The sequence below is a fragment of the Sphingobium sp. V4 genome (assembly GCF_029590555.1).
In the GTDB taxonomy this organism is placed as follows: Bacteria; Pseudomonadota; Alphaproteobacteria; order Sphingomonadales; family Sphingomonadaceae; genus Sphingobium.
Genome location: NZ_CP081001.1, coordinates 1912766 through 1967423 on the forward strand (window position 1 = coordinate 1912766; position 54658 = coordinate 1967423).

Consider the following 54658-nt stretch of genomic DNA (forward strand, 5'->3'; position numbering starts at 1 on the left):
ATCGCCAAAGAATCGCTTGCCGAAACCGACCGTCCGGGACTGCAACCGCTGCGTCAGTGGATGCGAACTCTGGTCGACTATGTCCGCTCCGGCAAGCCTGACCTCACCAACCGTCAGATGGCCCTCATGATGACGGTCTATATCGGCAACGGACCGCATACGGTGCGTGGCCTGGCGGAGGCGTTGCACGTCTCCAAGCCGGTCATCACCCGCGCGCTGAACAAGCTTTCGGCGCTCGGTTATCTGCGCCGCGAACGCGATGTGGCCGATCGTCGCAATATTTTCATCACCCGGACCCCAAAAGGGGCGGAATTTCTTGACGCCTTTCACCATTTCATCGCAGGAACCGCGCGCGATGAACGGCTCCAACACCCCTCAGCGGAACGCACCGCCTGAAAGAACCCGGTTCAAGCTCGACGGCCGCTCCGTCGCGCTCGACCGTCGTGTCCACGCGGCGCGCGGCGACCTCGCCGACCTGGCGCTCGCCGGTACGCTCTTTTCCGCCCATTATGCCCGCGCCGTCCCGTTGACATGCGTCGCGCCGGGGACGCCGATCCTGTCCGCCGCCTCGCCCACGTCCGAAGCGGTAAGCGAGTTGCTGCGCGGCGAGGTCTTCCACGCGCTCGACGTGATGACCGACTGGGCCTGGGGCTTTTGCGGTCATGACGGCTATGTCGGCTATGTCCGCCGCGACGCGCTGGATGTCGAGGAAAAGCCGACCCATCGCATCATCGCGGGCGCGGCGCCGCTGTTCGCCGCCGCCGACATCAAGTCGCCCATCGCCGACTACTGGCCGCGCGGAAGCCGCTTCTCGGGCGAGGCGCAGGGCGACTTCATCGCCTGCGCCGAAGGCTTCATCCATGCGCGCCACGCGGTCGCCATCGACGAACGTCCACAGGACTGGGTGGCCGTAGCCGAGGCCTATCTGGGCCAGCCCTATGTGTGGGGCGGGCGCGGCCATCGCGGCATCGACTGTTCGGGGCTGGTGCAGGTGGCGCTCGGCGCGGCAGGCATGGCCGTCCCGCGCGACACCGACCTGCAATGCGAAGGCATCGGCGCGCCGATCGGCAGTGATGCCGCCCTCCAGCGCGGCGACATCATCTTCTTCCCCGGCCATGTCGGCATCATGACGGACGGCAGGACGCTGCTCCACGCCAATGCCCACTGGATGGCAGTGGTGCGCGAGCCGCTGGCGGACGTGGTGGCGCGCCTTGTCGACACGCATGTCCAACCCATCATCGCGCGGCGGAGGATCGGCGCATGACCACCAGCATTTTCATCGACGGCGGGCATGGCACCACCGGCATCGAGATTGGCGACCGGCTGGCCGGCCGTCCCGAACTCTCGCTCATCACCGTTCCGGAAGAAAAGCGCAGGGATGCCGGCGCGCGCCGCGACGCGCTGAACGCCGCCGACATCGTCATCCTCTGCCTGCCCGACGACGCCGCGCGCGAAGCCGTGTCGTTGATCGACAATGGCCGCACCCGCGTCATCGATGCATCGACCGCGCACCGCGTCGCGGACGGGTGGACCTACGGCTTCCCCGAGCTGGAACCGGGCCACCGCGGTCGGCTGGCGGACAGCCGCTTCGTCGCCAATCCGGGCTGCTGGCCGACCGGCTTCCTGGCGCTGGTCCGTCCGCTCGTGCTGGCCGGGCTGCTGCCGGCCGACTGGCCGGTGACGGTGTCTGGCGCGTCCGGCTATTCGGGCGGCGGCAAGTCGATGATCGCCGAATATGAAGGCGACGCCGGCGCGCCGACCGCCTTCCGCCCCTATGGGCTCAACCTGGCGCACAAGCATGTGCCGGAAATGACCCGCTATTCGGGCCTCGCCCATCCGCCGTTGTTCGCACCGGCGGTGGCGGACGCCTATCGCGGCATGATCGTCGAAGTGCCGCTGCAACTGCGGGCGATGCCAGGCGCGCCTTCGGTCGTCGCCATCCACGACGCGCTGGCCGCCGCCTATGCGGAATCGCCGATCGTCAGCGTCGCCACGCTGGAAGACAGCGCCGCCATGGGACAGGTGCATCTGGAGCATGTCGGCGCGACCGACCGGCTCGCCCTGTTCGTGTTCGGCAATGAAGAGCGCGGCCAGGCCCGACTGGTCGCCGCGCTCGACAATCTGGGCAAGGGCGCGGCGGGCGCCGCCGTCCAGAATCTCAACATCCTGGCCGGCCTGCCGGAAATAGCGGGCCTGCGCCTCTGAATCTCAGGGTCGATCGACCCTAGTGGATAGTACCCAGCGGCTGGTCATGGGCGAGCACCACGATCAGCCGCTCGATCTGTCGCCAGTGGCAGAAGTGGACATGATTGCCCTGGTCCAGGCTGTGGTCCGCCCGCGCCGCGGCTTCGTAGCCGGCATGGTCGCCGAACCGGCTGATCAGCTCGGCAGCATCCTCATAGCTCTTGCGGTTCGCAAGATATGGCATCTGCATGATAACCCCCGACTTGTGCGCCCCTGATTGGAACCACGGTTCAATCACCATGCCAGTTGCCGCCTTTGGCCGTCCGCGCCGGACACGAGGGTGAATGGCCGGTTAGGCAAGTCCCACAGTCGGACATATGTCCCATAGCAGGACAGGCTGTCCCGAAACGGACCGGCATCCAATGACGCTGGCTTTACCGTCCGTGCCATGGCAAGGACGGCCCATGAGCAAGGGCAGGCATCATCCCACCGGCGCGGGCGCGATCATCGCGCTGCTGATCCTGGGCGGCGCGATCGGCGGCGGCATGTTGGGGCAGCCGAGCATCGGCCTGCTGGCGGGCGCGGCTGCGGGCGTGCTGATCGCGCTCCTCCTCTACCTGCGCGAACGCGGCAAATAAGCGCGAAGCGAGGCGCCATCCGCCTTGCCCGTCGAACGGCGCCCGCATAGATATGGGCGCATGAACAAGCACATCATCGTCCTGCCGCTCATTGCCCTGGCCCTGGCCGGAGGCGCCTTCCTCTACCTTGCGCAGGGCGACACCGCGCGCCTGCCCGCTGGCGCCGATACCGGCCGGGAACCGGCATTCACCAGCCCGCGCAGCGAGATGCTGCCCACGATCAACATCGCCGAGGTGAAGCCGTGGCAGGGCGAGGCCAGGCCGGTGGCGGCCAAGGGGCTGGCCGTTGCGCGCTTCGCCGATGGCCTTGCGCATCCGCGCTCGCTGCTGCGGCTGCCCAATGGCGACATTCTGGTCGCCGAAACCAACAGTCCGCCCCGCCCCAAGGACGGCATCGTCCAGCGGGTGATGAACTACCTCATGAACAAGGCGGGCGCGGGCGTGCCCTCGGCCAATCGCATCACCCTGCTGCGCGACGTCGATGGCGATGGCCATGCGGAAACCAGGACGGCCTTCCTTACCGGCCTCCATTCGCCCTATGGCATGGCGCTGCTGGGCGACACCCTCTACGTCGCCAACACCGATGCGGTGATGGCTTTCCCCTACAAGGAAGGCGACACGAAGATCACGGCCAAGGGCCGCAAGATCATCGACCTGCCCGCGCAGGCGCCCAACCAGCACTGGACAAAGAGCCTGGTGGCCGGTCGCAACGGCCTGCTCTATGTCGGCATCGGCTCCAACAGCAATATCGGCGAGAATGGCCTGGAAACGGAGCGGAACCGCGCCCTGGTGATGGAGGTCAATCCCAGGACCGGGTACAAGCGCACCTTCGCTTCGGGCCTGCGCAATCCGGTCGGCCTGGCGTTCGAGCCCAAGAGCGGCGCGCTGTGGGGCGTGGTCAATGAACGTGACATGCTGGGTAGCGATCTGGTCCCCGATTATCTCACCCGCATCGAATTCGGCGCCTTCTATGGCTGGCCCTGGAATTACTGGGGCGGCTATGAGGATCGCCGCGTCCAGCCGCAGCGCCCGGAAATCCGCGAATATACCAAGCGTCCCGATTATGCGCTGGGCAACCATGTCGCGCCGCTGGGCCTGACCTTCGCCGACAAGGTGCAACTGGGCGCGCCCTATACCGATGGCGCCTTCGTCGGCCTGCACGGCAGCTGGAACCGCAAGCCCGCCGCCGGTTACAAGGTCGTGTTCGTTGGCTTTGCCGATGGCGAGGCAGGCAAGGCCAAGCCGGTGGACGTGCTGACCGGCTTCCTCGACAAGGATGGCGCGGCCCAGGGACGCCCGGTCGACGTCACCGCCGACGCGAAGGGCGCGCTGCTGGTCAGCGACGACGTCGGCGGCGTGATCTGGCGCGTGACGAAGGCGAAGTAAGGTCGATCGCATCCGTTCGTTCGAGCGCGTCGGGCCGCATTTCCCGGCTTCGCTCGACACGAACGGAAATGTCAGATCGTCACCCCATTCCGTCCGGCCAGCTCGACCACATATTGCCAGGCGACACGGCCCGACCGGCTGCCGCGCTGGGTCGCCCACTGGATCGCCTCCAGCCGGTCGAAATCGAGGCCCAGCCTGCCCGCATAGCCGCTGACGATCGCAACATAGGCATCCTGGTCGATCGCATGGAAGCCGAGGCTGAGGCCGAACCGGTCCGACAGCGCCATCTTGTCATCCACCACGTCGCGCGGATTGACCGGGTCGTCCTGCTCCGACAGGTGGCGCGGTACGATATGGCGCCGGTTCGAGGTCACATAGAGCCGCACATTGGCCGGCCGCGCCGCCGTCCCGCCCTGCAACAGCGATCGCAATGCCCGCGCATCGCCCACCCCCTGCTCGTCAAAGCCCAGATCGTCGAGGAACAGAATGAACGGCCGCGTCGTGCCGCGCAGCAGCGAGAAAAGCCGCGGCAGGCTGGCCAGCTCGTCGATCGCGCATTGCAGCAGCGCGACATCCTGCCCATCCGCCTGCAACCGGCCGACAACCGCCGCCACCACCGCCGACTTGCCGGTCCCCCGCGCGCCCCACAGCAGCACATCATGCGCGGCATGGCCGGCGGCGTGGCGGCGGGTATTTTCCAGCAGCGACCCCTTCTGCGCATCGATCCCGCTCAGCAGGTCGAATTCCACCGGCGCGAACGCTTCCACCGCATGGATCGCATGGCCGTCCCAGACATAGGCGGGCGCTGTCGCGAGATCGGCGGAAAGAGGCGGCGGCGGCGCGAGCCGTTCCAGCGCCTCGGCAATGCGGGTCAGAAGTGCGTCGGTCATGACGCGGGCTTAATCGGCGATCCCCGCAGCGGCAAGCGGCGGCTATGTCATTCTCCTGTCGCAATGGCCTTTTACTCGCCTGAATCGGGGACTATATCGCGGGGACCGTGACCATCGCCAATCCAGCCTATTCCACCCGATCCTGCCGCTATGGCGCAGAATCGCTGCGCGAAGCGGCGCTGCTCATCCGCGCCGGCGAGCCTGTCGCCGTGCCAACCGAAACCGTCTATGGCCTCGCCGCCGATGCGACCGACAGCCATGCGGTCGCCGCGATCTACAGCGCCAAGGGGCGGCCCAGCTTCAATCCGCTGATCGTTCATGTCGCCGATATCGCCATGGCACGCGCGCTGGCGGACTTCTCCCCCGTGGCGGAGCGGCTGGCCGAGCGTTTCTGGCCCGGCCCGCTCACCCTGGTGCTGCCCGTCCGCGCCGACACCGGCCTGTCGCCGCTCGTCACCGCCGGCCTGCCCACGGTCGCGCTGCGCCTGCCCGCCCATCCGGCGATGCGCGCGCTGATCCGCGAGAGCGGCCGCCCGCTGGCAGCGCCTTCGGCCAACCGCAGCGGGTCGATCAGTCCGACGCGCGCCGAGCATGTGCTCGCCAGCCTCAACGGCAAGGTGCGGATGATCCTGGATGAGGGGCCGACGAGCGAGGGACTGGAATCGACCATCGCCGCGCCGGAAACCGAGCGTGTCCGGCTGCTGCGCCCCGGCCCTATCACCGCCGCCATGCTGGAGGAGGCGACCGGCCTGCCCGTAACGAGCGCCAAGGGCGACGCCAAGATCGAGGCACCCGGCCAGCTCGAAAGCCATTATGCGCCATCCAAGCCGGTACGGCTGGACGCGCTGCGGGCCGAGGCCGACGAATATCTGATCGGTTTCGGCCTGATGCCCTGCAACATCAACCTCAGCCCCGAAGCGGACCTGCGCGAAGCGGGCGCGGCCCTGTTCGCCGCCCTCCACATCGCCGACGCCAGCGCGGCGGCCCGCATCGCCGTCGCGCCTATCCCGAGCGAGGGCATCGGGGCGGCCATCAACGACCGATTGAAGCGCGCAGCGGCCTGAACGCCCGCGACCGTTTCTCCTACCCGCGCGGGACGGACGGCGTTGGCCATCCGTTCGTTTCGCGCGGGGGGAAGGCGGTCAGAACAACTGGTCAGTCACAATTGTCATACCCCGCCTCGCGGCACTGCCTGCGCCGCTCCTTGTCGGCCTTTTTGCGCTCGCGGCCCTCGCGCGCTTCCTGCTCGCGCATCTTGCGACCATAATTGCGGTCCGCTTCGTCCTGGCTGGTGGTGGTCCAGTCGACCACCTGCGCACCCGCGCGCACCGGCGCGGTCACGACGCTCGCCACCGTCCGCACGCAGCCAGGTAACGCCAGCAGGATCAGCGGCGTGGCCAGCAATAACGACTTCCTCATTTTCGTCCCCGACTAGTTGTTCCGGGCGTCCCTAACATGGTTCGGATGAACCGCCGACTAAGAACGCCGCAAAACTCGACTGCCCGTCCACATCGGACAGGAAGCCGACAACGCCCGTCAGTCTGGCGCGTCGTTGCCGGTGACGCCAGCCTCCACCGGCATGACGGAACATGGTCGTCAACGGAGCGTCGTCGCGGCGCCCTACCCCTCGATCCGTTGCGCGAAACCCTTGCGCAGCTTGGCCAGCTTGGGCGGGATCACGGCCATGCAGTAGGGGTTCTGGTCCCCGACCCGGTCCCAATATTTCTGGTGATAATCCTCGGCCGGATACCAGGGCGCGTCCGGCTCGATCGCGGTGACTATCGGGTCGGACTGATCCGCCTGCGCCCGCTCGATTCCCGCACGGGCCTCGGCCTCCTGCGTGGCCGAATGGGGGAAGATGGCCGACCGATACTGGGTGCCGATGTCGTTGCCCTGCCGGTTCAGCGTCGTCGGATTATGCGTCGCGAAGAAGATGTCGAGCAGGTCGGCATAACTGATAACCGAAGGATCATAGGTGATGCGGATCGCCTCTGCATGGCCGGTCGCGCCCGAACAGACCTGTTCATAGGTGGGGTCGGGCAATGTGCCACCGATATATCCGCTCTCCACCGCCTTCACGCCCCTGAGATTCTGATACACCGCTTCGGTGCACCAGAAGCATCCCCCGGCAAGTGTCGCGATTTCTTCGGCCATTGGTCCATTCCTTGTCTGCGTGAGGCGCCCAGATAGGAAGGATCAGGCCGCGGTTCCAGCCTCCTTCGCAGCCGCGTCCGCCTTGGCGCGCTCCTCTGCCACCAGTTCCTTGCGCGAAAGCTTGCCGACCAGCGTCTTGGGCAGGTTCAGCCGCACCTCCACCTCGCACACACGCTCATGCTTGCCGAGTTGGGGATTGAGCCATTCCTTGAGGCCCGGCCCGTCGATTTCCGCCGCCTCGTTCAGCGTTACGAAGGCCTTGGGCTGCTCGCCGCGATAGCGATCGGGCACGCCGATCACCAGCGCCTCCTTGACCGCCGGATGATGGTAGAGAACCTGCTCCACCTGGCTGGGGAAGACCTTGAAGCCACCGACCGCGATCATGTCCTTCAATCGGTCGACGATCTTCACATAGCCGTCCTCGTCGATGATGCCGACGTCGCCGGTGCGGATATAGTCGCCGATGAACACTTCGGCGTCGGCGTCGGGCCGGTTCCAATAGCCTTTCATGATCTGCGGCCCGGCGAAGAGCAGTTCGCCCGGCTCGCCTTCCGGCGGCGGCCTGGTCGGATCCTCGCGGTCGACCAGCTTGACCCGCGTGCCCGGCACCGGCTGGCCCACCGTGCCGCTCTTGTTCAGCCCCTCATAGGGATTGGTGCAGACGATCGGACTGGTTTCGGTGAGGCCATAGCCTTCGATCAGCCGCGCACCGGTCGCCGTCTCGAACTTCTGCTTCAATTCCAGCGGCAGGGGGGCGCCGCCCGAAATACAGGCCCGCAGTGACGAAAAATCGATGTTGCGGATCGCGGGATGGTCCAGCAGCGCCTGGAACATGGTCGGCACGCCGGGCAGCGAGGTCGCCTTGACCCGCTGCACCGCCGCCAGCACCTGCGCCGCGTCAAAGCGCGGCAGCATCACCATCTCGCCACCATTCACCACCGTGCGGTTGAGGGTGCAGGTATTGGCGAAGACATGGAAGAAGGGCAGCACCGCGATGATCCGGTCAGCCTCATGCTGGTGCGGGTCGATCGCCTGCGCCTGGCGGGCGTTGGCGGTCAGGTTCTGGTGGGTCAGCATCGCGCCCTTGGGCGTCCCGGTGGTGCCGCCAGTATATTGCAGCAGCGCGACGTCGTTCACCGGGTCGATCTCCGCCACGGCGCAGTCGCCCTTGTTGCCCATGAACCGGTCGTAGCGGATCACCCGCGGATCATCCGGCAGGGGCGTGCATTCGCTCGCCTTGAACCAGCGGAACAGCAGCGACTTGACGGGGGAGAGCATCTCCGCGACCGTCCCGACGATCAGCGTTTCGAGCGTGCTGTGTTCCAGCACCTGCAGCGCGGTCGGCAGCAGCGCCGTGGCCGACAGGGTGAAGAGGATCCTGGTGCCGCTATCCTCGACCTGATGCTCCAGTTCGGCGGCGGTGTAGAGGGGCGAGAAATTGACGACGATCGCGCCGGCCATCAGCGCGCCATAATAAGCCGCGACATAATGGGGGGTGTTGGGCAGGTAGAGACCGACCCGATCGCCCTTCTTCACGCCCATCGCCTGCAATCCGCAGGCCACGCGCCTGATCTGGTCGAACATCTCGCCATAGCTGAACTTGCGGCCCATGAAATCGATCATATGGGCCTGCGGATGCGCCATGGCGCTGTCCGTCACCATCTGCCCCATCGACAGCGGGGGGAAGGTCTGGTCCCAGCGGGTGGGATGACGATATCGGTCCTTCAGGATCTGTTCTAGGCTCTCCATGGCCCGAAGTGTATGGCGATCATTTACTTTACGCAAGCGTCAACCAAACGAAAAAGGGCCGCACCGAAAGCCGGCGCAGCCCCTGGAATTTCGCGTGTCGCCGGCGGCTGCGATGCCGCCGCCGGTGACGCTACGGCTTCACGCCGCGCCCTTGCTGCCGCTGAACGGATCGAGGATCGCGGCCGCGCCGGAAATCAGCTCGGACTCGCTCCTGAGCGCTTCCTCGGCGCGGCGGGCGGCGTCCTGGCGTTCGCGGCGCAGTTCCTCGATCAGCGCCTCGCGGTCGCCGTCCAGGCGCGAATCGGTGGGGGCCTCGATGCCCGCCTTCTTCGCGGCCTTGGTCACGAGCGAGTCCAGTTCGCGCTGCGAACACAGGCCCAGCGTCACCGGATCCTTGGGCACGATGTTGCTGATGTTCCAGTGGGTCCGGTCGCGGATCGCCGCGATGGTCGTGCGGGTGGTGCCGATCAGCTTGCCGATCGCGCCGTCCGAAATCTCCGGATGGTTGCGCAGGATCCAGGCGATGCCGTCCGGCTTGTCCTGGCGCTTGCTGACCGGGGTGTAGCGCGGCCCCTTGGTGCGGCGGACCGGCTCCGGCCCCTTCAGCATCTTGAGCTTGTAGTCGGGGTTGCTTTCGCCCTTGTGGATCTCCTCCATGGTGATCTCATGGGCGCGCACCGGATCACGGCCGGTATATTTGATGCTGGCGGTATCGTCGGCGATCGCTTGCACTTCGAGGATATGAAGCCCGCAGAATTCGGCGATCTGGTCGAAGCTCAGAGCGCTGTTGTCGACCAGCCAGCTGGCGGTCGCATGGGGCATGAGAGGCTGGGACACGGGGTCATCTCCGGCACGTAAAAACGATAAGGGCCGCCCAATCAGGGCGGCCGCGACGGGTCAGAGATAGTCCATCCCGGCCCCTGCGGCAAGGAAATCCGGCAGGGAAAAGCGTCAGGCGGCGCTTTCTATGGCCTCCGGGTCGATTTCATGCAGGCCGGACAGGAATTCCCGCGCGCTGCGCTCCCAGCTGAAGCTGCGGCCATAGGCGGCGCATGTCCGCCGGTCGCGCGTCAGCGCCCCGGCGATGGCCTGCCCCAGATTCTCCGACAGCGACCCGGTTTCCGGCGTGACGATGTCTATCGGCCCGGTCACCGGATAGGCCGCGACCGGCGTGCCGCAGGCCAGCGCCTCAATCATCACCAGCCCGAACGTATCGGTGCGGCTGGGAAAGACGAAGACGTCCGCTCCGGCATAGGCGCCCGCCAGATCCCGGCCGAACATCGCCCCCAGGAAGCGCGCCTGCAGCCAGGCCCGCTCCAGCGCCACGCGCGCCGGACCGTCGCCCACCACCACCTTGGTGCCCTCATGGTCGGTCGCCAGGAAGGCCTCCAGATTCTTCTCCACCGCGACGCGCCCGACATAGAGCATGATCGGGCGCGGCAGGCCGGCGAACAGGTCCGGCGGGGGCGCATCGGGGGTGAAGGCGGCCAGGTCCACGCCCCGGCCCCAAGGGCGCACATTGGCGACGCCATGAGCGCGAAGCTGCTCGCGCACCGATCGGGTCGATACCAGCACCGCCTGCGCCGGCCCGTGGAACCAGCGGATATAGCGCCAGAACCAGGCGGCGGGCAGGCCGGTGCGCTGCGCCACATAATCGGGGAAATGGGTGTGATAGGCAGTGGTGAACGGCAATCCGCCGCGCAGGCACCAGCGTCGTGCCGCCAGGCACAGCGGCCCTTCCGTCGCCAGATGCACCGCGTCCGGCCGGAAGGCGGCGATCGCCTGCCCCACCACGCCGGAGCGGACCAGAGCCAGCCTGATCTCGGGATAGGTCGGGCAGGGAATGGAGCCATAGAGATCGGGCGAGATCACCTTGACCACATGGCCCATCCGCTCCAACTCGGCCTGGATCGTCTGCAAGGTCCGCACCACGCCGTTGACCTGCGGGCTCCAGGCATCTGTGACGATCGCTATACGCATGGGAATTGCCCTTCACTCATGGCTTGGTGCCGCTGCGTCAAGCCGCCATACGCGCCTGCGCGCTGCGCTCGGCCCGTTCGCGCGCGGCGATCTCGTCGGCCCAGTGCAGCACTTCCATCCGCCCGTCGCCATGTTCGACCAGCGCGGTGCAGCCCTCCACCCAGTCGCCGTCATTATAATAGTCGATGCCCGCAATCTCGCGCATCTCGGCATTGTGGATATGGCCGCACACCACGCCGTCGACGCCGCGCGCGCCGGCTTCATGGGCCACCACTTCCTCGAAGCGGGAGATGAAGGATACGGCGTTCTTGACCTTGTGCTTGGCCATCTTGGAAAGCGACCAATAGGGCAGCCCCATGCGCTGCCGCACCGCATTCACCACGACATTCAGCCGCATCAACGTGGTGTAGGCGGCGTCGCCGACGAAGGCGAGCCAGCGATGCGCCAGCATGATCGTGTCGAACTCGTCGCCATGCAGCACCAGCAGTTTGCGGCCATCGGCGGTCTGGTGGATAGCCTTGCGCCGGATTTCGACCCCGCCGAAGCTCATGCCGGTGAACTGCCGGAACATCTCGTCATGATTGCCGGGGATATAGACGACCCGCGTACCGCGCTTGGCCCGCTTCATCAGCCGCCACACCACGTCATTATGGCTGGCCGGCCAGTAAAAGCGCTTCTTGAGCCGCCAGCCGTCGATGATGTCCCCGACCAGATAGATGGTGTCGCTGTCCACATTATCCAGAAAGTCGATCAGCATCGCCGCATTGCAGCCACGCGTGCCGAGGTGGATGTCCGAAATCCAGATGGTGCGATAACGGCGCCGCTGCCCTTCCCGCTCGGGGATATGAAAGCGGTCGTCGGCGCCCTCCTCTATGTCCCCCAGGAAGGGCAAGCGCGTAATGGCGTTCATGATGCGGTCCCCAAGACATGTGTCCTCGGGAGTGAATCCTTAAGCCCGCAATGTTACAAATTCGCAGGGATTATGACGGAAATGCTACGGTTTTCGGGGGTTTCGAGACCTTAGACGCCGTGGAGTGATCGCCGCCAATTCAGTTCACTTCGTCGTTCCCGCGAAGCCGGGACCCCATCTCCACCCCTCACCTTGGCGACATGGCCGGAGATGCATCCCCGCCTTCGCGGGGATGACGATGAAAGATCAACGGTCAACATTTTCCGCAATGCCCAGCAGCGCCGAGATCACTGCGACTACCAGCAACTCTATCGGCGTCGCGATCAGGCGTCCACAACCGCCATCCGTCAAACGACCAGCACGATCTTCCCGAAATGCTCGCCCGCGTCCATGCGGGCGTGGGCCTTGGCCGCGTCGGCCAGCGCGAAGCGCTGGTCCATCGCCGGGCGCAGCTTCCCCTGCCCCACGAAGGACCATACCGTCCGCATCAGCTCGTCCGCGACCAGGCTCTTGAACCCCACCGATCGCGCGCGCAGCGTCGATCCTGTGATCGTCAGCCGCTTCGTCATGACCGCCGGGATGAAGATGCTGGCCTTCGCGCCGCCCAGCACCGCGATCGATACATGCCGTCCGTCGTCGGCCAGACAGTCCAGGTTGCGCGGCACATAGTCGCCGCCGACCATGTCCAGCACAGCCTGGCACCCCTGCCCCTCGGTGATCCGCTTCACTTCTTCGACAAAATCCTGCGTGCGATAGTTGATCGCATGGCTCGCGCCCCATTCCAGCGCCTGCGCGCATTTCTCGTCGCTGCCGCAGGTCACGACGATACGGATGTCGAACAGCCGGCACAGGGTGATCGCCATCGTCCCGATGCCGCTGGTGCCGCCATGGACCAGCACCGTGTCGCCTTCCACAACATAGGCGCGCTCGAACAAATTGGTCCACACGGTGAAGAGCGTTTCGGGCAAAGCCGCCGCTTCGACCAGGTCATACTCGTCGGGCACCGGCAGGCACTGGCCCGCGGGCGCCACCGCATATTCGGCATAGCCGCCCCCGGCCAGCAGCGCGCAGACCTTCTGCCCGACCAGCATGTCCGCGCCGCTTCCGGCCGCGACGATCGTACCGGCCACTTCCAGCCCGGGAATGTCGGAAGCCCCCGGCGGCGGCGGATATTTGCCCTGCCGTTGCAGAACGTCGGGCCGGTTCACGCCCGCTGCCGCGACCTGGATCAGCACCTCGCCGTCGCGCGGAACAGGCACCGGCCGCCGTTCCGGCACCAGTGCCTCCGGTCCGCCGGGCCGGGCGATGCCGATCGCCGTCATCTCGCCTGGCACCGCAAATTCCATCGCCATGATCGCCGCCCCCGAAGCCGCACTTATGCTGCGCCGCACCAAAAACATACCGCGATGCGCGCGCCCTTATTGACAGAGTGGCCCGCAGGGTCAACATTGGCCTTCATGGACTTGGATGACAATCTGCCACGCAAGGGAGATGATCCGCTGGCCCGCCTGCTGACACAGGATCTGGGGCCGCTGTCCGTTGCCGAACTACACGCCCGGATCGCCACGCTGGAAGCGGAAATCGCGCGATCCAGGGCAAGGATTGAAAGCGCCGTTAACCACAAGGCAACCGCCGAGGCGCTATTCAAGCGATGAACCGGCGACCGGCCCCCAGCGCCCTCCAGGGCTTCTTCGGGCTTGGGCAGTCTGGCAATTCCGCTGATCGGGCGGCACGCCTTGATCATGCGTCGAGCAATGCCGACATGAGGTTCAAGGTCGCTCCCTGTCGGGAGCTTGGAGTAAGATAATATGCCTTCATTCGCACCCGCCCTTGAAACCACCCTGCACAACGCGCTGACCCATGCGTCGGAGCGCAAGCATGAATATGCGACGCTGGAGCATTTGCTGCTCGCGCTGATCGACGATGAACATGCGTCGAAGGTGATGCAGGCGTGCGGCGTGGAACTGGGCGAACTGGGCGACGCCGTCACCCATTATCTCGACACCGAACTGGACAGTTTGAAGGTCGAGGGGTCGAGCGACCCGTCCCCCACCAGCGGTTTCCAGCGCGTGGTCCAGCGCGCCATCCTGCACGTCCAGTCGTCCGGCAAAGACGAGGTGACGGGTGCCAACGTCCTGGTCGCGCTCTTTTCCGAACGCGAATCCTATGCCGTCTACTTCCTGCAACAGCAGGACATGAGCCGTCTCGATGCCGTCAGCTATATCAGCCACGGCGTCGGCAAGGGCACGCCCACGCCCGAGCGTCAGGAAACCAAGGGCGCTGCCGAGGAGGAAAAGAAGGTGCAGGACGGGAAGGCCAAGAAGGACAGCGCCCTCGAACAGTTCACCGTCAACCTCAATGAAAAGGCGGATCGCGGCAAGGTCGACCCGCTGATCGGCCGCACGGCCGAGGTGGAGCGGACGATTCAGATCCTGTGCCGCCGCTCCAAGAACAACCCGCTCTATGTCGGCGACCCCGGCGTCGGCAAGACCGCGATCGCGGAAGGGCTGGCGCGCAAGATCGTCGAAGGCGACGTGCCCGACGTGCTCAGGGAAGCGGTCATCTACTCGCTCGACATGGGCGCGCTGCTCGCCGGCACCCGCTACCGCGGCGACTTCGAGGAGCGGCTGAAGGCGGTCGTCACCGAACTGGAAAAAATGCCGCACGCGGTTCTCTTCATCGACGAGATCCATACGGTGATCGGCGCGGGCGCGACCAGCGGCGGCGCGATGGATGCGTCGAACCTGCTGAAGCCCGCTCTGTCGGGCGGCACGATCCGTTGCATCGGATCGACCACTTACAAGGAATTCCGCAACCATTTCGAAAAGGACCGCGCCCTGCTGCGACGGTTCCAGAAGATCGACGTCAACGAACCGACGATCGACGATACGATCAAGATCCTGACCGGACTCCGCACCGCGTTCGAGGAGCATCACCATGTCAAATATACGCCGGACGCGATCAAGGCGGCGGTGGAGCTTTCGGCGCGCTACATCAACGACCGCAAGCTGCCCGACAAGGCGATCGACGTGATTGACGAGGTCGGCGCGATGCAGATGCTGGTCGTGCCGTCCAAGCGCAAGAAGACGATCACGCCCAAGGAGATCGAGCAGGTCATCGCGACCATGGCCCGCATTCCCCCCAAGACGGTGTCGTCCGACGACAAGAGCGTGCTGGAAAGCCTGACCACGGACCTGAAGCGCGTCGTCTTCGGCCAGGACAAGGCGATCGAGGTGCTGTCGTCCGCGATCAAGCTGTCGCGCGCGGGCCTGCGCGATCCCGACAAGCCGATCGGCAACTATCTCTTCTCCGGCCCCACCGGCGTCGGCAAGACGGAGGTCGCGCGCCAGCTCGCGACCCTGCTCGGCATCCCGCTCCAGCGGTTCGACATGTCGGAATATATGGAACGCCATTCGGTCAGCCGCCTGATCGGCGCGCCTCCGGGCTATGTCGGCTATGACCAGGGCGGCCTGCTGACCGACGCCGTCGACCAGCAGCCGCACAGCGTCCTGCTGCTCGACGAGATCGAGAAGGCGCACCCGGACCTGTTCAATATCCTGCTCCAGGTGATGGACAATGGCCGCCTGACCGATCATCACGGCAAGACCGTCGATTTCCGCAACACCATCCTCATCATGACCACCAATGCCGGTGCGTCGGACATGGCGAAGGAATCGATCGGCTTTGGCGAACTGACGCGTGAGGATGTGCAGGAGGATGCGGTGAAGAAGCTCTTCACCCCGGAATTCCGCAACCGCCTCGATGCGATCGTGCCCTTCGGCTATCTGCCACCGGAAATCGTCGCCCGCGTCATCGACAAGTTCGTGCTGCAACTCGAACTGCAACTGGCCGATCGCGATGTCCACATCACCCTGGACGAGGACGCCAAGGCGTGGCTCACCAAGAAGGGCTATGACAAGCTCTATGGCGCGCGCCCGATGGGCCGCCTGATGCAGGAGAAGATCAAGCAGCCGCTGGCCGAGGAACTGCTGTTCGGCAAGCTGGTCCATGGCGGCGAGGTCCATGTCCGCATGAAGGACGAGGCCCTGGCCTTCGAAATCACCCCGGCAGCCCCGAAAAAGGGCAAGAAGGGCGGCAAGGCCAAGGCGTCGGAAGGCACGAAGTAAGCGCGATTACAGTCGCAAACGAAAAGGGCGGCCCGCTTGTGGCCGCCTTTTTTTTGCCCGGCCTCAGCGTCTTGGCCAGATCGTCAAATACCGTTCTGGCTCGCAATATCTCGGGGCAACATCGGGCCGGTCCTCCAGACATCGTAGCGCGAAACATATATGGTCCTGAGGCAACAAAGGGCGAAGGAAGGTGGAACGATTGCCCTATTGCGCGCCTCCGATGCGAGGCCGCCTTCGCTGGCAGCACGCAAATATTTCGGCGGCTTCATCATGTCATTTCGTCATCGGCGGACGATCCGCATGCTTCCCCATCGCCCTTGCCCGAGAGCGCGGATCGCGAAGAGACAGCCAGCTCATCTGTCTCTCCCGCACTTGCCACATGGCTCCGCAGCTGCGAAGCAATAGCATGGAATGCGGAAGTCCGCGCTACTCGGCACAGGAATATCCATGCGGCGGCATCTTTACCTCATCGCCGGCTCTATCTCGATCAGTCTTGGCCTGATCGGCATATTCCTGCCGCTTCTCCCTACCGTGCCCTTCATGATCCTCGCCGCTTTCTGCTTCGCACGCTCCAGCCCACGCCTTGAAGCAAAGCTGCTCGATCACCCGCATTTCGGCCCGCATATCCGGAGCTGGCGCGAACGCGGCGCAATCAGCCGCCGGGGCAAGAAAGCCGCGCTCGCTGCTTTCGCCTTCAGCGCGCTGCTGGCATTGCTCCTGTCCCCCTGGCCCTGGTATCTGCTGCCCATCGCTGCCGCTCTGGTAGGCGGCGGCTGGATCTGGACACGGCCGGAAGCCTGAAACATCCTGCACAAGGCGGAAGCGGTTTTCCGCGAGAATGATGCGACAAGAAGCCGATAGCGCGCGGTCCCGCGTCGGATGTGGCGCAGCGCGCGCCCGGCGATCATCATGCCGGCACGACGCGGTAAAATTCCAGCCCTGGCGAAAATCTCGGCTATCGCCTCATGATCGACGGAGATGGCCGAATTCCGGCTCCACAGCGATGGCGGACATGCGGCGGCCACCATCCGCTGCTTCCCCTGCGCCAATCCGGCGTCGGCTGAAACCTATCGCCCGCCGTCTCCCCTCGCGCGAGCGTCAAGAACATCCCCCCGCCCCGTCGCCCGCAGGGTACAAGACTCCGCACCGATCTGCGGGATGACGCAGCACGGCACGGCACGGCACGGCACGTGCACCAGCCTGTCCAAATCGCGCGCACAACGAAAAAGGGGCCAGTCTTGCGACCGGCCCCTCGTCCTTCATCCATCCCCGAAAGGATAGGTGATCTGATTACTGACCCGAACCCGGACCGTAGCTGATTTCCACGCGACGGTTCTGGACTTCGCGGACGCCGTCGGCAGTTTCGACGCGCGGCTGCGATTCACCGAAGGCCTGGGTGGTCATGACACCATCCGGGATACCCTTCGAGGCCAGATAGGCCTTGGTGGCGTCAGCGCGGCGCTGCGACAGGCCGACGTTGTACGAAGCCGAACCCGACTTGTCCGCGTGGCCGGCCAGCATGACCTGGGCGCTGCCGCAGCTGCTGTAGGCCGAAACCGCATTGTCCAGAATGGTGGCGGCGTCAGGCGTGATGTCCGACTTGTCCCATTCGAAGAAGACAATGTACGGCCCAGGCGCACACTCGGCTGCCGGCGGAGGCGGCGGAGGCGGCGGGGGCGGCGGGGGCGGCGGCGGCGGAGGCGGAGGCGGCGGAGCCGCTTCAGCCGGAGCGCCGAAGTTGTAGGTCAGGCCGAGCAGCAGGCTGTGCGTGCGCAGCTTGGTGTCTGCGGTCGAACCGGCGGGGCCACCAATGGTGGTGTAAGCCGGGATCAGCTTGATGTCGTCCTGGTTGAAGAAGCGATACTTCAGCGAGACATCGACATTGTTGGTGACCGGGTAGCGAACGCCCGCGATCGCCTGCCAGGCGAAGCCGGTGTCGCTGTCATTCACCAGGTCGTTGGCCAGCTTGCCGCGCGACACGCCGACACCGCCGCCGACGAAGCCCTGCAGGCCGTCATCGGGACCGAAGTCGAGCAAACCGTTCAGCATGAACGACAGGGCAGAGGCCGCGCCGCCGAAGCCGCTCTTGTCGAGGTCGACCTTCGCGCGCTTGTAGGCAGCTTCGGCTTCCAGACGGAAACCGCCGAAGTCGTAGCCGATGTTGGCGTCGAAATCATAACCCTTATGGTAGTCCACGCCCGAAATGGTATTGCTGGCGGCACCAGCGTTACCGGGGGTGAAAGTGATGTCCTGGTCTTCGACCAGCAGCACGCCGGCGTCTACGCCAACATACCAGCTGTCATCACGCGCCAAGGCCGGGGTGGCCAGGGCTGTGGTCGCAAGCGCAGCCGCGAGGGCAAGCTTCCGCATTTGAATTCCCCTTTCAAAAGTGTCACGAAGGACTGCTGAAACCCTGTATCGGCAAGAAGGTTTCATGGCAAGTCCACAATTAGTGAAACCGTTGCAAAAATAACGCAGTAGAGCCTTGTTTCGGGGTCCGGCAGGCTATTTCGAGGATCGTTAAGACTATAATAGCCATGATCCCCAAACAAATCGAGATTATGACAAAATTACGTATATATGAGCCCATGTGCTCGCAGCGTCGCTAGTATCGCCTGAATGGTATTTCTGGCCTCGACGTCAATCAAGCTCCCTCCCGACGGGTCCGGGATGACGGGCTGGCGCACCCCTATCACCTTCTCGCCCTCCAGATAAAGCCCGTCGCTCCTCAGCGGAGCGTCACTCCATTCGGCGCCATCATGGCACAGTTCATGCCCCCGGTCCGCAATCGCCATCCGCGCGCCCGCCTGCGGCGCCACGAAGCGCCATCCGCCCTCGGTCCAGCAGGCGATATTTTCCTCCTGCCCGATCCACGCGCCGCTCGCCCCGGCAGCCACGATCCAGCATTGCCCGATCGCCGGACCGGCGGGCGGAACCGCCAGGTCGGCGCTCTCCGCCCGCCCGTGCAACAGCGCGTCGATCCGCACCAGCGCCTCGTTGTGGAACATCTCCTTCTGGGCCTGCCCGGCCAACAGCAGCGGCAGCGCCCAGCGCGGTGTCGTCTCCATGCCCATTTCCCGTTCCTCCGATCCTCACACCGAAATCATGATGCGCCCGGCCCGCCCGGTCGCGAAGGTGCCGACCTGGCGGACCTCCACCGCCACCGTCCGCCCCGCCATGTCGTCGTCGGCGATCATCGTGCCGGCATAGGTCCAGCCGGGCGCGTCCGTCTCGGCGCGCCGCACGATCGCCGCACCGTCCATCACCGCGACCGCATAAAGCTCGCGCTCCTCGCCCAGCGGCGTGTCGCTCCCGCTCAGCCAGCGCCAGCCGTTGCGGCTGCGGCGGGTCCAGCCGATCGTCCACCCGCCCGCACCGTCCGCCTGCGCATGAAGATGGACCGGCGATGGCGGCATCAGCGCCTCTCCAGTCACCGCCATCACCGCCTGCGGCGGCTCGACATCGCCGATGCCGATAGCCGACAGGCGCAGCAGGCTGCCCGGTTCGGCCTGCGTACCCGCCAGCGCCAGCGGCTCGACCAGCCGCTCCTCCTCGATCAGCAGGAAATCCTCGCCCGCCTCATGCGTCGCCATCGCCCATTCGGTCCCGCGCAGCCCGCGCCGCAGTCCGCTCAGCCGATAGCGCCCCGCCCCGATCCGTTCCGCCCTTGCGAACTGGATCAGTTCCCGGCCGGCCAGGCACAGATTCCGCCCCTGCGCCAGCCCGGGCTCGTCGCCCGACAGCAGCGCCATATCCCCGGCCAGCAGCGTCACGGCCAACCTATGCCGCTCGTCGATCAGCGTCGCGCTGCCCGGCGGCAAGGCGTCCTGCGCCGTCCCCATCACGGCGCGCGGCGCGCTCCGCCCGATCGGCGTCGCCTCCCCGCTCTCCCCGATGACGAACAGCGCCGCGCTGCGCCAGCCCGCCCCGCCGCTCGCGGCCGCCACGACCAGCGGTGCGCTCGCCAGCCCCTCCTTCAGCATCGGTATGTCCACCAGCCGCAGGACGGTCGGCCCATGCGGCGCGTCGACCGGCCGCACGATCGCTCCCGAAGAGGCGCCGGCCGGCACGCTGCCGCCTGCGCCAGGGACCCGGCGCAGCGACAGCCGCACCGCCATCGCCTCCCATTCGCGTTCCTCGATCCGCCACAGCCCCGGCACGTCCTCGACCGACACCACCAAGCCGGGCATCAGCGCCAGCGCGCGCCAGTCGCAGCGCAGCGCCATCGTCGCCCGTCCCGTCCAGGCCGCGCCCAGCCGCGCCGCCGCCACCCCCCGCGCCGCATCCGCGCTCATCACCACCGGCAGCTCGACGCCCTGCTCCTGCCGCCCCGGTCCCGGCCGCACCACCCGCTGCACCCCCGCCTGATAGTCGCGCGCCGCGTCATAATGGCGCAGGCTCAGCGCCACCGGCACGCTATCGGCCGCCCCGCCCGATCGTTCGACCGGGTCGACCGCCTGCCCGTTCACCCGCCGCGCCAGCCCCGCCGCGCCGATCTCGCCTTCGGCCGCCATGGCCGTCCCGGTCAGGCGCAGCCCCGCCGCGTCCGACCGCAGCGCCAGCCCATGCGCCTCGACCAGCGGCGCCATCGCCTCGCGCACATCCGCCCCGCTCGCGGCAAAGCCGTCCAGCGCGGCCAGCCCCTCGCCCGCCAGCCGCCCTCCGCTCAGTTCGGCGGCGACCGTGCCGATCTCCACCGCCGTTGCGTCCGCCTCCACCTCGAATGTCAGGGACGGAATGCGGTTGCCATAGTCGGCCAGCGCCAGATCCTCGAACAGCACATAGGCGACGCCGCGATGCGCCGGCGTCAGGGCGATCCCTTCGGCCGACGCGATCAGCGGATCGACCGCCTGGTCTTCCTCGCCCGCATGGACGCGAAACCCCGACAGCTCGGTCTTGAAGTCCCCCGCCGCCCCGCGCAGCAGGTTGCCGTCCGCCCAGATGCGCCTGACGGACCGGATCGGCCGCGCCGACAGCGCCACCGCGAAACTCGCCGAATAGCTGTAGCTGGTGACGCTCGGCCGCCCCTTGCCGCCGCCGCTCTTCGATTTCGTCTCCTTCAGCTCCGTCGCCCAGATCACCGTTCCGGCGACCCGCATCGTCCCGAACAGCCTCGGCACCTGCGTGCCATAGCTCGACGTCTGCAATTGCAGGTCGGCCAGCCGCGCGCCCTCGCGCCCCTTGGGCTTGAACAGGATCTGATTGTCGATGACATTGCCGATCACCGCGCCGATCGCGCCGCCGACCGGCCCGCCGATCGCCGTCCCCACCGCCGTCAGCACCACCGTCGCCATAGCCTTCTCCCCAGCTTCGTCATTGCGGAAATTTCCGGTGGACAAGACGCCCTATTCGAGGCTCCACCACCCGATGACCGGCCATGGCGAAGCTCCCGGCGTCTCGACCACCCGTCCCAGCCCGGCATGGGCGTGGACGAAGCCCTCGCCCGTCCCGATCATCAGATGCAACTGCAACGGCCCCGGCCGCACCAGCGCCAGGTCGCCTGCCCCGCCGCGATCGACCGGCCGCAACCCCGCCGCCCTCAGCCAGGCTTCCGCCCGCCCGACACCCCCGCTGCGCAACCCATAGCCGCAGGGCACGTCCGCCCTGCCGAGCGCCAGCGCCGCCAGCCCCACGCAATCCAGCCCCGCGTCACTCCGCCCGTGCAGCCGGAACGGCACGCCCAGCAAGGCGCGCGCCCGCGCCACCACCGCGCTCATGCGCCGGGATAACGGGTCAGCAGGTCCATTCCCGGCAGATAAGGCTCGCCCCGGAAATTCACCGCATTGCCAAAGCGCCCGGCGCAGGTCGCCAGTTGCCGATCGCACCCTTCGGTCAGCAGCGCCAGCGTCCCCGCCGTCACCGCAAAGGCCGGCGGATCGGCCAAAGTCACCCCGTCCGCGCCATTATCCACCACCGCCTGCACCAGCCCGGCATTGGGTCCGCTGAGCCAGCGCAGCGTGCCGAAGGCATAGACCCCCGCCGCCAGCCCGCTCACCGCCACCTCAGCCGCCTCCACGCCCGCGACCGACACGATCCGCCGCCGCGCCGCCAGATCGACCCGGCACGCCCGATCACCCAGCCGCGCCCGGCAATCGGGCGAGGTGGAGGGCGCGACCGGCGCGCCCAGCACCGCCGCCGCGCCGATCAACTCGGCGGAGAAGCTGCTTCCCTTGCGCGACACCGCGCCGATCTCGCCCGCCGCCAGCAGCAGCCACAGCGCACCCGGTTCCTCCCACTGCGTCAGCCGCAACTCCAGCGCCGCCCCGTCCCATCGCCCCGCCATCAGGTCGCTCTCGCTGATCGCATCACTGCTCAGCGCGCCCGCGACATCGCTATCGTCCCCGTCCAGCCCGATGCCCGATCGCACCGCGGAAGGCGTCATCCCCGGCGCGGCGCGATAGGTCAGGCCGCCCATCTCCAGGTCGCGATCATGGCTGGTCAGGCCGATCGTCACCCCGTCGCGCCGCTCGATCCGCCAGCAAAAGGCCAGCGTGCAGAGCGGCTCGTCCAGCCCCGCGCTCATTCGCGTATCTCCACCAGCGGCACCGACACCGCCTCGCCCGCGGCAAAGGTCGCCCGGTTGATCTCCAGCCGGTCCTCGGCAAAGCGCACCGGCACGTCGAACCGGAAACCGGCGGTCAGCACCACCCCCGCCGCCGGCGCCACGTCGAACGCGATCACCCCCAGCCCCGCATGGCTCCATCCCTCGGTCAGTTCCACACCATCGGCCGCGACCCTGATGCTCCCCGCCACCGGCCGGGTGATGATCCGCGCCTGCGCCTCATCGCCCACGCCATAATGGCGCGTCAGCCGGAATTCGGCGCGCACCCCGTCGCCCACGCCCAGTCGCTGGTCGATCGGCCCCGGCGCCACGCCCGGCGCGCCGCTGCGATCATCATAGGGGTCGGTGAAGCGAAACCCGCGCGCCGCCCCGCGCCGCGCCCGGAAAAATTCGATCAGCGCCGCGATGTCCGCCTCGGATCGCACGCCCGGCCCGGCATCAAAGGACAGCCGCGCATCCGCCCAGTCGCTCGACCGCCTCTCATGGCCGCCCACGCTCTCGACGATCTGCGTCGAAAAGGCTGGCGCCAGGCTCGCCTCGCGCCCGATCGCGATCGGAAACAGCACATCGTCAAAGGCTTGCACATCATCCTCCCCATCCATGCTGAAACAGGTAAAGCCGTCGCGGCACACCTGCGGCAGCGCCCAGACAAAGGTCGCCGCCGTCCCCCGCGCCACCGACGCCTGCGCCGCCGCCGCGATCGAGCGCCATTGCGCGGCCTGTTCCGGCAGCAGCACGAAGCCCGCCAGATAATGCTGCTCCGCAACCGGATAGCCCAGCCGGCCGGTCGCCAGCGCCACGCCCCGCGCGGTCAGGTTCGGCCGCCCCTCCGTCACCCAGTCATAATCTTCCAGCTGCAGCACGTCGAAGGCGGGTGAAGCCCATCCCAGCGGCATGTTCGCCCGCTTGGCCTCGGGCGCGCGCGGATCGAGGATCGTCGGCAGATAAGCCAGCAGATGCGTCACCGCGTCGGGCGCCACCGCCCTGACCGCTGCGCACAAGGCCGTTGTCGAAGCCGCCAGCACGGCCCCCGCCGCATCCAGCAGATCCCGCTGATCGCCATCCAACGCGCCCCACACGCTCGCGATCGAAACCGGCGCCCCGCCAAGCGCCGCCCGCGCCGCATCATCATAGATGCATATCCGCCCATCCCCCGGCATCACCCACCACCAGGGTTCGCCGACCTGGAACAGGATCGGCAGGCCCGCCTCCAAGGCGATGAAAATAAACGCTCCCGCCACCGCCTGCAAATAGCCCATCGCCCCGCCATGCGCCGGCGACAACAGGGTCGAGGGCGGCGACCATCCGGTCAGCGCCGGATCGCCATTTTCCGCCCTTTGCTTCCAGTCGTTCCAGCAATGGGCGTCGAACAATTCATAGGATAGCGACCAGATGACGCCGAACCCCAGCGCCTTCGCCCGCCCTGCAAAATCCCGGTGCCACGCCGCGCAGGGCGCGTTCAGCACCCCGCCCGCCAGACTGACGTACAGCCCCGCACCCAGCCGCTCCAGCCGGAAATAATGGCTCATGCCCACATAATGGTTGATCGCCCCGCGATAGCCCAGCGCGTGGATCGCCGCGACGACCCGCTCGGGCGTCTGGTTGAAACAATCATCATAGCCGGTCGCCATGCTCAGCCCATGTTCGGGCAGCATCACATCGCCCACCGCCAGCACCGAACCCGCGCCGTCGCAGCTTATGTCGCCCAGTTCCGCCCAGCCCTCCTGCGCCGTGGCAAAGGGCGTGTCCCCCTCGTCATAATCAGGCGGCACCAGCGATATGAACATCCGGTCGACATCCCCCGCCCACACCGGGTCGGCATCCTCCGGCAGCTCATATCCGCCCACCAGCGCGGCGAAATCCAGCGTCACCACCGCATCTTCCGGCCCGCCGCTCGCATGGTTCCACAAGCGCACATACCAGGCGCGCGGGTTGCCCGCCTCGTCCCGCCCCTCGATCGTCAGCGTCGGCCCATGCGTCTCGTCCAGTTTGCGCAGGCCCGAAGACCGCCAGCGAAAGGACAGCACGCAATGCCGGAAATCCCGGCTCGTCTCATAGGCAAGCAGGGGATGGCTCCACCGATCCTCCGCTTCCCAGATCAGCCCCGCCAGATCGCCCGACCCGTAAAAGACCGCATCCACCCGCACGGCATCCGGCGCGGTGGTAACGACGTCCGCCATCATCGGCCGGGGAAAATTCACCGTCCAGTGCGTCGCGGCGAAGCGCTTGAGGACGCCCGCCTCCTGCCCCCGCCGCGCATCGGCCAGCCAATAGCCTATAGTCATCGCTCCAGCGCTCCCCTCACCGCCCGCGCGACCTGCCGCGCGCTGCGCGCCAGCAATCGCGGCTCGCTCTCGCCGCCCCGGCCATTCACCGCGATGCTCACCCGCACGTCGCGCGCCCCGCCGCCGTTCGCGACGACCTGCCCGCTCGTCGTCGGCACGAACATCTCCGGCCCGCGCTCGCCGACCATATAGGCCCGCCCCGGTGCCACTGGCCCGCCGGTCGCCCGCCCCGGCAGCCCCAGCGCCGACGACAACACGCTCGTGCCCAGTTGGACCAGCCCGCCGCTCCCGCCGCCCGCCGCCGATTGCAGCGCGCTCGCGGCAATGTCGTTCAGCACGGTGAGCGCGATCCGCTTCAGATCCTCGAAGCCGAACTTGCCCGTCCGCACCGCCCGCAGCAGCCCCTGCTCGATCCGCTGCCCGGCCCGCTCCGCCCCGGTCGCCAGCGGTCCTTCCAGCACGCCCCGCATTGCCTCGACATCGCGGTTCAGCCCCTGCGTATCGGCGCGCACCCGCACCACCAAAGTCTCGATTTCCTCGTCCATCCCCGCCCTCCGAACCTGATGGCCCCTCCCCTTCGGCGGCGGCGTCACGCGCCGCCGCCGAAGGGGAGGGGTGGGGGCGTGCCCCGCACACCCATCTCCTTTGCCTAATCCGGCATCACCCCCATCAACCGCCGCAACTCCGCCCCATCGACGCCCGCCTCGCCCGGCGCCTCCTCGCCCCGCGCCGCGCGCAGCACCGTGGCCAGTTCCGCCGGGGTCGCGCGCCAGAACTCGTCCGGCCGCCAGCCGAGCATCCATCCGGCCACCCCGGCCAGCCGCCCCGCCGCCTCGGCAAAGCGCCTCATTTTCCCGCCAGTATCTGCTGCAATATGGTCTTGAGCACCGGCGTCACCCGCGCCAGCCCGACGGCCAGCACCGCGTCCCCCAGCGCCTCGCGCGTCAACCGCTCCCGATCCACCAGGCAATGCCAGAACAAGCCCACCAGGTCAGCGAGCGACAGCTTCCCGTCCGCCGCCCGCTCGACCAGATCGAAAAGCGGCCCCAGTTCCGCCTCCGCTGCCACCAGAGCCGCGAAACTCGGCCGCAACGCCAGCGCCTCGCCGCCCAGTTCCAGCGCCGTCTCCCCGCGCTCGCGGTTCGTGCCCGGGCTCATTCCGACACCACCGGGCCGGAGCTTTCCAGGCTCAGCGCGTAATTGCGCTCGCCATTATAGTCGCCGGCATAGTCGAGCCGCGTCACCAGGAACCGCCCGCGCATCCGCTCCCCGCTCTCGAAGCTCAGCTCATATTCCGCGATCATGCCCGACAGCGCATGGTTGCGGATGCGGATCTCCGCGTCCGATCCGGTGAACAGCCCCGCAGCCGACACGCTCACCGACCGCACCCCCGCGCCCGACAGCAATTCGCGCCAGCCGCCCGAATCCTTGCTGGTGATGTTCACCGCCTCGCCGTTCACGGACAATTGGGTAGTCCGCATTCCTGCCACCGTTGCATATGTTGCGGGCATGTTTCCATCACCCACCTTCAGCAAAAACGCGCTTCCTTTTTCGACGCCCATGGCGCATTCTCCCTACCTGCGACGCCGACGTCGGAAGCACCCTGCTCCCGCCCGGAAAATCGCGAAAAACAGGAGACTTGGGACGCCTCCTGCGTCACCCGTCTCAACGTGAAAATGGGGTTATGGAGAGGTTTCGATGTTTGTTGCCGCTTCGCTCATGATGATGCTCGCCGCTCCTCCGGCCGCCGACGCCGTCGGCATGGGCCGCAAGGATTTTTCCAAATGCCTCAGCGCCCAGGTCCAGCCCAGCCTGGACAAGCGCCTCTCGGTCGGCGACTTCCAGTCGGCGATGAAGCGCGCGTGCGCCGACAAGGAAGCCGCCTTCCGCGCCGCCATCATCGCCCAGGAAAAGGCTGACGGCATATCGGACAAGGACGCCCAGGCCGACGCCGACGACCAGGTTTCCGAATATGTCGACAAGATCACCGGCGAATATGAGGAAAACAGCCGCCCGAGCTGACCGGGCCATCTCTCCCCCTCCCACGGGGAGAGATACGAAGGCTAGGCAGCTTGCTGCCTAGCCGAAATTGAGAGGGGGCTACGTCCCCTCCCGCACCGCCCGCATCCGGTAATCCACCACCGCCCGCCATCCCGCCGCCGCACCGGCCCGCGCCACGCGCGATCGCAGCAGCCGTGCGCTGACGATCCGCCAGCCATCCTGCGTCCCCGCCGCCCCGATCGCCGGATCGACCCGCGCCATCATGCCCGCCAGCCGCCCCGGCGTCTCGTCCGCCACGACCAGCCCGATGGTCAGCCGCACCTCGCGCCCCTCGACATCCTTCCCGCCCCAGTCCGCGCCCAGGCATTCGCCGACAAAGCCGAAGGGCGCGCCCGCCCGTGCCGGCTCTCCGTCATGGAGGCCGTTGAGCTGATCCATCAGCGCCCCGTCGCCCCGCAACGCCGCGATCACCGCCGCCCGCACCGCCACTTCCGCGCTCATCGCTCTCTCCCTCGCCCTTGGCCAGCCTCGCGCAGCGCCAGCTCGCGCGACCAGCGCGCGGCCAGCCCCGGCCCGGACGCGCGCACATCCTCGCCCTCGACCACCGCCGCGACACCTTCCTCCGCCAGCGCCGCCGCAATCCGCGCACGCCGCCGCGCCGCCCGTTCCTCGACCAGCCGCTCCAGCGCCGCCCTCATGCCAGCCGCATCCGCCGGAACGGCCGCCACAGCGCGCTCACGACGGCCGGCGGCGCGGCGCTCTCGGCGCCACGCGCCAGATAATGGTCCGCCGCCAGACGCACGATCCCCTGCCGCAAAGCCTCCGGCAGCCCGTTCATCTCCCCCGCCATTCCCGCGCGATACTGGACCGCCAGCACACGCCGGTCCCCGGCCCGCGTCGATCGCACCCAGCCGTCCCCTGCCGCATCGATGTCCACGGCATAGGCGTCCACCGGCAGAGCCTCGCTCACTCCGTCGGCATCCACCGCCGCGACGTTCTCGATGCTCAGCACCGGCCGCGCCGACAGCCTTTGCCAGCCGCCGTCGCCCGCCACCGTCTCGCGCGCCGCCCGAGCGACCAGCCACTGGCCGACGAACTGCTCGCACAATGTCGCCGCGCTGCGCAGCAATCCCGCCAGCACCGCATCCTCCCCGCCCGTCTCGATCCGCAGATAGGCCTTCAGTTCCGCCAGCGACGCCGCCAGCGCCCCGCTCTCCGCTTCCGTCCGCATCAGCGCTCCTCCACCCGGATCGTCACCGATCGCTCGTCCATCTGCCCATCGGACAGCGTCACATGATTGGTCAGCCGATAGATCCGCCCCACCAGCCCGCCCGCCAGCCGCGCGCTGCTCCGCTGCGCCTCGAAAGCGCTTTCCTCCACCGCCAGCCCGCCCGCCTCCGCCGGGTCCACCGCCCAACTGCTGGCGACCAGCGTCTGCGCCGCCAGATAGGCGGACCAGTCGATCGCATGGTCGATCCGCGCCTGCGGATCCTTCACGAAAAGGCTCATCTGATCTTGCTCCCCCGTTCCGCGTCCGCCCGGCGCGAAATCGACCGCCGCGCCGTTGGCCGAACACCCCACCGCTCCGCGCGCCAGTCGCCAGCCACCAGCCGGTGTTCCGATCCTCGGTCATCTCCAGCCCCGTGATCGCCACGCCCATTTTCCAGGAAAAAATAAGGGGGAAGGCGCGCAGCCTCCCCCCATCTGGCCGATCAGGTCGCGGCGAACGTCAGCAGCTTGCCGCCGTCTCGTTTACGAGGCGGCAAACTTCAGCAGCTTGATCGCCTCGCTGTTCGCCACGCCACCGCCGATCCGCTTGACCGCGTAGAAATGCACGAACGGCTTGTTGCTGAACGGATCGCGCAGGATGCTGGTGTCGCTGCGCTCGGCGATGACATAGCCCATCTGGAAATTGCCGAAGGCGATCGACAGGCTGTTCGCCGCGATGTCCGGCATGTCCTCCGCCTCGACCACCGGATAGCCCAGCAAGGTCGCGGGCTGCGCGGCCGACAGGCCCGGCTGCCAGATGAACGCGCCGTCGCTCGTCTTCATCTTGCGGATCACCGCCAGCGTCGCCGAATTCATCACGAAGCACGCCCCCTGGCGATAGGGCGCGCGCAGGCTCTGCACCAGGTCGATCAGCTTGTCCTGCGGACTGGTCCCCGGGAAAGCGCCCGCCACTCCCGACGCCACATATTGCAGCGATCCGAAGGCGCGCACGCCGTCCGCCTCGCTCGTCGCGCTATAGGTCAGAAAGCCCTTGGGCTTGTTCGTCCCATTGCCATTGACGAAGGCCGCGCCCTCCGCGACGGCGAACTCGCGGGCGATCTCCCCGGCCAGCCAGCCCTCGACATCGAACTGCGCGTCGTCCAGCATCGCCTGGCTCGCCGCCGGATTGGCGAACAGCTCGCCCGACGGCGGCACGATCTCGTTGAAGACCGGCGTCCCCGTCTCGGCCCGCGCGCCCGTCTCGCTGGCCCAACCCGACACGATCCCGCCTGACGTCACCAGCTTGCGATAGCCCGCCGTGCCCGTCCGCACGACATTGGCGATGCCGCGAATGGGCGAAATGCCTTTAAGCGTCGTGCCGATCAACTGGTCGATCTCGCGCGGCACCGCATAGCCCCCCGCCGCGCCGCTCGCCCCGGAAAAACTCTTCAGCTCCAGCCCCGCTTCCATGCCCTGCCGCAGATAGCGCTCGACGAACGCCCCGCGCGCCGGGTCCACCGCGCCCCCCTTCACCCCGTCCAGCGCCGGCCGCTGCTGCGCCAGCAACGCCCCCTTCAGCGCCGCGACTTCGCTCTCCAGCCCCTCGATCCGCTCCCCCTGCGCCACCATGTCGAAGCTTGCTTCCAGCCCGTCCATCACCTGATCCGTCATGCCCGTCTCCACAAAAAAGGGCGGCCCAACCGGACCGCCCGAACCATTCCTTCTCCCATCGGGAGAAGGGAACGAAACCTTGCCGCAAAGCGGCTAGGCGAAGTCGGATGAGGGCGCCTCCACCCGCAACACCCGCGCCAATGGCTGCATCGGATGCGTGACCAGGCTCACCTCCACCAGCTCCAGCGCCAGCAATTCCCGCGGCCCCGCCCCGCGCGCCGCCTTCACCCGGTATCCGAAACTCAGCCCGTCGAGCGCCCCCTGCTCAAGCGCCGCCGCCGCCTCGCGCCCGACCGCCGTCCTGCGCGACACCCGTCCAATCACGCGCAGCCCGCGCGCATCTTCCCGCGCCGTCTCGATCCGGCCGATCACGCTGCCCGGCCCATGTTGCCACAACAGGGGCACGCCCGCCGCCGCGACAGCGCCAAACGCCCCCGCCCGCACCACGTCGCCACCCCGATCCACCCGATCAAAAATCGCCGCATAGCCGGCAAAGCGAAGCTCGCCGCCTTCCGCCCCATTCGTTCGCTTCGAGCGCAGTCGCGAAGCGCCCGGCACAGGCTCGGCGCTCATGCCTTCACCAGCCCGACAAGGCCCACCTTCACCGCCACCCCCAGCAGCACCAGCGCCATGCCGATCCGCACGACCCAGCCGATCACCGCGCTGCGCGCCGCCTTCTTCGCGTCGCGCCAGGCGGACAGCAGCTCGCGCAATTCCCGCACATCGCCCTCCGCGCGCCGGTCTGAAAGGCCCAGCCGCTCCAGCGCGCGCGCCGCCCCCAGCTCGCTCGCCTCCTCGATCAGCGCGCGGATCATCACCATGTCGCCCCCGCCGGGCAGCCCCGCCCCCTCCGCCTGCGCGACCAGCCGCGCCAGCATCTCCTCTTTCATCGCGCCCTCCTTTTCATCGCCCCGGCACGCGCCTATCTGACGCGTCATGAAGCGCACCCACTGCAAAGCCCTGATCGCCCTCGTCATCGCCGCGCTCGGCCTGGGCGGCTGGTATTTCGGCCTCGACCGTGCCGGCGACTGCTGGGCGAAGGGCGGCCGCTGGAACTGGAACAGCGGCTTCTGCCGCCTCGACAGCCTCGCCCGCCCCTCATGAAGCGCCTGACCGTGCTTCTCGCGCTTGCACTCACGGCAGCAGCCATCTGGCTCTGGCAGAGCGATCGGCTCGCCCAGGACAGCTGCCTCGACAGCGGCGGCCGCTGGTCCCAAGCCCAGGCCACCTGCGAGCATTAGCCGATCCCCAGCATCGCCTTCTTCTCTTCCGCCGACAGAAAATCCGCCGCCGCGACCCGCTCCCACAGCGCCGCCCGCTCGTCCGACAGCGCCGGCACCGCGTCCAGGTCCGGCTCGACCGTCACCCCCGGCCACCAGCCGGCCAGCCCCTGGCTCAACCCCGCGCAGATCTTCGCCACCAGCGGCAGGATCGCCTGCCGCCACAGCGCCTTGTTCGCCTCGCGATAATTGGCGTAGCTATTGTCGCCCGGCAGCCCCATCAGCATCGGCGGCACGCCGAAGGCCAGCGCGATCTCCCGCGCCGCCGCGCTTTTCAGCCCCACGAAATCCATCTCGGCCGGGGTCAGGCTCATCGCCTTCCAGCTGAGGCCGCCTTCCAGCAGCATCGGACGTCCCGCGTTCGCAGCGCCGGCAAAGGCGGCCTCCATCTCGCGCTTCACCCGCTCATATTGCTCGGGCGACAGCACCGATCCGTCGCCCGGCTCATAGACCATCGCGCCGCTCGGCCGCGCCGCATTGTCCAGCAGCGCCTTGTTCCAGACGCTGGCCGCATTGTGGATCGCCACCGCGCCCGCCGCAGCCCCCGCGCAGCCCAGCCCATAATGATCGTCCAGCGGATGCAACGCCTTGATATGCAGAAGGTTCGTCCGCCCCGCGCCATCCTCGGGCGACAGCCGCGTCACGCTCTCGCCCACCCGGTACAGATAGGCCGCCGGCCACCCGCGCGCATCCGCCTCCACGCTGACCCGTTCGGGCCGCAGCGCGAACAGCTCGGCCGGCATCCCGTCCGCCCCGGCGATCAACTGGACATAGCCATTGCCGTGCAGCAGCAGATGGCAGGCCAGAGCCTCGATCAACCCCTGCCCCGCCGAAGCCCGCCCGACCAGCCCCAGCACCCGCGCCTGCTCCTCGACACCGCGCACCTTGATGGCGCACGCCCCCGCGCCCTCGGACACCAGCCGCATCGCCCGCTGCGCCACCGGATTGCCCATCACCCCGCCGCGCAGTTGCGCCTCATAGCTTGCCGGCCATTCGCCGAGCGCCACCGCCCCCGAACCCCAGGCACGCGCCAGCACCGGCCGCGCATCGCCAGATGCGGCCGCCTTCGTCCCGAACCATTTCATATGAGCATCCCCAGAACGCAAAAACCCTCTCCCCGCCGGGGGAGAGGGCTAGTGAAGGTCAGCGGCGAGGCCGCTTACCGAACTCGAAAATCCTTCACCCCTTCCGTTTACCGGAGGAGCAGCGAGACCTGCGCGCGCAGCGCGTCAGTGGCAGCGGGGCAGGCTATCCGCCTCAAGGATTGCGCGCCAGCACCCGGTCGCAAACCATTGCGGCCTCTTTACAAAGACGGTGCAACAATCAAACATCGGGTCATGTGGCCCATCGCACTAAGCCTGCTCGCTCTCGCTCAAACGACAGGGCAGTTGCAAAATTCGGTTAAGGCGAACGCTATACCGCTCGCTCTCTCGACTTCCCAAGATTATAGGCTCGTGGCCCTGCCGCCGGAAGCAGCGGGCTGGGCAACCGTGAAGATCGCGCGACGCGACGGCACCGATCAACTCGATTGCGCGCCCACCGATATTGTCGGGGGAACAGGCATCGCAGTCGCAAGCTGCCGACTCATCATGATGAAACTAGGCTGGATTGCGGCGGTGCGACGCAAAGATGGTACGCCCATGACCGTACCAATCTTTCGCGTACTGTGGGAACCTGCCCCCCCTTCGTTCCAAACCGACTTTGGTGGCGCCACCCCCCTCGCAATGCACGGCAAATCACCTGTCGATGACAAGCTCTCGCGCGAGGCGAATAATCTGCTGAGCCATTACACCACTCGGCTCGACGCCACCGGACGGCCCCGATCCTGTCGCATCACGAAATCGTCAGGCACGCGCAAATATGACGACACTGCGTGTCTAGTCGCGCTGGGTCAGCGATACTTGCCCGCTCTGGACGATCAAGGGCGACCGCGGGAAACAGACATCAGATCCTGGGTCAGTTTTGTAGACCGAGAAAAGCCACCGCGCCCATAGGCCTCAAGGATTGCGCGCCAACACCCGGTCGCAAACCGAATTGGTGCCCTCGCTCTTGCCGATCACCCGGCCCGCCAGCGCACCCGCGCCAGCGCCCAGCAAGGTCTCGCCCAGACTGCCGCCCGCGATCAGTCCAACGCCCGCGCCGCCGGCCGCGCCGATCACCGTGCCCTTGTCGCGCCCCTGCTTGCCCTTGAGCAGGCAGTAGCGCACATCGTCCCGATCACGCGGCGCGGCCCTTGCAACCCGCGCCCGATCCTTGCTGTTGAGGCTGGCCGCCAGAACCGGCGTCGCGGCAACCGACACACCGACGACGGCCGCCAGAATCTTGGCCATCTTCATGACATTCACTCCATCGAAATCTACCGGATCAGAAACGACCTGCGGTCGCCGGGGGTTCCCCTCACATCCCCCGCACCCGCGCCTCGCCGCGTTTCCCCAGCATCAAATCGGTCAGCGCCCACACCAGCGCATCGGCGCGATCGGGCGACCGCCCCGGCCCGACATAGGCTCCCCCCGCCAGCAATCCGCACATCTGGTCCTCCAGCTCGGGGAAAGCGCCGCGATGCGCCACCCGCCCGGCCTCATAGAGCGCCGCCACCGGCTCCGCCCGCGCCGCCTTCCCCCGGCTCGCATGGACCAGCCGCACCGGCATCGTCTCCTCCGCCGCGCGCAGCACGCTCTCCACCATCGCGCCGCCATTATTGGCCTCGGCCACCACCCGGTCGGCGCCATGCACCATCGCCGCCGCCGCGACCGCGCGCGCCCAGCCTTCGGGCCGCTCGCCCGAAACGCTGGCGTCGGCGATCACATAGGCGCGCCCGTCGCCGCCCGTGCCGGCGACAATGATGCCGCACGCATCGCCCCCGGCCGAAGCGGGCGGATCGACCGCCACCACCACGCGTCCCAGCATTCCCGGCACATGCGCCACCCGGCACCGCTCGATCAGATCGCGGGTCCACAGCGCGCCCTCCACCTCCTCGATCAGCTCACCATCCAGTTCCTGCCGCCCCAGCCGCGTCCCGCCATAGCTCGCCGCCATGGCGTCGACGAAGCCCGGCGCCAGATTGGCCGCATTGTCCGCCGTCCGCCCCCGCGTCACCACCACATCCGTGCCATCTCTCGCCGCCAGCGCCCGCACCAGCGGCACCGGCCGGGGCGTCGTCGTCGCCAGCACGCGCGGCGCGTCGCCCAGCCGCATCCCCATCATCAGATTATGCCAGGCCGCCTCGCCGCCCGCCCATTTGGCGATCTCGTCGGCCCAGCCATGACTGAACTGCGGCCCGCGCAACGACTCCGGCTCGGCCGCGCCGAACAGCATCGCCACGGCGCCATTGGGCCAGGTCAGCTTGCGCAGCGCCGGCGCATAGACCGGCCGCGCCCACCATGGCGCGACGGATAGCAGCCCCGACGCCCCTTCCACCATCACGCTGCGCGCCTCGCCCAGCGTCGCGCCGACCAGCGCGATCCGCGCGGCGGGATCGCCTTCCGCGATCGCCCGCACCCATTCCGCCCCTGCGCGCGTCTTGCCAAAGCCGCGCCCCGCCATCATCAGCCAGATGCGCCAGTCGCCCGCCGGCGGCAGTTGCCCCGGCCGCGCCAGATAGGCCCATTCCCGCTCCAGCCGCTCGGCCGCCGCCTGCGTCAGCCGCGCGCGCAGCCGCGCCCACGCCGTCCGGTCCTCGCCGGCCAGCCATTCCCGATCCGAAAGCATGTTGACCCCGCCTCTGAATGTTCGATCCGGGATTGGCGGAGGGTCAGGTCAGGTGGCCCGCATGGGCTGAACCTCGACCCTTCTATTTCCGCGGCGCCATCCCGCCAAAGGTCACGAGGCTTTCGGCCCCATCCTTGCCCACCGCCGCGACGCCGATGAAATGATCGTCCACGACCACATCCTTCAGCAGCGTCTCGGTCGCCCCGGTCACGACGCGGCTGTCGGTCCAGTCCTGCGCGTCGCCCCGCCGCCAATAGACCTTATATCCCGCCGCCCCCGGCACGCCGTCCCACAGGACGCGCGTATCCATGGAAAGCGCCCCGTCCAGCGACACGCTCGCAGGCGCGGCCGGCGCATCGGCCAGCTCGCGCAAGGCCGCGACGTTCAGCGCCGTCACCTTCGCCAGATAGGGAAAATCCATCCCCTCGACCGTGTCGCCATAGACGCGGCCATTCTCGGTCCGCAGGTCCTGATGCTGCCGGTCATAATTTTCGATCCCCACCGAAAAGCGCACCGCCGGGAATCCCAGCTCCAGGAAGGGCGAATGATCCCCGCCGCGCCCGAACCTGTCGAAACGCCGCACCGCGAACACGTCGAGGCCGATCTGCGGATTGGCTTCCGCGATACCGTCCACCTTCTTGGCCAGCGCGCGCGACGGCCCGTCATCCTCGCCGCCGCTCGCCCGCCGCGTCCGCGCCGCCTTCTCGTCCTCGGCAAAGCGGATGCCTTCCGAAAACACCCGCACCCGGTCGGCGACTTGTCTGCCATTCTGGCCCATCGTGTTGCCGACGATGTCGTTGTTCAGCATCGCCCGCACCTGCCAGCCGCGCGCTTTCGCCGTGCTGGCAAGCAGCTTGCCGCCCCACAGCCCCTGCTCCTCGCCCGACAGCAGGGCATAGACGATCGTCCCATCGAACTTTTCCCCCGCCAGCACCCGCGCCGCCTCGATCACCAGCGCCGTGCCCGACGCATTGTCGTTCGCGCCCGGCGCATCGCTGGTCGCGTTCATGACGTCGCTCACCCGGCTGTCGATATGCCCGGCGACGATCACCACCTGATTGGGATCGCCTGTTCCCTTCTGGATCGCCAGCACGTCCACCACCTCGACGCCGTCGGGCGCGCGCGGCCCGGTGAAGCGGTCCGCCACCGTCTCGACCGTCAGGCACCCACCGCACGTCCTGCCGATCTTCTCGAACTCCGCCGCGCCCCAGCGCCGCGCCGCGCCGATCCCGCGCCTGGCGTCGGTCGCAGACGACAGCGTATGCCGCGTCCCGAAACCCACCAGCTTTTCCACCGTCGCCTTCAACCGCGCCGGATCGGGCGCGCCCTTTCCGGCGCCCCCCTGCGCGAAAGCGGGGCCGCACAGGGCGGAGGCACAAGCGGCGGCGATCAGGATCAGCTTTTTCATGAGCCAAACTCATATCGCCTGTTGCACGCCTGTAAAGCCACCGGCCGCCTTTCCTCCCCGCTCCGAATAAAGAACAATATGGATCAAATATTTACCCCTTGACGACTTGCCCCGCCAAAGAGCAGGTCATGCACCTCGGCTCGGGGGAGCTGAGTCACTTTGGGGGGGATACCAATGAAGTCTGTTTCCAGCGCCATTCTCGGCGCGATCGCCTTTGCCTGCGCGCCGTCCATCCATGCCCAGGTCACGACCGCGCCCGCCGCGCCGGTCGCCACCATCATCGCCACGCCTGGCGGCAATATCCTGCGCGCGGGCAGCCAGCTGTCGCTCAGGACCGCCGAGCCGCTGACGACCGAGGGCAAGAAGCTGCGCATCGGCCAGCGCGTCCAGCTCGAAGTCGCCGAAGCCGTCATGCTGAACGGCCAGACCGTCATCCCGCTCGGCAGCCCGGTGGTGGGCGAGATCACCGACGTCCGCAACAAGGGCATGTGGGGCAAGTCCGGCCGCATCAACGGCCGCGTCCTCTATGTCCGCGCCAATGGCACCCAGATCCGCCTGACCGGCAGCTTCGATGACAAGGGCGTCACCGGCACCGCCGGCGTCGTCGCCGCCATCGCCTTCGTGCCGGTCGCGGGCTTCTTCACCACTGGCACCAGCGCGAAAATCCCGCTCGGCGCGCCGGTCTCGGCGTTCCTCGACGAAGATATCAGCGTCGCCTTCGCCCCCTCGGCCGCGCCCGCCACCCCGGTCGCCGCGGTTCCCGCCGCAACGCCCGCAGCCGCTCCGGCTCCGGCGCCCGCCCCGACCAAGACCTCGCTGGTCGACCCGTCGCTGGAAATCAAGGCGACCAACTGATCGCCCGGCCGGCGCGGCACCCCGCGCCGGCCAAGGATGGATGGCGAAATGGCGGTTTTGAGCCAATGCCTGCAAAGGTCGTTGAAAGGCAGTGACTCGCCATCTCCTGAGACCCCAGCCTTCGCTGGGGTGACGGAAGAGACGACAGGCGACTGGCCGCCTATCAATCATGATATTGCAGAAGCAGCCAATCCAACGTCATGCCAGCGAAGGCTGGCATCTCAGGCGAAGGCGCGCAACAGTCGCACATGGCGCGCGGCGGTTACACCTGCCTCATGACTAACAAGGCTAGAGGCGCTCTGCCTGTCGGCGTCACGGCGAACCTTGGCGAACGCATCGAACGACATTGAAATGGGACGGGTTCTTCCTGCTGCAAAATATGGCATGACCCGTTCCGCCAGCAATGCGCCCACCCCAACTCACCCCATCACCGGCCGCGCCGCCATGATCTTCAGCGTCAGCGCCATTTCGTCCGCCGCCGCCCCTTCGATCGTCAAATCCCCCACCGGCCCGGCCGCCAGTCGCTGCAATATCCTGTTTTCCAACGTCATTCCGGCCCAATGCTGCACCTGCACAATGTGTTCCGGGGCAAAAATGGTTAAGGCGTCGCCCGTCGCGCACCCGGACCGGATCGTCGCCGCCGATCCGCCGCGGCGCCCCTATGCTCCCGCCGTCGCCCGCCTTCGCCGTATCTCCTCCAGCGCCCGCCGCACTCGCGCCACCGCGTCCGGGCTGTCGGGCCGATCCCCCCCTGCGTCGTTGGCCGCGCGGATCTTCAGCACCCGGTCATGGTGGAAGCTCAGCAGCCGCAGCGCGATCGCCAGATTGCGCCCGCGCTTCACCTTGCGCGCCTTCACCACGCCCTCGCCGTCCAGCGTGATCTCCTCCGTCTCGCTGCCGAACAGCACCTCGCGCATCAGCATCGCCTCGATCTCGGCATAGCCCATGTCGAGCGCCGCGTCCCAGGCGCGGGCGAAGGCGGGGTCGCGACGCCTTCGGTCATAGGCCCCGGCCCGGCACTTGCCGACCGCGCGCGCGGCCTCGCTGGCGTTGCAGGTTTCGGCAAGCACCGCCATGAACCGCCCGACATCCGCCTTGCTCCACCCGTCCCGGCGCGGCCTGCGCTTCTGCGCCCGCACCGCTCCGCCCGCCGCCTGCCGCTGCGCCACCAGCGCATCGCCGGCCTGCTCCCCTCCCTCATCCGCCACCATGCCCGTCCCCCGTCACCCGCGCCGCACGACAAAGGGGCCGGCCCTTCGCAGGACCGGCCCCTTGGCAACCGCCATGGCGGCGACTCACATTTTCCCAATATCCACATCCCTGCCACAGCAGCGTGACGATGTCAAGGAAAATGTTCCATATAGGTTACTTCATGCCGCCATTCTCGCCAGGATCGCCGCTTCCTGCGCCAGCGCCTCGGCAAAGCTCGGGCGCGCCTTCATCCGCTCCAGCCATGCCACGACCCTGGGCCAGCGTTCTGCCGTCAACCCCTTGGAACAATAGCAGACATTGATGAGCGGGCAGGCCGCGGCAATGTCCGCCAAGGTGAAGCGATCCTCCACCAGCCAGCCGCTCTCCGGCAGCACGCTTTCCAGATAGTCGTAGATGGCCGGCATCTTCTCGGCCTCAGCCGCATCCGCCAGCGCGGGATCGTGCGGCAGCTTCATCGCCTTGCCCACTACCCGGTTGAAAAACACCTGCGCGCCCGCCGCCTGGGCGATGGTGTCGCCAAACTCCTCATACCAGATGGTCCGCGCCCGCGCCCTGGGATCGGTCGGGATCAGGTTGGGTTCGGGATGCAGGGCATCCATATAGGTTATGATCGCGGTCGAATCGCTGATCAGGAAATCGCCATCCTCCAGCGCCGGCATCTTGCCGAAGGGCGACGCTTTGGCGAACACCGGATCGCCCCGCCCGAATCCAGCCGGCCGGACCTCGATCGCGATCCCCTTCTCCGCGGCAAAGACGATGACCTTGCGCACGAAGGGCGACGGCCTGGCGCCATGGATGATCATCTCATTCCTCCTCTCTCATGGTCGGATGGCGCCATCATGCCTATCCAGTAGCATATTGCAACCAATATCGCGCGCCAGCCTGGCGGACCGGAGGGGTGGCGAGCGGCATGGCGGCTTTTGAAGAGATTATCGACGATAGCTGACGCTGCACGACGAGAATTCACCCGCAACAAACGCCCCCCACTCTCAGACATTCGCGCATGACAAGTAGCGTCTACATGGCAGGCGGTCCTTTACTACGCCGTCAGTTCACAGAGCCATCGCCCACGTTTCGCTTCCGATGTCCTGGCCGAAATGCCGCTCGACCTTGGTGTCACGCAGCTTGAAGCCAGCGCGAGCGTAAAGCCGACGTGCGGATGTCAGCTGACTGTCGGTCCATAACTCCAGTTGCCTGTAGCCGGCCGTCCGAGCGCGTGCGATGCAGGCCTCCACCAACTGACGGCCCACTCCAACGCCTCGCGCATCCGGCTCGACATAGAGCAGCCGAAGCTTGCCTATCGCTTGTTCTTCCGAGCGCATGAGGAAGATCGACCCCGCCATTTTCCCATCCCATTCGGCCACCCATCCGGCTTCATGATGTGGGTCAAAGGTGCGGTGGAAGTCCGCGAGTATCTGCGCGATCAAGGTCTCGTAACTTCCATCATAACCATATTCGGCGGCGTAGAGGACGGCCTGCCGATGGACGATCAGCCCGAGATCGCCCGTCCGAAGCTCTCTTACGATAAGGTCCGGTGCGGTCTTCGCTTCCAGAACCTCTTTGATTGACGAAACTGCCCGGAGCAACTCTGCGCGGCGAGAGAGGGGTAGCGCATCCAGCAGGGCTGCAACGCTGTCTCGTGCCCCCTGATCCGCCTTATCGAACGCCGCCCTGCCCTTTGCGGTGAGCGACAACAGTTGATTGCGACCATGAGCAGGGTCTTCTCGCGAGATTATCAGCCCTTGCTCGGCAAACCTCTTGAGCGTGCGGCTTATTTGCGAGCGGTCCAGACGCAGGGTTCGTCCGATTTCGGCGGCTGTAGGCTCCTGGCGGTGCGCCAGCTCATACAGTATCCGCCCCTCGCTCAACGTGAACCTACTGTTGGCAAGGTGTGTTTCGAGGAGGCCCAGATGGGTTGTGTAGGTCCGATTAAAGCTTCTAAGCTGGTCTACCTCGTCGTCTTTGCCGCCGCTCATATCTCACTCGCAGTATGTTGATTCCATCAACATATGGCAAGACATTGTTGATTGAGTCAACATATCTCTCTTCGTTGGCTTTCCCCCAGACCAAGTCTTTCACCCTTCGACTTGCCATCTACATGAGGGACCGGTTTCAAGATGCGGCTCTGAATGTTCCACTGACCAGTTTCGGTCGAAAACACCCACTATCATGCCTTTGGCCGACCTCACAGGAACCGGCCGATCACGCCCATCACCCGCGCCACCGTCTGTGCCTTCTCGCCCACCGGCGCGACATAGTCGATCACGTCCCGGGCGGCCGCCTCGCCCGCCCCGCGCGCGATCGCCCAGGCGGCCAGATAATGGGCCGCCATGCACCCGCCCGCCGTTGCGACATTGCCCGCCGCGTGGAAGGGCGCGTCGATCACCCGCGCGCCCGTCTCCTCCACCCAGGGCTTGCTCGTCAGGTCGGTGCAGACCGGCACGGCGTCCAGCAGCCCCAGCTTAGCCAGCAGCAGCGCGCCCGAACATTGCGCCCCGATGATCTGGCGTGCCGGGTCCAGCCGGATGCGCGCCATCAGCGCCGCGTCGTCCGCGACCGCGCGCGTCCGCACCCCGCTGCCGACCAGGACGATGTCCGCTTCTTCCGTGAATTCCATGGGCTGCTGGACGTGGACGGCGACGCCATTCATCGACGTCACCAACACCCCCGGCCCGCATATCTCGGCCCGCCAACCCTTCACCCGGTTGAGCAGGGCCAGCGCCACGAAGCTGTCCAGTTCGTTGAAGCCGTCGAAGCTCAGTATCGCAATCCGCATCGTCATCCCTTCTGCACGATCGCGGACCCCCGTCATCTCCCGCCCGTCGCCCCACGCATGACGCTGGAGGCAGGCCGGCCCGACCGGTCACGCGACAATCGGGGCACCCTGCCGCAAGCAACGCCCAGCCGCGCGATCCGCTCGCGCCATGCTGGACTTCTTCTACCGCCCCGCCCCGGCCTCCACCGTCCGGCGCGTATAGTCGATCCTGATCCGCACCCAGCTGCCCACCATGACCTTGCCGTTGACGCGCGGCGGCAGCACCAGGAACTGCCAGGCGGCCAGGCGCACCGCCTTGGCGAAGCCCGACCCGATCGGTGCTTCGCCCAGAGCCTGGCAATTCTCGACATGATAATGGTCGACCGTCTTGCAGGCGACCAGGCCATAGCCCTCCGCCGGCGCATTGGCGGGCATGTAGGTCGACAGCTCAGCATGGGTCGGCCGCCGATACCATTCCGCCTCGAACAGCTGCACGCCCCCCGGCCCCTCGCCCGGTCCCTGCACCGCCGCGCTGTCGCCCTTGCCCTGCCCGATCCCCTGCGCCGCCTTGGGCAGGGCACCGATGTCGGCCGCCGCCATCTGCTCGCGATTGAGCGTCAGGAAGGGGAAGGGCGAGGGCGGCTGCTCCGCAGGCTTTTCCACCGGGATGGGCGGCCGCACCATGGGATCGGCCTGTTGTTGCGGGCTGGCCTTGTCCTGCTCGCGCTTCTCCGCCTTATCGGCCCTGGCCTGCTCCTGGTCCGCCTTCGGCCCCGCCTCGACATCGAAGGTCACGGGCAGCCGCTGGTCCTCCCTGGGCGGATCGAAGGTCGGCGACAGGGTAAACAGCGCCAGCAACAGCAGCAGGTTCAGCACCAGCGCGAACGCGACGCCACCGGCGCGCTGCCGCACCTTGGCCCAGGAAATGGAAGAAATGATCAAATGCGCCGGCCAAACAGGACTGAAGACAAGGGGTCTTGCCCAGACGGCACCGGACAGTCAACGCCGTGGATCGGTCGCCGGCGTCAAATCAACAGACATCCTCTTCCCGCACCAGCGGTCGGCTTTCGCGGGTCCCCCGCATCCGGCTCGCCTTGTCGTCCGGGTCGCTCGTCAGCACGACATGATCCTCATGCACTTCCAGCAGCACGCCCGCGAAGGGAAAGCCCGCCAGGCTCCCCGTCACCCGGTAACTGACCGAATCGCCGACCTTGAACGTCGCTGGATCGGTATTGAAAGCGAACGGACAACTGCCCTCGCCCATATCCTGCATGGCCTCTCTCCTTCGGCGCGATCCTATCGCGCGCGCCGCCGCGATCAAGCGCCCTCGCCCGCCATCGCATCGCCGATGCGATCGCCGCGCCGCGTCTGCCACGATCCGTCGCCCGAAACGCACCGACGGGCAAAAGCGCTGGCGGCGGCCCGTCATCTCGGCTAGGCCCGGCGCCGATGCTTACCAGGCTCTATCAATGGACGCTGGCCAAGGCCGCCCATCGCCACGCCGAACGCTGGCTCTTCGCCATTTCCTTCATGGAATCGAGCTTCTTCCCGATCCCGCCGCACCCGCTGCTGGGCCTCATGTGCCTGGCCCGGCCGGAACGCGCGCTGCGCTTCGGCCTCATCTGCACCCTCGCCTCGGTGCTGGGCGGCATGTTCGGCTACGCGATCGGCTATTTCCTCTATGAAACGGTCGGCCAGCAAATCCTGGCCGCGCTGGGCCTCGCCGCCAAATTCCCGGTCGCCGCCTGCTATCTGCGCGATTACGGGGCGGAAATCATCCTCATCAAGGGTGCGACGCCCATCCCGTTCAAGCTCATCACCATCACGGCGGGCTTCATCGGGCTGCCGCTCTTCACCTTCCTCTGGGCCAGCATCGTCAGCCGCGCCTTCCAGTTCATGCTGGTCGGCTTCCTGTTCTGGAAATTCGGCCGCCCGATCAAGGCGTTCATCGAGAAATATCTGGCCCTCCTGTCCGCCGGCTTCCTGGTGCTGGTGGTCGGCGGCTTCATCGCCGCCTCGATGCTGTCGGGCGGCGGGGAAAAGAGCGACAGGTGCTCGGGCGCCACCATGGCCACGATTCGCTAAAAGGCTGACATGAAGAACGCTTTCGCCCGCCACCCCAAGGTCGCGGCGCTGCTGGCGGGCTTCCTGTCCGCCACCGGCTTCGCCCCGCTCAAGCTCTGGCCCGTCACCCTCGCCTGCCTCGCGCTGCTCATCCTGGCTGTCGAACGCGCCCCGGACCGGCGCACCGCCTTCACCCGCGGCTGGCTGTTCGGCGTCGGTCATTTCACCCTCGGGCTCAACTGGATCGCCCACGCCTTCACCTTCCAGGCAACCATGCCGCACTGGTTCGGCTATGGCGCGGTGCTCCTCCTCTCCCTCTACCTCGCCGTCTATCCCGGCCTTGCGACCCTGGGCGCATGGTGGCTGAACCGGGCCATCGGCGGCAAGCCGCTGTCCTTCCCCCTCCTCCTCGCCGCCACATGGATCGCGACCGAATATCTGCGCGCGACCCTGTTCACCGGCTTCGCCTGGAACCCGCTCGGCGTCATCTGGATGCCGACCGGCGCCGCGATCGCCGCGACCGTCATCGGCACCTATGGCCTGGGCGCGCTCGCCATCCTCGCCGCGGGCGCGCTCCTCCTCGCCACCCGCCGCCAGTATCGCCCCGCCGCCGCGATCCTCGCCCCGCTCCTGCTGCTCGCGCTCTGGAGCCACCTCGCCACCGCGCCGGCAACGCCCGAAGGCGCGCCCCGCATCCGCGTGGTCCAGCCCAATATCGGCCAGGACGAAAAATATTCGGTCGAGGCCGAATATCGCAACTTCCGCAAGCTCTCGACCCTCTCGGGCGAGACCCGCCCGGCCCCGCGCCTCATCTTCTGGCCCGAAGCCGCCATCCCCGCCTATCTCGACCTCGAACCCGACTGGCGCGCCCGCCTCGCCGGCCTGCTCGGCCCCGGCGACCTGCTGCTGACGGGTGGGGACAAGGTCTATTTCAAGCCGGTCGAGCAGGACGGGATGCTGGTCAACAAGCTCGCCGGCGCCAACAACAGCGTCTGGATCGTCACCCCCCGCGCCACGCTGGCGGGTCGCTACGACAAGGCGCATCTGGTGCCCTATGGCGAATATCTGCCGATGCGGACCCTGCTCGAACCGATCGGCCTGTCGCGCCTCGTCCCCGGCGACGCCGATTTCTGGCCCGGCCCCGGCCCGCAAAGCCTGACCCTCCCCGCCAGCCTCGGCCGCCCGCCACTGAAGATGGGCGTCCAGATCTGCTACGAGATCATCTTCTCCGGCCATGTGATCGACGCCGGGAATCGCCCGGACTTCGTCTTCAACCCCTCGAACGACGCCTGGTTCGGCAGCTGGGGTCCAGTCCAGCATCTCGCCCAGGCCCGCCTGCGCGCGCTGGAGGAAGGCGTGCCCATCATCCGCGCCACGCCCACCGGCGTCTCGGCCATCATCGACGCGCGCGGCCAGGTCGTCCGCGCCCTCGGCCTCAACCGCGCCGGCTATCTCGACGGCGGCCTGCCCCCGGCCCTACCCCCAACGGTCTTCGCCATTGTCGGTAACTGGGCGGCCCTCGCCCTCATCATTTTGCTCCTCGGGCTGGCCATTGCCTTGCGTCGCGGCAAAAGCTAATAGGCACATAAACATTTCTTTATATCGCAATTCGCCCAAGCATCTTACGGGAGTCCCATGCGCAGCACTTATCTCTTCACTTCGGAATCCGTCTCCGAAGGCCATCCCGACAAGGTTGCGGACCAGATTTCCGACGCCATCGTCGATCTGTTCCTCTCCAAGGACCCCGAAGCCCGCATCGCCTGCGAAACGCTGACCACGACTCAGCTCGTCGTGCTGGCCGGCGAAATCCGCTGCAAGGGCGTTTTCGAGAATGACGAATGGGCGCCGGGCGCTCAGGAAGAAATTGAAAAGACCGTGCGCGAAACGGTGAAGCGCATCGGCTATGAGCAGGAAGGCTTCCACTGGGAAAGCTTCCGCTTCGAGAACAATCTGCACGGCCAGTCCGCGCATATCGCGCAGGGCGTCGATGCCAGCGGCAACAAGGATGAAGGCGCGGGCGACCAGGGCATCATGTTCGGCTATGCCGCCAACGACACGCCCGACCTGATGCCCGCGACCCTCTATTACAGCCACAAGATCCTGGAAACCATGGCGGCCGACCGCCATTCGAAGGCCGCGCCCTTCCTGGAGCCGGACGCCAAGAGCCAGGTGACGCTTCGCTACGAAGGCAGCACGCCGGTCGCCTGCACCGCCGTCGTCGTCTCCACCCAACATGCCAAGGGCTATGACCAGGGTGAGAAGGAAGCCGAGTTGAAGGCCTATGTGAAGTCCGTCGTGGCGAAGGTGATCCCGGCCGAACTGCTCTCGGACGAGACCGTCTATCACATCAACCCGACCGGCAGCTTCGAGATTGGCGGCCCCGACGGCGACGCCGGCCTCACCGGCCGCAAGATCATCGTCGATACCTATGGCGGCGCCTCGCCTCATGGCGGCGGCGCGTTCAGCGGCAAGGACCCGACCAAGGTCGACCGCTCGGCCGCCTACATCACCCGCTACCTCGCCAAGAATGTGGTCGCCGCCGGCCTTGCCCAGCGCTGCACCATCCAGATCGCCTATGCGATCGGCGTGGCCGAGCCGCTGTCGCTCTATGTCGACACGCATGGTTCGGGCACCGTCGGGGACGACAAGATCGAGGAAGCGATCAAGAGCATCAAGGAACTGGGCGGCCTGACCCCGCGCGGCATCCGCACGCATCTTGGCCTCAACAAGCCGATCTATCAACCGACCGCCGCCTATGGCCATTTCGGCCGCAAGCCCGAAGGCGACTTCTTCCCCTGGGAGAAGACCGACCTGGTCGAAAAGCTGAAGGCAGCCCTGTAATCATCCCCGTCATCCCCGCCCAGGCGGGGATTTATCCCCCGCACGCCCCTGCCGGGGCAAGGTCGGGGATTGGCGTCCCGCCGCCGCGGGAATGATGACAAGGAACAAGAAAAGGCGCGGGATAACCCCCGCGCCCTTTTCACGTCAGCGCAACACCAGCGCCAGCAGATCGGCCGAAGACACGCCCGCCGATCGCAGGAAGCCCTGATAATAGTCGCATCCCTCGCGGGCGAGCAGATCGAGCTGCTGTTCCGTCTCCACCCCCTCGGCGATCACCTTCAGCCCCAGCGACTTGGCCATGTGGATCACCCCGCGCACGATGATCCGGTCGCGCGCGGTGCCGGCGATATCCTGCGCCAGCCCGCTGTCGATCTTCAGATAGTCGAGCGGCAGGCTCTTGAGATAGGCGAGGCTCGAGTAGCCCGTCCCGAAATCGTCGATCGCCACCGCTAGCCCTTCGCTGCGCAGCGCATGGAGCAATGCGGCCGCCGCGTCCACATCCTGGATCAGCCCGCTCTCGGTGATCTCCACCGTCAGCCGCGCGCGCGGAAAGCCGCTGCGATCCACCAGTTCCAGCAGGTCGGCCATGAAGCGCGGCTGGGCGATGTCGGCGGCGGTGACGTTGATCGACAGACGCAGGTCCGCCAGCGCCCGCGGCCATGCCGCCGCCTGCCGCAATGCCTCGCCCAATATATGCGCCGACAGCGGCAGCATGTAATCGGACCGCTCCGCGGTCGCGAACAATATGCCCGCGCCCAGCGGCCCATAATGGGGGTGGTTCCACCGGGCCAGCGCCTCGACCCCGCTGATCCGGTCGGACGAAACCGGATATTGCGGCTGGAACACGATGCCGATCTCGCCCCGGTCCAGCGCCAGCCGCAGGTCGGTTTCCAGCCGGTCGGGATCGACCTGCCGGCTTTGCTTCTCCGCCGACAATATGCGGATGCCTTCGCCCCCGCCCTGCCGCGCATCGGCCAGGGCCATGCCCGCGCGGCGCAGCAGCAGGGTCGCGTCATCCTCGGCCCGCGCCTGCGCGATGCCGCAGCGCGCGGTCAGCCGGATCAAATGGTCGCCCGCGCTGAACGGCCGCCCGATCGCCCCGATCAGCTGCCGCGCCAGGAAGGTCGCCCGCTCGCTCGCCGCCGCCTCGCCGGTCAGCCCGACCAGAAATTCGGTCCCCGCGATTCGCGCCGCCATCGCGCCGGGCGCCACATCCTCCACCATTCGCTCGATCCGCCGCGCGATTCGCCCCAGCAGCGCGTCGCCCACCACCTGGCCATAGGCGGCGTTCATCCGCTCGAACTGGCTGATCGACAGCAGCAGCACCGTGGTCGGCAGCCCGACGCGCCGGTCCAGCCACCCCAGCGCCGCCTGCCGCGATCGCAGCCCGGTCAGATAGTCGCGCTGCTCGCCGTCCCGCTCATGCCGGTCGGACAGCCATTCGACATCAGCCGCAATCTGCCCGTCCTCGACCCGCAGATGATGGACCAGCCTGTCGCCCGGCCGGTCGGGCAGGCCATGCGCCAGCGGCGCCAGCCGCCCGGCCCGTGCCATCGCCTTCATCGCAGTCAGCACCCCGCGTCGCTCCGCGCGCGACAATCGGCGCAGCAGCGCGGCCGGCGCGATAGCCGCTGCATCCAGCGCCAGTTGCTGCGCCAGCGCCTCGCTCAGGCGCAGCATCCCGTCGCTTCCCAATTGCCAATAGAGCGCGTCGCCGCGCCGGATGCGCTGCGCCCGCTGGCTCGGCCGCGCACCGCCGCCCAGCCGCTCGACCAGCCGCTGCGCCGACGCCAGCACGCCGCGCAGCCGCTCCCGCGTAAAGGGCGCGGTCAGGAAATGCGTCGCTCCCGCCGCCAGCAGCGCGGGCACCCGCGCCTCCTCCGCTCCGTCGATCAGCACGACCAGCGCGCCGCCGCCCGCCTCGGCGGCCGGGACCAGCGGTTCCAGCAACCTGTCCATGTCGCCGCCGGCGCGCAGGTCGACCAGCGCCACCTGCGCCTCGCTGCGCAGGAAGCGTTGCGGCGCATCGCCCGGCCGGCGCGCGCCGATCGCCCGCCAGCCGATCGCCTGCGCCGCCTGGCACAGCCCGTCGCGATCTCCCGGCGACAGGATGAAGAGGCTTGGCTGCCCGTCCCGTGCGGCGTCCCCGCTCACCTCATCTGTCTCCCTGCCCCGCGCATCGCACCGTCTTTACCGACAAGGAGTTACCGACCTGTTGGCATCACCGCAACGGGGGCGCTTGCACCGGCCCGGACCATCGCCTAGCTATGCAGCCATGGCCATTGCCGCCCCTTCGTCCCCGGCCCTGCCCTTGGTCGACGGTCTGGGCCGCCGGATCAGCTATTTGCGGATTTCGGTGACGGATCGCTGCGACCTGCGCTGTCGCTATTGCATGGCGGAGCGGATGCAGTTCCTGCCGAAGAATCAGGTGCTGACGCTGGAGGAGATCGCGCTGCTCGCCGATCTTTTCGTCGCGCGGGGGATTGCGAAGATCCGCCTGACCGGCGGCGAACCGCTGGTGCGCCGCGACATCGGCGATCTCGTCCGCCGCATCGGCCGCCATCTGGGACAGGGTCTGGACGAACTCACCCTCACCACCAACGGCACGCGCCTCGCCGCCCATGCCGACGACCTGTTCGACGCCGGGGTGCGCCGGATCAATGTCAGCCTCGACAGCCGCGACCCCGATCGCTTCGCCCATGTGACGCGCGGCGGGCGGATCGACGATGTGTTCGCCGGGCTGGACGCGGCGCGCGCCGCGGGCCTTGCGGTCAAGATCAACATGGTGGCGCTGAAGGGCGTCAATGACGACGAAATCCTCCCCATGCTGCGCTGGTGCGACAGCCAGGGCTTTGACCTGACGCTGATCGAAACCATGCCGCTTGGCGAAACCGGCGAGGATCGCACCGACCATTATCTGCCGCTGACGCAGGTGGCCGACGCGATCGGCGCGCATCATCCCCTCACCCCCATCGCCCACCGCACCGGCGGCCCGGCCCGTTATCATGCGGTGGAAGGGATGGGCATCCGCCTCGGCCTCATCACCCCGCTCACCCGCAATTTCTGCGCGGACTGCAACCGCATCCGCATGACCTGCGAGGGCAAGATCTTCATGTGCCTGGGCCATGAAGACCATGTCGATTTCAAGGCCGCCCTGCGCGAAGGCGGCCCGGATGCGGTTCAGCCGCTCATCGACCGCGCCCTGCGCCTGAAGCCCGCAGCCCACGACTTCCGTATCGGCGCGGGCGAGCAGGCCGCCACCCATCGCCATATGAGCGTCACCGGCGGATGAGTGGCGACGCGCGGCGCGCGCTGGTCGCGTCCCCCACCCAGGCGGCCCGCGCGGCCGAAGAGCGGTTGCGCGCCGCCTATGACTTCGTACCGGTCGATCAGGCGGACATGATCGTCGCGCTGGGCGGCGATGGCTTCATGCTCCACACGCTCCATGCGATGCTGGAAAGCCGCCGCATCCTTCCCGTCTTCGGCATGAACCTCGGCACGGTCGGCTTCCTGATGAACGAATGGCGGCTGGAACGGCTCGACCAGCGGCTGGAAAAGGCCAAGAGCTTCAAGGTCAATCCGCTGCGCATGACCGTCGACACCGTCGATGGCGAGCAATTCTCCATCCCCGCCATCAACGAAGTCTCGCTGCTGCGCGAAACCCGCCAGACCGCCAAGCTGGAGGTGCAGGTCAACGGCCGTGCGGTGCTGCCCGAACTGGTGTGCGACGGCGTGCTGGTCGCCACCCCGGCCGGTTCCACCGCCTATAATCTGTCCGCCCATGGCCCGATCCTGCCGCTGGGGTCGGGGTTGGTAGCGCTGACGCCCATCAGCCCCTTCCGCCCCCGCCGCTGGCGGGGCGCGATCCTGCCCGAATCCACCGCCATCCGCTTTTCCGTGCTCGACCCGGTCAAGCGCCCGGTCAGCGCCGTCGCCGACCAGCGCGAAGTGCGCGACGTCGCCCAGGTGGAAGTCCGCATCGACCGCACCACGCCCCTGACCCTGCTGTTCGACCCCGAACATACGCTCGACGACCGGATCGCCGCCGAACAGTTCATCGCCTAGCGTGCGGTCGCGTTTTCGCACCCCAGGCCCGTTTGCCGGCTCTGCCGGAAACGCTTTGGATTTTTTATGACATTGCGGCTTGCCATCCCCGGAAAGCCGCTGCTATAGGCGCGGCCTGCCCAGCGGAAGCCGGGTCGCTCCCCGATAGCTCAGCGGTAGAGCATTCGACTGTTAATCGAATGGCCGTAGGTTCGAATCCTACTCGGGGAGCCACATTTGCCTCAGCCCCGGCGCTGACGCCCTTCCCCCACAGCATCGCCCCTTCGCATCCCAGGCCGCGAATCCACCGCGATTCCCCGGTTCGATTTTTTGCGCCCCCGCGCATTCCAGGCCCTTGCCATTTTGCCCGGGCCGATGCATAGGCGCGGCCTGCCCGGCGCGAGCCGGGCCGCTCCCCGATAGCTCAGCGGTAGAGCATTCGACTGTTAATCGAATGGCCGTAGGTTCGAATCCTACTCGGGGAGCCAGTTTTTCCACCATCGTAACAGCCATTTGATCGCGCGCCGTCGCGTGCGCCCACTCCCGTGCATGGACAAGAAAAAGCGCGCGAAGCCCTTCGGCCCCGCGCGCATCAAGTCTGCTTGGGAGGGGGAGGTAAAGTCAGCGCGACGCGTATTGCCGCCCGCGCGCCGCGACGGCCCAGCGCTGCGGCGTCGCGCCCGGCGCCGTTTCACGCACGAAGCACTGGCCCCGCTGCGACCGGATCATGCGGCACGCCGTCATCGCGTCGGTGCGGCTGGCAAAGCCGCTGACCGCCAGCCGGTGATAGAGCTTGCCGTTGACCGTCGCCTGGCTGGTCAGGACCGGGAAGGCGGCGAGCGACGCGCTGCGCCCCGCCATCCCCATCCATTTTTCCTTGGCGATGGCCGCGCTGTCATAGGCGCCCAGCTGGACGACCCAGTTGCTGGCATGGCCCGCGGGCTTGAGGAAGGCTGCCTTCTGCATCCGCGCCACCGGCGCCGACGCGACCGCGCGCTGGGCCAGGCGCGGCTTGCGGCCATGCTCCTCGACGATGAAGGCGCGACGGGCGAGCTGGACCGGCGGCGCGACGGACGCAGCGTCCGCGACCTGCACCGGCGCATCCTGGACCGGCGCGGCTTCGACCATGGCAACCGGCTCCGCCGCGACCTCTGCGACCGGCGCCGCCGCCGTCTCGATCGGCGCGGCTGCGGGCGCGGCAAGCGCCAGCATGGCCGGCTGCCCCTGGTCGGCGCCGTCGATCGTCACGCCCATCAGCGCGGCGACGCGCTGCGGCGCCAGTGACGGCTCGGCGATCTGCGCCCAGTCCGAAATCCGCTTGTTGGCATCCAGCGGGTCGAGGTCCATGCCGACCAGCAGTCGCGCATCCTTCCACCGCCCGGCCAGCGCATAGGCATAGGCCAGATTCTGTCGGGTCCGGGCGCTCGCCGACGGATCATGAATCGCTTCGGACAGGATGCGGACGCCCAGCGGCGCGTCACCCGCCATCGCCATCGCCAGGCCATAATCGGACGCGGGCACCGTGTCCGCATTGGCGGCCAGCAGGCTGCGCGCGGCGTCGGGCCGGCCCTGCGCCACCTGCACCAGCGCAAGGCTGACGATGGTGCGCGCGTCTGTGCTGCCCAGCGCCAGCGCGTCGGACAGCGCCGTCTCGGCCGATCCGAAACGACCGGCCAGCACATAGGCGCGGCCGAGCAACTGTCGATATTCGGCATTTTGCGGGGCGATCCGGACCGCGGCCTCTGCCGCCTCCACCGCCCTGCGCGCATCGCGGTCGGCCAGCGCCTTGCCGGCGGTCGCGGCCAGCTTGGCCGGATCGCCCTTGGCAGGCGCGATGGAGGTCGAGGGACGGAACGCCGCACCGGTGCATCCCACCATCGTCGTGGCGACCATCAGCGAAGCCAGCGCCGCCTTTCCGAAAGCCTTGCGGTTCATATGCCTGTCCACCCTTTCTTCACGCGCCGCCGCGCATATGCGGCAGCTGCTGGGTCAGCCGGTCGACGTCCGGCAGGTTGCTGAGAAAATTGTCGAGCGCTTCGGTCACCATCTGCTGCGCCGACCGGCCCGTGACCGCGCTCGCCAGCCGCAGCCGGAGATGGCGATCCGCGTCCAGCCGCAGCGTGAAGGCGGCCTTGCGGCTGCGTGCCGGCGCGGCGGTTGTGACGGGCTGCGCCCGCTCCTGCGTCGCGCCGATCCGTTCGGCCAGTTCCTCGCGCGCCGCCACCACGGCGGGGACGGGCGCACTGACGGCTACGCTGTTGCCCATCGGCGTCAAGCCGATCGCCACCGGCGGCTGTTCGACCGGCTCCGGCGTCGGCTCGACGTCGAAGCCCATGTCGTTCCAGCCCAGATCATCCTGTTGAATCGCGACCGCCGCGCCCCGGCCGAAGCCGAGCATGGGGCGGCGCATGGCCGGCTGGGCCGCGCCCTTGCGGGCGAGCAGGCCGGAGGTGAGCGATGCGAGCGGCTTGGGTTCGGCCATGACGATGCTCTCCTTACTGGCCGATCACGCGGCGGCCGAAGCCACCACCGGCGGGACGGGCGGCGACGGTGCCGACGCTGCCATGCGGCACGGAAAAGACCGTGCGACGGAAATTCTTTTCCAGCCGGTCGGACACATAGGTCCACAGCGCCTCCACCTCGGCGGCGGAGCGGCCCTTGGGATCGACCTCCATCACGGTGCGGCCGTCGATCATCGACGCGGCGAAATCGGTGCGATGGTGCAGCGTCACCGGCGCGACCGTGCCATGCTGCGACAGGGCGACGGCGGCCTCGGAAGTGATGCGCGCCTTGGGCGTGGCGGCGTTGACGACGAAGATCAGCGGCTTGCCGGCACGTTCGCACAGGTCGACCGTGGCGCCGACGGCGCGCAGGTCATGCGGGCTGGGCCTGGTCGGCACGACAATCAGTTCGGCGACCGAAATGACGCTCTGGATCGCCATGGTGATGGCGGGTGGCGTATCGATGACCGCCAGCTTGAAGCCTTGCTGGCGCAATATCTCCAGGTCGGCGGCCAGCCGCGCGACGGTGGTCTGGGCGAAGGCGGGATATTCCGCCTCGCGCTCGTTCCACCAGTCGGCCAGCGATCCCTGCGGATCGATGTCGATCAGCACCACCGGACCGGCGCCGGCGCGCTGCGCCTGCACGGCCAGATGCCCCGACAGGGTGGTCTTGCCCGACCCGCCCTTCTGCGATGCCAATGCCAATATCCGCACGCTCAACCCCCGTGGAAAATCCAGTTCCGCCGGGGATTGCCATGGCTGCGCCTAAAATTCGGTTAACCGGCCTGCATGCCATCGCATCGCAGGGACCGGGAAAGGACTGCCACCGGCCCGCGCTTGTGCTAATCGGACCTTAACCTTGTTCCGTCATGACGACCGCAACGGATTGCCGCAGGAGCGTGGAAGATGAAGCATATCTGGGGGATGATGGCCGCCGGCGCATGGCTGGCCCTGTCCGCACCGGTGCTGGCCGATGTGAAGACGGGCGTCGATGCCTGGCAGCAGGGCGACTATGCCAAGGCGATCCGCGAATGGCGGCCGCTGGCACAAGCCGGCGACCCCGATGCGCAATTCAACATGGGCCAGGCCTACAAGCTGGGCCGGGGCGTCCAGGCCGATCTTTCTACCGCAATCGACTGGTACCGAAAGGCGACCGCTCAGGGCCATTTGCGGGCCGAGGATAATCTGGGCCTGCTGATGTTCCAGCAAGGCGATCGCGCCGGCGCCATGTCCTACCTTCAGCGCGCGTCGATGCGGGGCGAGCCGCGCGCCCAATATATCGTCGGGACCGCCCTGTTCAACGGCGACCTGGTCGGCAAGGACTGGGTGCGCGCCTATGCGCTGATGAGCCGGGCGGCCGCTTCGGGCCTTGCCCAGGCGTCGACCAGCCTCACCCAGATGGACAAATATATTCCCGAGGATCAGCGCCGGCAGGGCCTGGCCATGGCGGCCAATATGGACCAGGGCAAGGGCGCGACCTTTGCCGCGGCCGACCAGGCGCCTGTTCGCGCCGCCCCCGCATCGGTGCCGACGGCGCAGCTGCCGGCCTCCACGCCGCCGGCGGCCAGGGCCGCAGCACCAGCGCCGAAGCCCGCCACCCCCAGGCCGCAGGTCGCCGCCGCGACCCCGCCCAGGCCCGCCCTGCCCCGGCCGTCCGCATCGGGCGGCTGGCGGGTCCAGCTCGGCGCGTTCGGCGCGGAAGCCAATGCCCGCGCCCTGTGGAGCCGCCTGACCGCCAAGGTGAGCGGCCTGTCCGCCTATCAGCCCTTCCTGGTGAAGGCCGGCGCCGTCACCCGCCTCCAGGCCGGGCCGATCGCCAGCAGTGCCGACGCCAGCCGCCTCTGCATCCGCATCAAGGCCGCCGGCGCAGACTGTATGCCCAAGAAGAGCTGAAGGTCGAACGGTCGTGGTCACCTGACCACGCCCGCCTGCTCCACCATCCAGTCGCGAAACTGCGCCACTGCCGGACTGGTCAGCGCATCGGGCGGATAGACGAGATAATAGGCCTGCTCGGTCGACATGGGCCGGGCGAAGGGGATGACCAATGTCCCGGCGTACAGCTCCGGCCGAATGAGGAAGCTGGGGATCAGCGCCACCCCCGCGCCCGCCGCCGACGCCTGCGCCAGCATCAGGAAATGTTCGAAGGCCGGCCCCGGCGCCAGCCCCGACGTGTCGACGCCCGCCGCCGCCAGCCAGCGCGCCCAGGCGTCGCGTCGCGATGTCTGGCTGAGCAAGGGCACATGC

Annotated in this window: 60 protein-coding genes and 2 tRNA genes (2 of these 62 cut by a window edge); 20 read left to right on the plus strand and 42 right to left on the minus strand. The window is 67.6% G+C overall.

All coding sequences use genetic code 11. The features are described from left to right. The 3 genes in view from K3M67_RS09445 to argC are tightly spaced (each overlapping or abutting the next) and all read left to right on the plus strand, a layout consistent with a single transcriptional unit that may run on beyond the window. Positions 1-396: the 3' portion of a MarR family winged helix-turn-helix transcriptional regulator gene (locus K3M67_RS09445; protein WP_066862711.1), read on the plus strand. 12 nt of this gene lie to the left of the window's left edge; the window shows 396 of its 408 coding nt (coding positions 13-408); its start codon lies beyond the left edge, outside the window; it ends in the stop codon at positions 394-396. After that, on the plus strand, positions 356-1264 hold the full coding sequence (locus K3M67_RS09450) for a C40 family peptidase (RefSeq protein ID WP_285831352.1): 909 nt from the start codon (positions 356-358) through the stop codon (positions 1262-1264). Before K3M67_RS09445 ends, K3M67_RS09450 begins: the two co-directional genes overlap by 41 nt. Then, on the plus strand, positions 1261-2205 hold the full coding sequence (argC, locus tag K3M67_RS09455; protein ID WP_066862705.1) for an N-acetyl-gamma-glutamyl-phosphate reductase: 945 nt from the start codon (positions 1261-1263) through the stop codon (positions 2203-2205). The genes K3M67_RS09450 and argC overlap by 4 nt, the downstream gene beginning before the upstream one ends. A 19-nt stretch (positions 2206-2224) precedes the next feature. Here the strand turns inward: argC and K3M67_RS09460 are convergent, their stop codons facing one another. Further along, entirely contained in the window at positions 2225-2434 is a 210-nt protein-coding gene (locus tag K3M67_RS09460; RefSeq protein WP_232313868.1) for a hypothetical protein, read from the minus strand. A gap of 214 nt (positions 2435-2648) precedes the next feature. On the opposite strand from K3M67_RS09460, the gene K3M67_RS09465 reads away from it, so the two are divergent. Both K3M67_RS09465 and K3M67_RS09470 read left to right on the plus strand, forming a co-directional pair. Then, positions 2649-2822, plus strand: coding sequence for a hypothetical protein (locus K3M67_RS09465; protein ID WP_198162983.1), 174 nt, complete (start codon positions 2649-2651; stop codon positions 2820-2822). 60 nt (positions 2823-2882) lie between these two features. Then, positions 2883-4208: a PQQ-dependent sugar dehydrogenase gene (locus K3M67_RS09470; RefSeq protein ID WP_285831353.1), complete on the plus strand. Its 1326-nt coding sequence runs from the start codon at positions 2883-2885 to the stop codon at positions 4206-4208. Positions 4209-4279: 71 nt separating this feature from the next. On the opposite strand, the gene K3M67_RS09475 is transcribed toward K3M67_RS09470, so the two are convergent. After that, complete coding sequence (locus K3M67_RS09475; RefSeq protein WP_285831354.1) at positions 4280-5098, minus strand: ATP-binding protein; 819 nt, start codon at positions 5096-5098, stop codon at positions 4280-4282. A gap of 107 nt (positions 5099-5205) precedes the next feature. Here K3M67_RS09475 and K3M67_RS09480 point away from each other — a divergent pair, with 107 nt between their 5' ends. After that, positions 5206-6162 (plus strand): L-threonylcarbamoyladenylate synthase, encoded by a 957-nt coding sequence (locus K3M67_RS09480; RefSeq protein WP_285831355.1) that lies wholly within the window; start codon positions 5206-5208, stop codon positions 6160-6162. A 91-nt stretch (positions 6163-6253) separates the two neighbouring features. On the opposite strand, the gene K3M67_RS09485 is transcribed toward K3M67_RS09480, so the two are convergent. The 7 genes from K3M67_RS09485 to K3M67_RS09515 all read right to left on the minus strand — a co-directional run bounded on the left by K3M67_RS09485 (position 6254) and on the right by K3M67_RS09515 (position 13243). After that, entirely contained in the window at positions 6254-6517 is a 264-nt protein-coding gene (locus K3M67_RS09485) for a hypothetical protein (RefSeq protein WP_066862693.1), read from the minus strand. Between the two features lie 201 nt (positions 6518-6718). Next, positions 6719-7252, minus strand: coding sequence for a peptide-methionine (S)-S-oxide reductase MsrA (gene msrA, locus K3M67_RS09490; protein WP_285831356.1), 534 nt, complete (start codon positions 7250-7252; stop codon positions 6719-6721). A 42-nt stretch (positions 7253-7294) separates the two neighbouring features. Then, on the minus strand, positions 7295-9001 hold the full coding sequence (locus K3M67_RS09495; RefSeq protein ID WP_285831357.1) for a long-chain-fatty-acid--CoA ligase: 1707 nt from the start codon (positions 8999-9001) through the stop codon (positions 7295-7297). 138 nt (positions 9002-9139) lie between these two features. Then, a complete protein-coding gene (locus K3M67_RS09500; protein WP_066862683.1) occupies positions 9140-9823 on the minus strand; it encodes a DUF1013 domain-containing protein in 684 nt (227 codons plus the stop codon). 129 nt (positions 9824-9952) lie between these two features. Then, positions 9953-10981 (minus strand): glycosyltransferase family 4 protein, encoded by a 1029-nt coding sequence (locus K3M67_RS09505; protein WP_285831358.1) that lies wholly within the window; start codon positions 10979-10981, stop codon positions 9953-9955. Between the two features lie 37 nt (positions 10982-11018). Then, on the minus strand, positions 11019-11891 hold the full coding sequence (locus K3M67_RS09510; RefSeq protein ID WP_066862677.1) for a UDP-2,3-diacylglucosamine diphosphatase: 873 nt from the start codon (positions 11889-11891) through the stop codon (positions 11019-11021). Between the two features lie 347 nt (positions 11892-12238). Beyond that, positions 12239-13243 (minus strand): NAD(P)H-quinone oxidoreductase, encoded by a 1005-nt coding sequence (locus K3M67_RS09515; protein ID WP_157102612.1) that lies wholly within the window; start codon positions 13241-13243, stop codon positions 12239-12241. A gap of 105 nt (positions 13244-13348) precedes the next feature. Here K3M67_RS09515 and K3M67_RS09520 point away from each other — a divergent pair, with 105 nt between their 5' ends. From K3M67_RS09520 to K3M67_RS09530, 3 genes are all read left to right on the plus strand, one after another. Further along, positions 13349-13546 (plus strand): DUF1192 domain-containing protein, encoded by a 198-nt coding sequence (locus tag K3M67_RS09520; RefSeq protein WP_066862673.1) that lies wholly within the window; start codon positions 13349-13351, stop codon positions 13544-13546. 153 nt (positions 13547-13699) lie between these two features. After that, the gene (gene clpA, locus K3M67_RS09525) at positions 13700-16018 is read left to right on the plus strand and encodes an ATP-dependent Clp protease ATP-binding subunit ClpA (RefSeq protein WP_066862672.1); all 2319 of its coding nucleotides are present in this window, start codon (positions 13700-13702) and stop codon (positions 16016-16018) included. 447 nt (positions 16019-16465) lie between these two features. Next, positions 16466-16819, plus strand: coding sequence for a YbaN family protein (locus K3M67_RS09530; RefSeq protein WP_066862669.1), 354 nt, complete (start codon positions 16466-16468; stop codon positions 16817-16819). A 489-nt stretch (positions 16820-17308) separates the two neighbouring features. Here K3M67_RS09530 and K3M67_RS09535 read toward each other — a convergent pair whose 3' ends face one another. The 10 genes from K3M67_RS09535 to K3M67_RS09580 form a co-directional block, all read right to left on the minus strand. Then, complete coding sequence (locus K3M67_RS09535) at positions 17309-18388, minus strand: OmpA family protein (RefSeq protein ID WP_285831359.1); 1080 nt, start codon at positions 18386-18388, stop codon at positions 17309-17311. 200 nt (positions 18389-18588) lie between these two features. Next, entirely contained in the window at positions 18589-19086 is a 498-nt protein-coding gene (locus K3M67_RS09540; RefSeq protein WP_502958877.1) for a DUF2793 domain-containing protein, read from the minus strand. 24 nt (positions 19087-19110) lie between these two features. After that, positions 19111-21312 carry a phage tail protein gene (locus K3M67_RS09545; RefSeq protein WP_285831361.1) on the minus strand — a complete coding sequence of 734 codons (2202 nt, stop codon included), beginning with the start codon at positions 21310-21312 and terminating at the stop codon, positions 19111-19113. Positions 21313-21363: 51 nt separating this feature from the next. After that, entirely contained in the window at positions 21364-21735 is a 372-nt protein-coding gene (locus K3M67_RS09550) for an NlpC/P60 family protein (protein ID WP_198162981.1), read from the minus strand. Further along, the gene (locus tag K3M67_RS09555; protein ID WP_066862661.1) at positions 21732-22541 is read right to left on the minus strand and encodes a phage/gene transfer agent baseplate hub protein; all 810 of its coding nucleotides are present in this window, start codon (positions 22539-22541) and stop codon (positions 21732-21734) included. Before K3M67_RS09555 ends, K3M67_RS09550 begins: the two co-directional genes overlap by 4 nt. After that, a complete protein-coding gene (locus K3M67_RS09560; RefSeq protein ID WP_285831362.1) occupies positions 22538-24865 on the minus strand; it encodes a DUF2460 domain-containing protein in 2328 nt (775 codons plus the stop codon). Before K3M67_RS09560 ends, K3M67_RS09555 begins: the two co-directional genes overlap by 4 nt. Beyond that, positions 24862-25410, minus strand: coding sequence for a tail tape measure protein (locus K3M67_RS09565; protein WP_066862656.1), 549 nt, complete (start codon positions 25408-25410; stop codon positions 24862-24864). Before K3M67_RS09565 ends, K3M67_RS09560 begins: the two co-directional genes overlap by 4 nt. A gap of 104 nt (positions 25411-25514) precedes the next feature. After that, a complete protein-coding gene (locus K3M67_RS09570; RefSeq protein ID WP_066862654.1) occupies positions 25515-25715 on the minus strand; it encodes a phage tail assembly chaperone in 201 nt (66 codons plus the stop codon). Continuing rightward, a complete protein-coding gene (locus K3M67_RS09575) occupies positions 25712-26023 on the minus strand; it encodes a GTA-gp10 family protein (protein WP_066862651.1) in 312 nt (103 codons plus the stop codon). The genes K3M67_RS09570 and K3M67_RS09575 overlap by 4 nt, the downstream gene beginning before the upstream one ends. Beyond that, positions 26020-26427, minus strand: coding sequence for a phage tail tube protein (locus K3M67_RS09580; protein WP_066862648.1), 408 nt, complete (start codon positions 26425-26427; stop codon positions 26020-26022). The genes K3M67_RS09575 and K3M67_RS09580 overlap by 4 nt, the downstream gene beginning before the upstream one ends. A 136-nt stretch (positions 26428-26563) precedes the next feature. Here K3M67_RS09580 and K3M67_RS09585 point away from each other — a divergent pair, with 136 nt between their 5' ends. Then, positions 26564-26887 carry a hypothetical protein gene (locus K3M67_RS09585; RefSeq protein ID WP_066862644.1) on the plus strand — a complete coding sequence of 108 codons (324 nt, stop codon included), beginning with the start codon at positions 26564-26566 and terminating at the stop codon, positions 26885-26887. 78 nt (positions 26888-26965) lie between these two features. On the opposite strand, the gene gp17 is transcribed toward K3M67_RS09585, so the two are convergent. From gp17 to K3M67_RS09620, 7 genes are all read right to left on the minus strand, one after another. Continuing rightward, positions 26966-27367 carry a tail completion protein gp17 gene (gene gp17 / locus K3M67_RS09590; protein ID WP_066862641.1) on the minus strand — a complete coding sequence of 134 codons (402 nt, stop codon included), beginning with the start codon at positions 27365-27367 and terminating at the stop codon, positions 26966-26968. Continuing rightward, positions 27364-27564: a hypothetical protein gene (locus tag K3M67_RS09595; protein WP_285831363.1), complete on the minus strand. Its 201-nt coding sequence runs from the start codon at positions 27562-27564 to the stop codon at positions 27364-27366. The genes gp17 and K3M67_RS09595 overlap by 4 nt, the downstream gene beginning before the upstream one ends. Further along, positions 27561-28097 carry a head-tail connector protein gene (locus K3M67_RS09600; protein WP_066862635.1) on the minus strand — a complete coding sequence of 179 codons (537 nt, stop codon included), beginning with the start codon at positions 28095-28097 and terminating at the stop codon, positions 27561-27563. Before K3M67_RS09600 ends, K3M67_RS09595 begins: the two co-directional genes overlap by 4 nt. Continuing rightward, positions 28097-28375: a phage fiber-tail adaptor protein gene (locus K3M67_RS09605; RefSeq protein WP_066862632.1), complete on the minus strand. Its 279-nt coding sequence runs from the start codon at positions 28373-28375 to the stop codon at positions 28097-28099. Before K3M67_RS09605 ends, K3M67_RS09600 begins: the two co-directional genes overlap by 1 nt. A gap of 243 nt (positions 28376-28618) precedes the next feature. Then, positions 28619-29746, minus strand: coding sequence for a phage major capsid protein (locus K3M67_RS09610; protein ID WP_285831364.1), 1128 nt, complete (start codon positions 29744-29746; stop codon positions 28619-28621). Between the two features lie 93 nt (positions 29747-29839). Further along, on the minus strand, positions 29840-30319 hold the full coding sequence (locus K3M67_RS09615; protein WP_084439207.1) for an HK97 family phage prohead protease: 480 nt from the start codon (positions 30317-30319) through the stop codon (positions 29840-29842). Then, positions 30316-30636, minus strand: coding sequence for a DUF6127 family protein (locus K3M67_RS09620; RefSeq protein WP_285831365.1), 321 nt, complete (start codon positions 30634-30636; stop codon positions 30316-30318). Before K3M67_RS09620 ends, K3M67_RS09615 begins: the two co-directional genes overlap by 4 nt. Before the next feature lie 46 nt (positions 30637-30682). Here K3M67_RS09620 and K3M67_RS09625 point away from each other — a divergent pair, with 46 nt between their 5' ends. Further along, positions 30683-30850, plus strand: a complete 168-nt coding sequence (locus tag K3M67_RS09625) for a hypothetical protein (protein ID WP_285831366.1) — start codon at positions 30683-30685, stop codon at positions 30848-30850. Positions 30851-30983: 133 nt separating this feature from the next. Here K3M67_RS09625 and K3M67_RS09630 read toward each other — a convergent pair whose 3' ends face one another. The 4 genes from K3M67_RS09630 to K3M67_RS09645 all read right to left on the minus strand — a co-directional run bounded on the left by K3M67_RS09630 (position 30984) and on the right by K3M67_RS09645 (position 36142). Beyond that, a complete protein-coding gene (locus tag K3M67_RS09630; protein ID WP_066862629.1) occupies positions 30984-32111 on the minus strand; it encodes a phage portal protein in 1128 nt (375 codons plus the stop codon). Positions 32112-33023: 912 nt separating this feature from the next. Next, positions 33024-33362, minus strand: a complete 339-nt coding sequence (locus K3M67_RS09635) for a YMGG-like glycine zipper-containing protein (RefSeq protein ID WP_066862627.1) — start codon at positions 33360-33362, stop codon at positions 33024-33026. A 61-nt stretch (positions 33363-33423) separates the two neighbouring features. Continuing rightward, entirely contained in the window at positions 33424-34734 is a 1311-nt protein-coding gene (locus tag K3M67_RS09640; RefSeq protein ID WP_066862624.1) for a DNA-packaging protein, read from the minus strand. An 82-nt stretch (positions 34735-34816) separates the two neighbouring features. Continuing rightward, complete coding sequence (locus tag K3M67_RS09645) at positions 34817-36142, minus strand: M28 family peptidase (RefSeq protein WP_285831367.1); 1326 nt, start codon at positions 36140-36142, stop codon at positions 34817-34819. 174 nt (positions 36143-36316) lie between these two features. On the opposite strand from K3M67_RS09645, the gene K3M67_RS09650 reads away from it, so the two are divergent. Further along, positions 36317-36997 carry a hypothetical protein gene (locus tag K3M67_RS09650; RefSeq protein WP_285831368.1) on the plus strand — a complete coding sequence of 227 codons (681 nt, stop codon included), beginning with the start codon at positions 36317-36319 and terminating at the stop codon, positions 36995-36997. 419 nt (positions 36998-37416) lie between these two features. Here the strand turns inward: K3M67_RS09650 and K3M67_RS09655 are convergent, their stop codons facing one another. The 7 genes from K3M67_RS09655 to K3M67_RS09685 all read right to left on the minus strand — a co-directional run bounded on the left by K3M67_RS09655 (position 37417) and on the right by K3M67_RS09685 (position 42237). Continuing rightward, positions 37417-37548 (minus strand): hypothetical protein, encoded by a 132-nt coding sequence (locus K3M67_RS09655; RefSeq protein WP_285831369.1) that lies wholly within the window; start codon positions 37546-37548, stop codon positions 37417-37419. Between the two features lie 108 nt (positions 37549-37656). Next, positions 37657-38208 carry a hypothetical protein gene (locus K3M67_RS09660; RefSeq protein ID WP_285831370.1) on the minus strand — a complete coding sequence of 184 codons (552 nt, stop codon included), beginning with the start codon at positions 38206-38208 and terminating at the stop codon, positions 37657-37659. A gap of 159 nt (positions 38209-38367) precedes the next feature. Beyond that, a complete protein-coding gene (locus K3M67_RS09665; protein ID WP_066862608.1) occupies positions 38368-39012 on the minus strand; it encodes a glutathione S-transferase family protein in 645 nt (214 codons plus the stop codon). A 249-nt stretch (positions 39013-39261) separates the two neighbouring features. Next, positions 39262-40185: a bifunctional helix-turn-helix transcriptional regulator/GNAT family N-acetyltransferase gene (locus K3M67_RS09670; RefSeq protein WP_285831371.1), complete on the minus strand. Its 924-nt coding sequence runs from the start codon at positions 40183-40185 to the stop codon at positions 39262-39264. Positions 40186-40394: 209 nt separating this feature from the next. After that, entirely contained in the window at positions 40395-40985 is a 591-nt protein-coding gene (locus tag K3M67_RS09675; RefSeq protein ID WP_066862940.1) for a DJ-1/PfpI family protein, read from the minus strand. Positions 40986-41147: 162 nt separating this feature from the next. Next, positions 41148-41906, minus strand: coding sequence for a hypothetical protein (locus tag K3M67_RS09680; RefSeq protein WP_066862602.1), 759 nt, complete (start codon positions 41904-41906; stop codon positions 41148-41150). 88 nt (positions 41907-41994) lie between these two features. After that, positions 41995-42237 (minus strand): hypothetical protein, encoded by a 243-nt coding sequence (locus K3M67_RS09685; protein WP_066862599.1) that lies wholly within the window; start codon positions 42235-42237, stop codon positions 41995-41997. Between the two features lie 176 nt (positions 42238-42413). On the opposite strand from K3M67_RS09685, the gene K3M67_RS09690 reads away from it, so the two are divergent. Genes K3M67_RS09690 through metK form a run of 3 tightly spaced genes read left to right on the plus strand, consistent with a single transcriptional unit; the run spans position 42414 to position 45869 of the window. After that, complete coding sequence (locus tag K3M67_RS09690) at positions 42414-43049, plus strand: YqaA family protein (RefSeq protein WP_285831372.1); 636 nt, start codon at positions 42414-42416, stop codon at positions 43047-43049. 9 nt (positions 43050-43058) lie between these two features. After that, positions 43059-44606 (plus strand): apolipoprotein N-acyltransferase, encoded by a 1548-nt coding sequence (lnt, locus tag K3M67_RS09695; RefSeq protein ID WP_285831373.1) that lies wholly within the window; start codon positions 43059-43061, stop codon positions 44604-44606. A gap of 57 nt (positions 44607-44663) precedes the next feature. After that, entirely contained in the window at positions 44664-45869 is a 1206-nt protein-coding gene (gene metK, locus K3M67_RS09700) for a methionine adenosyltransferase (RefSeq protein WP_066862591.1), read from the plus strand. 144 nt (positions 45870-46013) lie between these two features. On the opposite strand, the gene K3M67_RS09705 is transcribed toward metK, so the two are convergent. Next, entirely contained in the window at positions 46014-48023 is a 2010-nt protein-coding gene (locus K3M67_RS09705) for a putative bifunctional diguanylate cyclase/phosphodiesterase (protein WP_285831374.1), read from the minus strand. Positions 48024-48144: 121 nt separating this feature from the next. Between K3M67_RS09705 and moaA the strand changes: the two genes are divergently transcribed. The 4 genes from moaA (at position 48145) to K3M67_RS09725 (ending at position 50401) form a co-directional block, all read left to right on the plus strand. After that, entirely contained in the window at positions 48145-49161 is a 1017-nt protein-coding gene (gene moaA, locus K3M67_RS09710) for a GTP 3',8-cyclase MoaA (RefSeq protein WP_285831375.1), read from the plus strand. Further along, positions 49158-49934 carry an NAD kinase gene (locus tag K3M67_RS09715; RefSeq protein ID WP_066862582.1) on the plus strand — a complete coding sequence of 259 codons (777 nt, stop codon included), beginning with the start codon at positions 49158-49160 and terminating at the stop codon, positions 49932-49934. The genes moaA and K3M67_RS09715 overlap by 4 nt, the downstream gene beginning before the upstream one ends. Positions 49935-50072: 138 nt before the next feature. Continuing rightward, positions 50073-50147 (plus strand) — tRNA-Asn (locus K3M67_RS09720). A 179-nt stretch (positions 50148-50326) separates the two neighbouring features. Continuing rightward, positions 50327-50401 (plus strand) — tRNA-Asn (locus K3M67_RS09725). A gap of 133 nt (positions 50402-50534) precedes the next feature. Here the strand turns inward: K3M67_RS09725 and K3M67_RS09730 are convergent. The 3 genes from K3M67_RS09730 to K3M67_RS09740 are packed head-to-tail and all read right to left on the minus strand — an operon-like array spanning position 50535 to position 53128. Beyond that, a complete protein-coding gene (locus tag K3M67_RS09730) occupies positions 50535-51848 on the minus strand; it encodes an SPOR domain-containing protein (protein ID WP_285831376.1) in 1314 nt (437 codons plus the stop codon). A 19-nt stretch (positions 51849-51867) separates the two neighbouring features. Further along, positions 51868-52395, minus strand: coding sequence for a hypothetical protein (locus K3M67_RS09735; protein ID WP_066862117.1), 528 nt, complete (start codon positions 52393-52395; stop codon positions 51868-51870). Between the two features lie 13 nt (positions 52396-52408). Next, positions 52409-53128, minus strand: coding sequence for an AAA family ATPase (locus tag K3M67_RS09740; RefSeq protein WP_066862896.1), 720 nt, complete (start codon positions 53126-53128; stop codon positions 52409-52411). Between the two features lie 192 nt (positions 53129-53320). Between K3M67_RS09740 and K3M67_RS09745 the strand changes: the two genes are divergently transcribed. Further along, positions 53321-54307, plus strand: a complete 987-nt coding sequence (locus K3M67_RS09745; protein ID WP_285831377.1) for an SPOR domain-containing protein — start codon at positions 53321-53323, stop codon at positions 54305-54307. A 17-nt stretch (positions 54308-54324) separates the two neighbouring features. Here the strand turns inward: K3M67_RS09745 and gcvA are convergent, their stop codons facing one another. Next, positions 54325-54658, minus strand: the 3' end of a protein-coding gene (gene gcvA, locus K3M67_RS09750) for a transcriptional regulator GcvA (protein ID WP_285831378.1). It continues 569 nt past the right edge of the window; the window shows 334 of its 903 coding nt (coding positions 570-903); its start codon lies beyond the right edge, outside the window; the stop codon is at positions 54325-54327.

Coding starts and splice junctions, on each gene's coding strand:
- K3M67_RS09450 (WP_285831352.1), top strand. CDS start 356: ATGAACGGCTCCAACACCCCTCAGCGGAACGCACCGCCTGAAAGAACC.
- argC (WP_066862705.1), top strand. CDS start 1,261: ATGACCACCAGCATTTTCATCGACGGCGGGCATGGCACCACCGGCATC.
- K3M67_RS09460 (WP_232313868.1), bottom strand. CDS start 2,434: ATGCAGATGCCATATCTTGCGAACCGCAAGAGCTATGAGGATGCTGCC.
- K3M67_RS09465 (WP_198162983.1), top strand. CDS start 2,649: ATGAGCAAGGGCAGGCATCATCCCACCGGCGCGGGCGCGATCATCGCG.
- K3M67_RS09470 (WP_285831353.1), top strand. CDS start 2,883: ATGAACAAGCACATCATCGTCCTGCCGCTCATTGCCCTGGCCCTGGCC.
- K3M67_RS09475 (WP_285831354.1), bottom strand. CDS start 5,098: ATGACCGACGCACTTCTGACCCGCATTGCCGAGGCGCTGGAACGGCTC.
- K3M67_RS09485 (WP_066862693.1), bottom strand. CDS start 6,517: ATGAGGAAGTCGTTATTGCTGGCCACGCCGCTGATCCTGCTGGCGTTA.
- msrA (WP_285831356.1), bottom strand. CDS start 7,252: ATGGCCGAAGAAATCGCGACACTTGCCGGGGGATGCTTCTGGTGCACC.
- K3M67_RS09495 (WP_285831357.1), bottom strand. CDS start 9,001: ATGGAGAGCCTAGAACAGATCCTGAAGGACCGATATCGTCATCCCACC.
- K3M67_RS09500 (WP_066862683.1), bottom strand. CDS start 9,823: ATGCCCCATGCGACCGCCAGCTGGCTGGTCGACAACAGCGCTCTGAGC.
- K3M67_RS09505 (WP_285831358.1), bottom strand. CDS start 10,981: ATGCGTATAGCGATCGTCACAGATGCCTGGAGCCCGCAGGTCAACGGC.
- K3M67_RS09510 (WP_066862677.1), bottom strand. CDS start 11,891: ATGAACGCCATTACGCGCTTGCCCTTCCTGGGGGACATAGAGGAGGGC.
- K3M67_RS09515 (WP_157102612.1), bottom strand. CDS start 13,243: ATGGCGATGGAATTTGCGGTGCCAGGCGAGATGACGGCGATCGGCATC.
- K3M67_RS09520 (WP_066862673.1), top strand. CDS start 13,349: ATGGACTTGGATGACAATCTGCCACGCAAGGGAGATGATCCGCTGGCC.
- clpA (WP_066862672.1), top strand. CDS start 13,700: ATGCCTTCATTCGCACCCGCCCTTGAAACCACCCTGCACAACGCGCTG.
- K3M67_RS09530 (WP_066862669.1), top strand. CDS start 16,466: ATGCGGCGGCATCTTTACCTCATCGCCGGCTCTATCTCGATCAGTCTT.
- K3M67_RS09535 (WP_285831359.1), bottom strand. CDS start 18,388: ATGCGGAAGCTTGCCCTCGCGGCTGCGCTTGCGACCACAGCCCTGGCC.
- K3M67_RS09540 (WP_502958877.1), bottom strand. CDS start 19,086: ATGGAGACGACACCGCGCTGGGCGCTGCCGCTGCTGTTGGCCGGGCAG.
- K3M67_RS09545 (WP_285831361.1), bottom strand. CDS start 21,312: ATGGCGACGGTGGTGCTGACGGCGGTGGGGACGGCGATCGGCGGGCCG.
- K3M67_RS09550 (WP_198162981.1), bottom strand. CDS start 21,735: ATGAGCGCGGTGGTGGCGCGGGCGCGCGCCTTGCTGGGCGTGCCGTTC.
- K3M67_RS09555 (WP_066862661.1), bottom strand. CDS start 22,541: ATGAGCGCGGGGCTGGACGAGCCGCTCTGCACGCTGGCCTTTTGCTGG.
- K3M67_RS09560 (WP_285831362.1), bottom strand. CDS start 24,865: ATGACTATAGGCTATTGGCTGGCCGATGCGCGGCGGGGGCAGGAGGCG.
- K3M67_RS09565 (WP_066862656.1), bottom strand. CDS start 25,410: ATGGACGAGGAAATCGAGACTTTGGTGGTGCGGGTGCGCGCCGATACG.
- K3M67_RS09570 (WP_066862654.1), bottom strand. CDS start 25,715: ATGAGGCGCTTTGCCGAGGCGGCGGGGCGGCTGGCCGGGGTGGCCGGA.
- K3M67_RS09575 (WP_066862651.1), bottom strand. CDS start 26,023: ATGAGCCCGGGCACGAACCGCGAGCGCGGGGAGACGGCGCTGGAACTG.
- K3M67_RS09580 (WP_066862648.1), bottom strand. CDS start 26,427: ATGGGCGTCGAAAAAGGAAGCGCGTTTTTGCTGAAGGTGGGTGATGGA.
- K3M67_RS09585 (WP_066862644.1), top strand. CDS start 26,564: ATGTTTGTTGCCGCTTCGCTCATGATGATGCTCGCCGCTCCTCCGGCC.
- gp17 (WP_066862641.1), bottom strand. CDS start 27,367: ATGAGCGCGGAAGTGGCGGTGCGGGCGGCGGTGATCGCGGCGTTGCGG.
- K3M67_RS09595 (WP_285831363.1), bottom strand. CDS start 27,564: ATGAGGGCGGCGCTGGAGCGGCTGGTCGAGGAACGGGCGGCGCGGCGG.
- K3M67_RS09600 (WP_066862635.1), bottom strand. CDS start 28,097: ATGCGGACGGAAGCGGAGAGCGGGGCGCTGGCGGCGTCGCTGGCGGAA.
- K3M67_RS09605 (WP_066862632.1), bottom strand. CDS start 28,375: ATGAGCCTTTTCGTGAAGGATCCGCAGGCGCGGATCGACCATGCGATC.
- K3M67_RS09610 (WP_285831364.1), bottom strand. CDS start 29,746: ATGACGGATCAGGTGATGGACGGGCTGGAAGCAAGCTTCGACATGGTG.
- K3M67_RS09615 (WP_084439207.1), bottom strand. CDS start 30,319: ATGAGCGCCGAGCCTGTGCCGGGCGCTTCGCGACTGCGCTCGAAGCGA.
- K3M67_RS09620 (WP_285831365.1), bottom strand. CDS start 30,636: ATGAAAGAGGAGATGCTGGCGCGGCTGGTCGCGCAGGCGGAGGGGGCG.
- K3M67_RS09625 (WP_285831366.1), top strand. CDS start 30,683: ATGAAGCGCACCCACTGCAAAGCCCTGATCGCCCTCGTCATCGCCGCG.
- K3M67_RS09630 (WP_066862629.1), bottom strand. CDS start 32,111: ATGAAATGGTTCGGGACGAAGGCGGCCGCATCTGGCGATGCGCGGCCG.
- K3M67_RS09635 (WP_066862627.1), bottom strand. CDS start 33,362: ATGAAGATGGCCAAGATTCTGGCGGCCGTCGTCGGTGTGTCGGTTGCC.
- K3M67_RS09640 (WP_066862624.1), bottom strand. CDS start 34,734: ATGCTTTCGGATCGGGAATGGCTGGCCGGCGAGGACCGGACGGCGTGG.
- K3M67_RS09645 (WP_285831367.1), bottom strand. CDS start 36,142: ATGAAAAAGCTGATCCTGATCGCCGCCGCTTGTGCCTCCGCCCTGTGC.
- K3M67_RS09650 (WP_285831368.1), top strand. CDS start 36,317: ATGAAGTCTGTTTCCAGCGCCATTCTCGGCGCGATCGCCTTTGCCTGC.
- K3M67_RS09655 (WP_285831369.1), bottom strand. CDS start 37,548: ATGACGTTGGAAAACAGGATATTGCAGCGACTGGCGGCCGGGCCGGTG.
- K3M67_RS09660 (WP_285831370.1), bottom strand. CDS start 38,208: ATGGTGGCGGATGAGGGAGGGGAGCAGGCCGGCGATGCGCTGGTGGCG.
- K3M67_RS09665 (WP_066862608.1), bottom strand. CDS start 39,012: ATGATCATCCATGGCGCCAGGCCGTCGCCCTTCGTGCGCAAGGTCATC.
- K3M67_RS09670 (WP_285831371.1), bottom strand. CDS start 40,185: ATGAGCGGCGGCAAAGACGACGAGGTAGACCAGCTTAGAAGCTTTAAT.
- K3M67_RS09675 (WP_066862940.1), bottom strand. CDS start 40,985: ATGCGGATTGCGATACTGAGCTTCGACGGCTTCAACGAACTGGACAGC.
- K3M67_RS09685 (WP_066862599.1), bottom strand. CDS start 42,237: ATGCAGGATATGGGCGAGGGCAGTTGTCCGTTCGCTTTCAATACCGAT.
- K3M67_RS09690 (WP_285831372.1), top strand. CDS start 42,414: ATGCTTACCAGGCTCTATCAATGGACGCTGGCCAAGGCCGCCCATCGC.
- lnt (WP_285831373.1), top strand. CDS start 43,059: ATGAAGAACGCTTTCGCCCGCCACCCCAAGGTCGCGGCGCTGCTGGCG.
- metK (WP_066862591.1), top strand. CDS start 44,664: ATGCGCAGCACTTATCTCTTCACTTCGGAATCCGTCTCCGAAGGCCAT.
- moaA (WP_285831375.1), top strand. CDS start 48,145: ATGGCCATTGCCGCCCCTTCGTCCCCGGCCCTGCCCTTGGTCGACGGT.
- K3M67_RS09715 (WP_066862582.1), top strand. CDS start 49,158: ATGAGTGGCGACGCGCGGCGCGCGCTGGTCGCGTCCCCCACCCAGGCG.
- K3M67_RS09730 (WP_285831376.1), bottom strand. CDS start 51,848: ATGAACCGCAAGGCTTTCGGAAAGGCGGCGCTGGCTTCGCTGATGGTC.
- K3M67_RS09735 (WP_066862117.1), bottom strand. CDS start 52,395: ATGGCCGAACCCAAGCCGCTCGCATCGCTCACCTCCGGCCTGCTCGCC.
- K3M67_RS09745 (WP_285831377.1), top strand. CDS start 53,321: ATGAAGCATATCTGGGGGATGATGGCCGCCGGCGCATGGCTGGCCCTG.